This window comes from Massilia arenae, assembly GCF_008014745.1.
GTDB classification, from domain to species: Bacteria; Pseudomonadota; Gammaproteobacteria; order Burkholderiales; family Burkholderiaceae_D; genus Telluria; species Telluria arenae.
In genome coordinates, this window is sequence record NZ_VPFD01000015.1 from 227,500 (window position 1) to 285,112 (window position 57,613).

The window sequence follows — 57,613 nt, forward strand, 5'->3', positions numbered from 1 at the left end:
CAGGCTACCGCCGTACTTATGTGCTGATCCAGTTCGGCCACAACGACCAGCCGGGCAAGCCCGGTCGCTCGACCGACTACGCGACCGAATTCCCCGTCAATATGACCCGTTACGTTCAAGAAGCGCGCGCGCTCGGCGCTGTGCCGGTGCTGGTGACCCCGCTCACGCGCCGCAGCTTCAGGCAGGGCTATGTACAGGACGACCTGGCGCCCTGGGCCGGCACGGTGCGCAAGATCGCCGCCGCGACCGGCACCCCGCTGGTCGACCTGAATGCCCTGTCGTTGGCCGCAGTCCAGGCCATGGGACCGAAGGAAGCCGACAAGCTGGCGCGCGTCGGCGCCAATTTCGACCATACCCATGTCGGCCCGCTGGGCGCGCAGCGCTTCTCGGATATCGTCGCACGCGAACTGCTGCGCAAAGTCCCGGCCCTCGCCCCGGCGTTCGCGCCAGGCGAGCGCACCGCCGCGCGGGGCGCGGAGTGAGCGGCGTGCGTGCAGTCGCCGCTGCCCTCACCCTTACCGCACTTATCCCGGCCACCTCCCTCGCGGCAGCTCCGATGCCCGGTCCGATCGCCGAGCGCCAGCACGCGCCGGCGGACGGCTGGGCCGCGCAGCAAGGCGGCACCCGCGGCGGCGCCCTCGCCAGTCCGGCCCACGTGTACACGGTGGCCGACCGCGCGCAGCTGGTCGCCGCCCTGGAGGCGCCGGCGCCGGCGCGCATCGTGCGCGTGGCGGCCGCCATCGACATGAGCGAGGGCCGACCTTTCCGCGACCACGACGACCAGGCCGGCCGCGGCGCCGTGCGCATTCCGTCGAACACCACCCTGGTTGGCATCGCCCCGGGCGCCGGCTTAATTCATGCCAGCCTGATGATCACCGGCGTCGAACAGGTGATCGTGCGCCACCTGGCGATCCGCAATCCCTGCGACGTCGCGCCGCAATGGGATGCGCAGGACGGCGCCAAGGGCAACTGGAACTCGGAATTCGACGGCATCACGGTGCGCGCCGCGCGCCACGTCTGGATCGACCACAACAGCTTCACCGATGCGCCCGACACCGACGACCGCGCCCCGATCGAGAACGGCAAACGCAAGCAGTGCCACGATGGCGCGCTCGACATCACCCAGGGCTCGGACCTGGTCAGCGTCACCTACAATCACTTCGCCCAGCACGAAAAGAACATGCTGATCGGCGCCGGCGACCGTTTCACCGGCGACCAGGGACGGCTGCGAATCACCCTCAAGGGCAACCTGTTCGAGCACGTCGCCGAACGCGCCCCGCGGGTGCGCTATGGCCAAGTCCATCTGCTGAACAACTACTATGTGGGCGAGCGCGGACGCGCGGTGTACGGCCACGGCTACAGCATCGGCGTCGCGCATGCCTCGCGTCTGATTTCCGACGCCAATGCCTTCGAGGTGGCCGGTGCGAGCAGCTGCAAGCAGCTGGTACGCGACCCGGCGCGCAGCCCCGGCGTTTTCGTCGACACCGGCTCGCTGCTCAATGGACAGCCGCTGAACGGCTGCCCGCACGGCGGCGACGCCGGCTGGCGCGTCCCCTACCCTTATACGGCGTTGCCAGCGTCGCAGGTGCCCGCTCACGTGCGCGCCAATGCAGGCCCGCGCCCAGGCGCCAGCGCCGGCGCTGGCGCCATCGTGGAGGCCCGCATCGCGCCGGCGACCGGCGCGCCATTCGTGCTGCGCGCCCGGCGCGCCGCCCACGGCGACTGGCAAGGCGCCAGCCTGCAACTGGTCGACGGCGGCAAGACGCTGCAGGTCGAACTGCTGGCCGCACGCGATGGCCAGGTGCAGCGCCTGAAGCAGATACGGCGCCGCACCGTGTCCACCGACATGCCGATGGTGCTGGGCTTTTCCGCCGACGCCGGCCAATTGGCGGCGCTGGTCGATGGCGAACGCGTGACCACCGCCCTGGCCGAGCCCTTGCCGGCCACCCAGCCACTCGACTGGGACGCTGGCGGGCACCGGCTGCTCGACCTGCGCGGCGGCCCCTTCGATGCGGCGCCAGCACGCCTGAGCGCCCAGGTCGCCGAGCGGCGCATCCTGCTGCAGGCCGGTGACCCGGCCGCCGTCATCCCGATTGGCGGCGCCGCCGGCTTCGAGGTAGTCAGCGACGATCCGCGCATTGCCACAGCCAACGTGGCGGCTGACGTCGCGCACGGCGCCGTACGCGTGACGCCGCTCGCGGCCGGACAAACCACACTGACCGTGCGCAGCGCCAGCGATCCGTGGGCCCAGGCCAGCTTCGCGGTAGTGGTCGGGGAGCGCTTCATCGAACCGCGCAGCACCAAGGGCGTAGCAACCCATCCGCAGCTGGACGAGCGTGGCGTGCCACCCGATACGCCGCTGCGCCTGGCCCTGGCGCCCGGCGCCGAACTGACGGGGGAAGGCAGCATCCGGCTGCTGCGCAAGCGCGACGGCCTGCTGGTGGCGGTGGTCCGTCCCGGCGAAACGGTGACCGCCATCGGCCCTGCGCCGCGCCAGCGCCTGGTGCGCCAGCACGCGCTGCGGATCGTCGACGGCGAACTGCGCGCGCGCCTGCCGCAGGCACTCGAGTACGACACCGAGTACGAGGCGCTGGCCGAGGCAAGTCTGGTGCGCGGCGGGGCTTTCCACGGCGCGCGCTGGCGCTTTCGCACCACGCCGCACCGCCCGGTCGGCGACAGCGTGACGGTGGCCACCGAAGGACGGTCGCATTTCCGCACCGTGCAGGGCGCACTCGACTACGCGATGTCGCTGCCGCGCGCGCAGCCGCTCACCATCAATGTGCGAGACGGCGTCTACCCCGAACTGCTGTACCTGCGCGACAAGGATAACCTTACCCTGCGTGGCGCCAGCCGCGAAGCGACCGTCATCCGCGCCGCCAACAGCGACACCCTCAACCCCGGCTCCGGCACCGGACAAGAAGCCGGCACGCCCGGGCTGCTGGGCGGGCGCGCGCTGTTCCTGGCCCAGGACAGCGACCTGCTCGACCTGCGCGACATCGCCCTGCACAACAGCACCCTGCGTACCGACGGCCACTCGCCGCAAGCCGAGACCCTGTTCTTCAGCAGCCGCGATGGGCGCCTGATGGTACGCAACGCGCACTTCCTGAGCGAGCAGGATACGCTGCAGCTGACGGGGTATGCCTGGTTCCACAAGTCGCTGGTGGAAGGCAATGTCGACTTCATCTGGGGAAACAACCGCGCCGCGCTGTTCGAGGACAGCGAGATCCGCAGCATCGGCGACAGCGCCCGTCCGGAGAGCGGCGGCTACATCGTGCAGGCGCGGACGGTCGGCGCCACCGAACCGGGCTTCGTCTTCCTGCGCTCGCGCCTGACCCGTGGGGCCGGGCCGGCCGGCAACGTGCCGGCGGACGGCAGCGCCTATCTGGCGCGCTCGCCCGGCACCGCCAACACCTGGGACAACGTGGCCTTCATCGATTGCAGCGTCGGCCCGCACATCGCCGCCGACGGCTGGCTGCAGCGGCCTGCGCCGAATCCGGCCGAAGGCGGATGGCGCGAATACGGCAACCGGGGGCCGGACGGCCAGGCGCGCAGCTACGGCGGCTTCATGCTCGAGCGCGAACAGGCCGCGCAGCTGTCGAACCGCGCCGCGGTGTTCGTGGGGCGCGGCTGGAACCCGCAACCCTAGGCGGCCAGCACGCGCCACGAGATTTGCCCGTACACTTGCAACATCAACCATACCAAACTAAGATTCGCTAGTTTTGGCGCCCACTGCCAATAATCCAGGACGAACCGATCGATGAAGAAGACCCCAGCGCTGAATGAACCTAGCACCACCGAGCCGCGGCTGTACCGGGTCGTCTCGGCCAAGATCGAGGAGCTGATCCGCGCCGAGAACATCCGCGCCGGCGAGCGCCTGCCGGCCGAGCGCGAGCTGGCCGCCAAGCTCGGGGTCAGCCGCACCTCGCTGCGCGAGGCCCTGATCGCGCTCGAACTGAGCGGCAAGGTCGAAGTGCGCGGCGGCTCCGGGGTCTATGTCAGCGAGGACGTCGCGCCGAAGGCCGACGTGCCGACCGTCGGCCCCGGTCCGTTCGAAGTACTGGCGGCGCGCCGCCTGATCGAGGTCGAGGTCGCGGCGCTGGCGGCCAAGCACGCCAGCGATTCGGCGATCGACGCGATCCTGGTTGCGGTCGAAGAGATGGAGCAGCACCACGAAGACCGCAGCGGCAACGAATCGGCCGACCGCAACTTCCATCTGGCGATCGCGCGCGCCACCGGCAACAGCGCGATGGTCGGCGTGATCGAATACCTGTGGAGCCAGCGCGGCTCGCTGTGGCACAAGCTGAAGGAACACTTCCAGACCGAGGAACTGCGCCAGCAGACGCTGATCGACCACCGCAACATCTTCGCCGCCATCGCCTCGCACGACGTCGCAGGCGCACGCCAGGCCATGCGCGCCCACCTTGACCGCGTCACCCGCACGTTCTCGCGCGGCTGAGTCGCGCTTCCTCGCCTTCTTCCTCGCCTTCTTCCCGACCTCCCTCCCGGCATCGGCGCCACGCACGGCCCGGGCAGCCGGGCGCGTGCCCATTCCTTCTCGCGCCGTGCCCACGACGACTGGCGCTCCACGTCACTCGGAAACCAAAAGGTTAGACCAGTTTAATTTCTGGCTCGTCCACATTGCAAAAGTGGTCTGACCAAAGTAGAATTGTTTTCATACCAATCATCGGCGGCCCGGCGGAAACGGGGCGAACATGCGCGCGATCCGGAGAGAACATCCGGACGCATTCGACGACTACAGGCAGGAGACACGCAGTGAACTACCTTCGCACGACCAAGCAACCCCGCTTCATCCTTTCGGCCGTCGCACTCGCGGCGATGACCATGGCGAACCTCGCAGCGGCGCAGGAAGCGCCCATGCAGCGCATCGAGGTGACCGGCTCCTCGATCAAGCGCCTGGCGACCGAGAACGCCCTGCCGCTGACCACCTACAAGGCGGAGGAATTGGCCAACCAGGGCCTGACTACGATGTCCGAGGTCGCGGTGGCCCTGACCGTGGCCGCGACCAACGAGCCGGTGGGCGGCGGTGGCGGCGGCACCATGATCAATATGCGCGGCCTGAACACCAACCGCACCCTGGTGCTGCTCAACGGCCGCCGCCTGGCCAACGAGGCGCTGGGCGCGAGCTCGGTCAACGTCGACGTCATCCCGATGGCCGCCATCGACCGGGTCGAGGTGCTGCGCGACGGCGCCTCGGCGCTGTACGGCACCGACGCGATCGCCGGCGTGGTCAACTTCATCACCAAGCGCTCGGTACAGGACGTGACCCTGCACGCCAGCACCGTGCAGCCGCAGGAATCCGGCGGCGGCGACCAGAAACGCGTCACCATCGTGGCCGGCAAGGGCGATATCGCGAAGGATGGCTGGAACGTCTACACCGCCTTCAGCGCCCAGCGCCGCGACTCGCTGCTGCAGCGCGACCGGCCGCAGATCTGGGACCCCGCGAAGCTTGCCTCGCTGGGCGGCACGCCGTTCAATTCGAATACCTCGGGCGGCTCGGCCTCGCCGGCGAACTTCACCATCTATCGCAACGGGCGTTCGGCCAACATCACCGGCAACCCCTATTACGCGAATGGCTGCGTGGCGCCAGGGCTGGCGCAGACGACGGTGCCATCCACCCGCACCGCCGCCAACGGCGGCAATACCTGCATCACCGACCCGGGCATCTACCCCGAACTGCTGCCGGAAAGCCAGCAAGTCACCCTGTTCACGAAAGCCAGCCTGGCGCACGGCGAGGGCAAGATGCTCACCGTCGAACTGAACCTGGCGCGCTCGTACATCGATGCCGTCAGCGGCCCCCAGCCTTTCGGCAACAACACCGACTATGACCGCCTCACGGCCTCGCGCCGTCCGCTGATGATGACGTCCGCCAGCAAGTGGTATCCGGGCGGCAGCGGCGGCGTGCCGGCGGTGGCCGGCCTGAACGGCGAAGACCTGGCGCTGACCTGGAGCCTGGACGAACTCGGCCCGGTCAAGCTGCACGACGTGCAGACCAACCACCGCCTGGTGATCGCCGACGAAGGCCAGGTCGCCGATTGGGATTACCGCGTGGGCGCGTCCTACGGCTACAGCCACCGCGACAGCGGCTTCAAGGAAAACTTCGTGCGCACGCCGGCTGTGTATGCGGGCGTTGCCAACGGCATCCTGAACCCCTTCGGCGCGCAGGACGAAGCCGGCCGCGCCTACCTCGAGGGCATCTCGGCCGACGGTGAAGTGTTCCGCAAGGCCGATGTGCGCTACTACGGCGTCGACTTCAACCTGAGCCGCACCCTGATGGACCTGCCGGGCGGCGCTCTGGGCCTGGCCGTCGGCGGCGACTGGCACCGCGAGACCTACGAGGAAAACGTGCCGATGGTCGGCGACGAAGTGGTCTGGCGCGTCAACGGCACGCCGGGCAACAACCCGAGCGGCGCACGCCGCGTCTCGGGCCTGTACGCCGAACTCGATGCGCCGGTCACCAAGGACCTGAACCTGAACTTCGCGGTGCGCGGCGACCATTTCAGCGACTTCGGCTCGACCTTCAATCCGAAGGCCAGCTTCCGCTACCAGCCGATGAAGGAACTGATGGTGCGGGGCACCGTCAGCACCGGCTTCCGCGCTCCGACCCTGCCCGAGCTGTACGGCGTGCCGCGCAGCCTGCAGGCGTCGACCTCGAGCTGGGACGACCCGCTGCTGTGCCCTGGCCCGACCCCGAACGTGGCCGGTTCCGGCGCCCTCACCACCGACCCGCGCTTCGCCGGCCTGGGCCTGGACGCCGAACGTGTCTGCAACACGCGCCTGACCACGCTGGTCGGCGCCAATCCGGACCTGGAGCCAGAGAAGTCGAAGACCTATACGGTCGGCTTCGTGATCGAGCCGGTCAAGAACTTCGTGGCGACCATCGATTTCTGGAAGATCGACATGAAGCGCACGATCGCCCAGATCAACGAAGACTCGATCTTCGACAACCTGGACCGCTACGGCGACCTGTTCGTGCGTAATCCCGACGGCACGCTGGCGTATATCACCAAGACCCGCCTGAACATGGGCGGCCTGAAGACCCGCGGCATCGACATCGGCCTGAACTACCTGGTGCCGACTGCCAACTGGGGCCGCTTCGGCTTCTCGATGGACGGCACCTACACCGACCGCTACGAGGGCCAGAACGACGCGGGCAGCCCATGGGTCGACAGCGTCGGCCGCATCGGCGCCCTGTCCACCGGCTCGACCTCGGCCAACACGTATATCTTCAAGTGGAAGCACCAGGCGCGCGTGAACTGGAGTTATGGCCCGTTCTTCGCCCAGCTGACGCAGCAGTACACGTCGAGCTACGAAGACACCAACGCCCTGCCGACCCAGCAGCCGGGCCAGCCGTTCTATAACGTGATCGAGCCCTACCGCGTGTACAACCTGTCGACCACCTACAAGGTGTCTCCGAACTTCAAGCTCGGCGCCGGCGTGAACAACCTGTTCGACACCGATCCGCCGCTGTCGAACCAGCGCCTGTCATCGCGTGTCGTGTTTGCGCAGAACATCGCCAAGCCGATCGGCCGTGCCTTCACGGTGCGCGCGGATTACACGTTCTAAGTCCGTCGTTCCCCGCCTGCGCGAAAAGTCGTTACCTCCGGTGGAGGTAACGACGCCTCCTGGAGCGCCATGAAGCACCTGTCCAATTCCCTGATCTTGTGCGTCGCCGCGGCCGCTGCCGGCTGTGCCAGCGACGCGCCTCACGATGTTTCGTCCATCCCTCTGATGCGCCAGGTGGCGCCGCCCGATGGCTGGGCGGCGCAGGCCGGCGGCACCCGGGGCGGCGCCGACGCACCGGTCGCCAACGTATTCACCGTCAGCGATGCCGCGCAGATGCGCCAGGCGCTCGGCAAGTCGGTCCAGGGCAGCCGCATCGTGCAGGTCGCCGGCGTGATCGATATGAGCGAAGGCCGGCCCTACGCCGATCATGCCGACCAGTCCAGGCGCGGCCGCGTCGCGGTGCCTGGCAATACCACGCTGGTCGGGCTCGGGCCGCGATCAGGCTTCGTCAACGCCCACCTGACGGTAAGCCGGGTGTCGCAGGTGATCATCCGCAATCTGCACCTGCGCAATCCCTGCGACGTCGCGCCGCGCTGGGATCCGAAGGACGGCGACGGCAACTGGAATGCCGAGTTCGACGCGATCGCGATCGTCGCCTCGACCCACGTCTGGGTCGACCGCAACAGCTTCACCGACGTTCCGGTGACTGACGACACGCTGCCGGTCGTCGATGGCAAGACCCAGCAGTGTCACGACGACGCGCTGGACATCCGCGACGCCAGCGACTACGTCACGGTCTCGTACAACCACTTCGCCCTGCATGCCAAGAACACACTGATCGGCGCCAGCGACAAGGCCGAGGGGGATGCCGGCCACCTGCGAATCACCGTCAGCAACAACCTGTTCGAATTCATATCCAGCCGCGCGCCGCGGGTGCGCTTCGGCCAGGTCCATCTGTTCAACAACTACCACGTCGGCGACCGCAAGCACCCGGCCTACCGCCACGACTACAGCATCGGCGTGGCCAGGCAGGCGCGCATCGTCTCGCAGGCCAACGTATTCGAGGTGGCCAATGCGCGCGACTGCGCCGACGCCGTGAAACCCTTCGCACAGGGGCCGGATGCGGGCAGGTTCAGCGACACCGGCTCGCTGCTGAACGGCGCGCCGCTGGCCGGCTGCGGCGTGGACGCAGCGCCAGGTTTCGAGGTGCCCTACCCATTCTCGCCGCTGCCCGCGGCTTCGGTCGCGGCGCATGTGCGCAGGCACGCCGGCGCCGGCGCCGGCAAGTAACCATCCCACGAAAGACATCATGCGTATCAAGCAAGGCAAGATCATCGACACCCGGCGCCGTTCCCTGCTGCGCGCCGCCTCGGCCTCGGTGGCCGGTCTCACCGCCGGCTGCCACACGGGCGGCCAGGCGGGCGCAGTCACGGCTCCCGATCCCTGGCTACGCGCACAAGCCATCGTGGATCGCTTTAGGCAGCCGCTGACCTTCCCTCAACGCGATTTCAGCATCACCGACCACGGCGCCAGGCCGTGCAAGGTGGTGCCAGTGGACGGCTACGTCGCCCATCACGAGCCCGGCAAGTTGACGACGCCGGCGCCGGATGCCCCGGACTGCTACCACGCGATCGCCGCCAGCATCGCGGCCTGCAGCGCCGCGGGCGGCGGGCGCGTCCTGATCCCGGCCGGGAACTGGCTGGTCAAGGGACCGATCGTCCTCAAGTCCAACGTCAACGTGCACCTGGCCAGCGGCGCCCACGTCTACTTCAGCAACGATCCCGAGGATTTCATCAAGTACGGCGAGCATGACTGCGGTGCGAACGGCAGGCTGACCCTGTCGCGCTGGCAGGGCAACGACTGCCTGAACCATTCGCCGCTGGTCTACGCCTATGGCCAGGACAATATCGCCCTGACCGGCGAGGACTGGACCAGCATCCTCGACGGCCAGGGCGGCGTGCCGCGCGCGAACGGCGACACCTGGTGGGACTGGAAGGGCAAGCGCAAGCCTGGCGCGCGCCAGCACGAAGCCCAGACCGCCGTCAATCCGCGTACCCCGGCGTCGATCCGCGAGGTGGCGCCCGGCCTCGACGCGGCCCGGGCCGCGCTGCTGGAAGGCGGCAACGACAAATGGCGCACCGACGAGGCCTGGCTGCCGACCCTGTCCGAGGCCGGCGTGCCGGTGGCCCGGCGCGTGTTCGGCCGCGGCCACTACCTGCGTCCCTGCATGGTCGAATTCATCGGCTGCAGCAATGTGCTGCTGCAGGGTTATCAGCTCAATGGCGCACCATTCTGGCAGCATCACCCGGTCAATTGCAGCAAGGTAGAGATCCGCGGCGTGCACATGGACAGCCTGGGACCGAACAGCGACGGCTTCGACCCGGAAGCCTGCGACACCGTGCTGGTGGATGGCTGCACCTTCAATAGCGGCGACGACTGCATCGCGATCAAGGCCGGCAAGAACCGCGACACCCGCTTCGGGCCGACCCGCAACGTCGTGATCCAGCGCTGCGTCATGAATAGCGGCCATGGCGGAGTGACCCTGGGCAGCGAGATGGCCGGCGGGATCGAGCACGTGTATGCGCAAGATATCGAATTCCGCAACACGCACTGGGCCACCGACCCGCTCAACACCGCGATCCGGCTCAAGACCAATATGAACCGCGGCGGCTTCCTGCGCCACTTCTACGTGCGCAACGTCACCATGCCGAATGGCGTGAACCTCAAGCCCCAGTTCTACAAGCCGCTGCCAGGCTCGCCGATCGCGCCGAAGTCGGTAGCGCCCGGCGCCGGCGCCGTGATCACCTTCGACTGCGACTACGCGCCGAACGCCGACAATCTGCGCACCCGGCCGCCGGTGGTGGAACACATCCACATCTCGGGCGTCAGGGTGGGCAATGTGCCGACGGCGGCCGGGCCGCGTTCGTGCTACCAGGCGATGCTGTTCCTGGGGCCGGTCGGCTTCGACTACAACGGCAGCGAGGCGGCCGAGATCCTGCCGATCCGCGACGTGACCATCACCGACTGCGATTTCGGCACACCGGTGAACGCCGAACAGCCGTGGTATCTCTACAATGTGCGCGACGTCAGGCTCAGGAATGTCCGTATCGGCGGCAAGGTGATCGACACGGTGCTCTCGCACCGCGCCTGATCAGGGAGTGATGGTCAGGGAGTGATGCGGACATAATCCAGGTCGGCGTAGGCGCCCGGCGTTCCGGTCGCGAACACGCCGACCTGGGCGCCGACCCAGCGGCCCATGGTAGCGTCGAAGGGCTCGCCCAGCGACGTGTACCGGAGGCCGTCGGCGCTGTAAGAGAACGACACCCGCGCGCCATGCGTCACGTGCATGCGCAGCGTGACCGCGTATCCAGGCAATGCCGGTCCCACCGTCTCGGCGCAGGCGCCGTCCTGGCCGCAGCGCACGCCGATTATGCGCGGAAGGCCGTCGACGCGGCGCAGGCCGAACCAGTCGCTGGCCAGGCCCATCACGCCGAGCCCCACCTGGTCGCCATCCTGCTGCGCGCGCAGCTCCACCTTCGCCGTCACACCGAAGGCCGAACCCGGGAATTTCTGGGTCAGCACTGACGGCAGCTGCCGTATCGGCGCCGCCGCTTGCGCGAACAGGCGCAGAAAGCCCGGTCGGGCGTCCAGCGCATGCCAGCCGGCCTGCGGATTGGCCGTCCATTGCCACTGCAGGCCCAGCGCCGGGCCGTCGAACTCGTCGCCTACCGCCGGCTCGCGCCGCGCGAAGACTCCCGGCACCGGCTTGGCGTGCTCGATATGCGGCTGTCCCACACCCGCCTTGGCGGATGGCTCGCCGATCAGCGGCCAGTCGTCGATCCAGCGCAGCGGCTGCAGGTGCACCACGCGGCCGTAGGCGCGCCGGTCCTGGAAGTGGAAGAACCAGTCGCTGCCCTGCGGCGTCGTCACCCAGGCGCCCTGGTGCGGGCCGTTGATATCGGTCGCGCCCTGCTCCATCACGATCCGGTCTTCGTACGGGCCGTCGATGCGGCGCGAACGGAACACAGATTGCCAGCCATGCTCGACGCCGCCCGCCGGCGCGAACACGTAGTACCAGCCGTTGCGCTTGTACAGCTTGGGACCCTCGAGGGTGCGGTAGCCCGGCAGGCGGTTGCCGTCGATGACCACCTGGCCCTCGCTGTCGAGCAGGCTGCGCCCGTCCGGCGCCATGCGGCGCAGGGTCAGCACATTATTGAAGCCGGCCCGGCTCTTGGCCCAGGCGTGGATCAGCCATGCGCGGCCATCGTCGTCCCACAGCGGCGCCGGGTCGATGATGCCCTTGCCGGGCAAGAGCAGGTGCGGCGTGCTCCAGGGACCGGCGAAGTCCGTCGCGGTGCTGACGTACACGCCGTGGTCCGGATCGGGATGGAAGATCCAGAAGCGCCCGTCATGGTGGCGCAGGCTTGGCGCCCATACCCCCTTGCCATGCTGCGGCGTCGCGAAGGTCGCCTGCGGCGTCAATTGCGGCAGCGCGTGGCCGACCAGCTCCCAGTTGACCATATCGCTCGAGGTCAGCAGCGGCAGGCCGGGGGCGCTGGCGAAGCTGGACGAGACCATGTAATAGCGTTCGCCAACCCGGATCGCGTCCGGATCGGAATAGTCGGCATGCAGGATCGGGTTGCGGTAGCGGCCGTCGCCCAGGTCGGCCGACCACGGCGCACGCGCAGGCATGGCGCCCAGCTGCTGGGCGAGGAAACGGTCCATGGCGTCGACCGTCGGCGCCAGCCACGGATCGACTAGCCAGAACGAATGCGGCGCGCCCGCCAGCGCGACGGTATCGGTCGCGATGCCATGCCCGGCCAGCCTGGCCGCCAGCGCTTCGCGCCCGCTGGAAAAGCGCGGCACGCTGCTGACGATGAACTGCACCGGTGGGCTGTCCTCGCCGGCGTGGGTCAGGGGCGAGGCCTCGCGCCACAGCGCTGCCTTTTCGGCATAAGGACCGCCGAACCAGGCCCCGGCCGCCGACGGATTCTTGGCCGGATCGTCTTCATGCCGCAGCGCCTCGGGCGAGGTGAAATCGGACAGGCCATCGATATTGACGATGGCGCGCACCTCGCGCGGCCGCGTCATGCCGACCAGGGCGGCGATCTGGCCGCCGGCCGAGCCGCCCGCGAGCGCGATCCGCTCCTTGTCGAATCCGAACTCACCCGCGTGCATGCGCAGCCAGTCCAGCGCCGCCTTGACGTCGTCGATCGCGGCCGGATAGCGGGCCTGGCCCGACAGGCGGTAGCTGACGGTGGCGGCGGCATAGCCGCGCGCCGCCAGGCGCGCCGCGAGCGGCGCCATATTCGTGCGCTCGCCGCTGCCCCAGCCGCCGCCGTGCACCAGCAGCACCAGCGGCGCGGGCTTTGCATCGGGTGCCGGCAGGTAGAGGTCGAGCCCCAGCGCCAGCTCGCCGCGCCGCGCATAGACCAGGTCCTTGCGGATCCGGACCGGCGCCGGCGCCTCGGCGCTGGCGATGCGGATCTGGGGATAGTCACCCACCAGCTTGCGGTAGGTGGTTTCGGCGTTGTAGGGAGACTGGGCGGCGGCCGGCGTCAGCACCGCGGCCAGCGCCAGTGCGGCGGCAACAGGAGCAGGTCTCATAGGGACGCGCCGCGAAAGGTGCAGCGCCGACGCAGCGTCGCACCAGGGGCGAGCACGGTCAGGCCGGGCTGGCCCGACAGATTATGCGCATTGATCGGATGATCCACCGGCTCGAAGCAGAAGAAATCGCGTCCCGGCGGAATATAGAGGATGAAATAATCCATGTCGGCCTCGATCTCGAGCGCCACGCCGCGCGCCGGCCAGGCGATGCGCGCCCATCCCGGCCAGCCATCGAACACATGGTCGACACCGTCTTGCGGCAGCGCGGCGGGCGTGTCGAAACGCCAGTGATCGGGTATGTCGCCGCGGCTCAGCGGCAGTTTATCCGGACCGCTCGACCATACCCCGTCAGCGCCCGCTTCGAGCAGCGCGCCTTGCGGGTCCGGCATCCAGGGATGCAGGCCGATCCCGAACGGCAGCGCCGCCGCGCCGGTATTGCGCAGCGCGAGATCGACCACCAGCGCTGCGCCGTCGAGCGTGTAGCGCAACTCGGCTTCATAGGAAAATGGCGAAGCGTCGGGACGCGCCAGGGTCAGCGTCAAGACCGAGTCGCTGTGATCCGCCACCTGCCAGGCCTGCTGCCAGCCATCGCCGTGGATCGGACACGGCTCGCCGGCCCGGTTCGGCCCCGGGACGTATTGTCGGCCTTCGAACGCAAACCCCGAAGGCGCCATGCGGTTGGACCAGGGCAGCAGCGGGAAGCAGGCCAGCTGCGCGGGCGTCGGGACGCCGCTTGCATCGGACGGAAATGCGCGCAACAGCGCGCTCGCCTCGCCACCGGCAATCCAGTCCAGCCGCGCCAGTCCGCCGCCCACCTGGGGCACGACTTCGGCCACCAGGCTGGCGTTGCGCAAGACCAGGCGCTCGATCATCGCCTCAATACTGCGGGCCGTCGAGCAGGAACTTGCCGCCCTGGTACATCGTGGTCACGTCGTCCTTGGCCGGGAACTCGGACGAATCCGGGAACAGGTGGGCGAACTTCGCCGAGCTGTCCTTCGGCTTGTAGCCCAGGTGCGAGGCCAGGCGGTTGTCCCACCAGGTGCTGTCGTTGTCCGACATGCCGTACACGATGGTGTGGCCGACGCGCGGTGCGAACAGCGAGCAGCGCAGCAGTTCGGTCAGGTCGTCATAAGACAGATAGGTGCTCATCATGCGCTTGTTGGCCGGCTCCGGGAAGCTCGAGCCGATGCGCACGCAGACGGTCTCGATGCCGAAGCGGTCGTAGTAGTAGCGCGCGATCTGTTCGCCGAAGACCTTCGACAGGCCGTAGTAGCTGTCGGGACGGGTCGGCGAATCGGCGTCGAGCACCGTGGTCACCGGGTGATAGCCGATCGCGTGGTTCGAGCTGGCGAAGATCACGCGGCGGGTGCCGGCCTTGTGCAGCGCTTCGTACAGATTGGCCACGCCGAGGATATTGGCCTGCATGATGGGTTCGAACGGCTTCTCGGTCGAGATGCCGCCGAAGTGCAGCACCGCATCCACGCCCTCGAGCAGGGCCAGCACGGCTTGTTTGTCCGCCAGGTCGCACTGGACGATTTCTTCGCCCGGGCCGGCCGGGCCCATGTCGATGACGTCGGACAGGCGCACCACATCGGCCCAGGGCTTGATGCGCTCACGCAGCACTTTGCCCAGGCCGCCGGCGGCGCCGGTCAGCAGGATGCGTTTGAAAGGTTTGCCGGTCTTGTTTTGTACTGCAGCGGTCATTCAGGTCTCCAATAATATGCGTTCAGGTCACGGGCGCCGGATTGAACAGCGCAAGCGCATTATGCAGCTTCCAGCGCTCGGCCCATGTCTTGCGGCCGCTGGCCACGTCCAGGATCATGCGGAACAGCTCCCAGCCGACGTCCTCGATGGTGGCGTCGCCGCTGGCGATGCTGCCGGCGTCGAGGTCCATCAGGTCGTGCCAGCGGCGCGCCAGTTCGGTGCGGGTGGCAACCTTGATGACCGGGACCGCGGCCAGGCCGTATGGCGTGCCGCGGCCAGTGGTAAAGATGTGCACGTTCATCCCGGCGGCCATCTGCAGCGTACCGCAAATGAAATCGCTGGCGGGCGTCGCGGCGTAGATCAGGCCTTTCTGCTGCAGCCGGTCGCCCGGCGACAGCACGCCGGTGATCGCGGTGCTGCCCGACTTGACGATCGAGCCCATGGCTTTTTCCACGATATTCGACAGGCCGCCCTTCTTGTTGCCGGGCGTGGTGTTGGCGCTGCGGTCGACGCCGCCGCGCACCAGGTAATCGTCGTACCACTGCATCTCGCGCACCATCGCCTGCGCCACCTCGGGGCTGGATGCGCGCGCGGTCAGCTGGTCGATGCCGTCGCGCACCTCGGTCACCTCGGAAAACATCACGGTGCCGCCGGCACGCACGATCAGGTCGGTGGCGAAGCCCAGCGCCGGGTTGGCGGTCACGCCAGAGAAAGCGTCGCTGCCGCCGCACTGCATGCCGACCACCAGGTCGGACGCTGGACAGGTTTCGCGGCGGCGCGCGTTGAGTTCTTGCAGGTGCTGTTCGGCGGTGCTCATCAGCGCATCGATCATCGACATGAAGCCGACGTGCTGTTGGTCTTGCAGGGTCACCACCGACGGCGCGGCATTGCCGATCGGGATGGCGCCGGCCGGGAACAGGCGTGCCGGCGGCAGCTTCTCGCAGCCCAGGCTCACGACCATCACGCTGTCGCCGAAATTCGGGTTCCTGGAGAGGTTGCGGATGGTGCGGATCGGGATGTCGGCGCCGGGAGCGTCGATCGCCACGCCGCAGCCGTACACGTGTTCGAGCGCCACCACGTCCTCGACGTTCGGATAGCGCGGCAGCAGCTCTTCGCGGATACGCTTGACGGCGTAGTCGATCACGCCCGACACGCACTGCACGGTGCTGGTGATCGCCATCATATTGCGGGTGCCGACCGATCCATCCTTGTTGCGGTAGCCCTCGAAGGTATAGCCGTCCAGGCGCGGCCCGGCATCCACGGCGTGGGTGCCGATTGGCAGGTCGTCGAGCGAACGCGCGGCCGGCATGCGCAGCACGCGCTCCGAGACCCAGCTGCCGCGCGGGATCGCGCCGTCGGCGTAGCCGATGGTGACGCCATAGCGGATCACCGCCTCGCCATCCTGCAGGTCCGTCAACGCCACCTTGTGGCCTTGCGGGACGCCTTCGAGCAGCACCAGGCCGTCCGGGAATGCGGTGCCGGCGGGCAGGCCGCCGTCGTTGACGACGATCGCGACGTTGTCGCTGGCCTGCATGCGGATGGTGCGCGGAACTTGGTGATTCATGTCTCTTTGCCTGTCTCTTGGCTGATTGGGGAGGGTCATTTTTAGTATGCCATAAATAAATCGAATGCGGCTAGTCCACCTTGCGATTTTGGCCGGACCAAATTAGAATGGCCTGACCAAAACGCAATATAAGCAGTGTCAAGACAGTAACGAAGTCCTGGACCTGCACCATGCAAGCCAGCAATACTAGAAGCACGGTAGCTGAAGCACATACCGATATCCGGTAATACAACAAAGCGATTGGAGACACATGAAAGGCCACACCCTGCACCTGCTTGCAGCTCTCTTGGGCTGCGCGCTCGCCTGCGGACCCGCCCATGCACAGGGCGTCTACCGCAACACCGACAACACCAACCTTGGCGACGCGAGCGAAGGCACCTATCCGATTCCCTATAAAAAGCCGGTGGTGGCCGAAGTCACCGCCCAGCTGCAATCGATCCGGGCCTTCATGGACCGCGCGACGCCAACCCGCGTCGTCAGCAAGCGCACCGGCCAGCCGATCGCCGACCTGAAAACCCCGGTGGCGGATGCGATCTTCGAGCGCAGCGCCGGCGACTACGGCATCCAGGTGTACGAGATGGGCGTGGTCCATTCGGGCCTGATCAAGGCGGCGCAGGTCACCGGCGACGCCGGCTTCACCAGCATGACCCGCCGTCACTTCCAGTTCTTCAACGACACCCTCCCCTACTTCCGCGCCCAGGAACAGAAATTCAAGCTCGAGCGCGCCAACAGCTTCTCGCGCTTCCTCGATCCGCGCTCGCTCGACGACAGCGGCTCGATGTGCGCCGCCCTGATCCGCGCCCGCTTCGCCAAGGTCGGCCCCGACCTGAAGAACATGATCGATACCTGCAGCGACTGGGTATACAAACGCCAGTTCCGGCTGGAAGACGGCACCATGGCGCGCAAACGTCCCCAGGAAGTCTCGCTGTGGGCCGACGATATGTATATGAGTATCCCGGCGCTGGCCGAGATGGGTCGCCTGACCGGGCAGCAGGCCTACTTCGACGACGCCGTCAACAACGTGATGGGCATGTCGAGCCGCATGTTCAACCCGCAGCTCGGCCTGTACACCCACGGCTGGCACGCCAACCACCAGGACGCGCCGCGCTTCTACTGGGCGCGCGCCAACGGCTGGGCGGTGCTGGCGATGTCCGACCTGCTCGACGTACTGCCGAAGGACCACCCCGGCTATCCGAAGGTGCTGGCCCAGCTGCGCGCCTCGCTGAAAGGGATCGCCGAGCTGCAAAGCGGCAGCGGCCTGTGGCACCAGATGCTGGACCGTAACGACTCCTACCTCGAGACCTCGGCCAGCGCCATCTTCACTTATGTGATCGCGCACGCCGTCAACGAAGGCTGGATCAGCGCCACCACCTATGGCTCGATCGCCCAGACCGGCTGGAACGCGATCTCGACCCGCATCAATTCGCTGGGTCAGGTGGAGGGCACCTGCGTCGGCACGACCCTGGCCAGCGACATGGTCTATTACTACAATCGCCCGACCAGCGTCGACGCCTTGCACGGCTACGGCCCGATGCTGCTGGCCGGCGCCGAGATCATCCGCCTGGTGAACAACCCGGCATTCGAGATCCAGCACAAGGTCCGCACCTACCACTACCTGCCCAAGGGCGGGCAGACCGATTACCGCGAACACCACTGATCCGGGGGACACCATGAAACGACTCGTACTGGCAAGCCTGCTGGGGGCGCCGCTCGCCCTGTCCACCTACACCGCACATGCCGCCGTAGTGGCCGACAAGGTCGGCGACAAGGTCAACGTCAGCGTGCAGCACGACCTCGCGATCGCGCGGCCATCCGAAACCATCGCCATCGCCTGGAAGGACGTCAACGCCGCCCTGCCCGGCGCCATGATCCAGAAGATCGCGGTCAAGGACGCCAGCGGCCGGGTGCTGCCGCACCAGGTGACGAATATCGCGCCGCAGGCCAAAGACCCGAATAACGAAGGCATCGCCTACGGCGAACTGCTGTTCCAGCACAGCTTCGCGGCCGGCGAGAAGAGCGCCAGCTTCACCATCGAGCGCATCGACGGCGTGGCGCCGCCCTTCCCGGTCAAGGCCTTCGCGCGCCATATCCCGGAGCGCCTTGACGACTTCGCCTGGGAAAACGACAAGGTGGCGCACCGCACCTATGGCCCGGCGCTGGCCGCGCCGGCGCCCGCGGGCGTGGTCAAGGAAGTGCTGGTGACCAGTGGCCTCGACCTGTGGTTCAAGCGGGTCGACTATCCGATCGTCGACCGCTGGTACAACAAGGGCCATGACCACTACCACAAGGATCAGGGCGAAGGCATGGACATGTACAACGTCGGCAAGTCCCGCGGCGCCGGCGGCGCCGGCATCTGGGATGGCAAGACGCTGCACACGGGCGTGAACTGGGCCAGCTACAAGATCCTGGCCAATGGCCCGATCCGCGCCGTGTTCGAACTCCATTACGCGCCATGGGATGCGGGCGGCCGCCAGGTCAGCGAGGTCAAGCGCTTCACGGTTGATGCCGGCCACTGGCTGGACCGGATCGACAGCACCTTCACCACGACGGCCGGCGATACCACGCCACTCACCGTCGCCATTGGCCTGAACAAGACGCCGGGCGACAAGGGCCAGGATCCGAAGATCCAGGTCGGCCGCGACGGCAAGGTGTTGTTGCAGTGGGTCGAGCAAAAGAGCAACGACGCCTTCGGCACCGCCGTCGTGCTGCCGACCGCCGAAGGCTTCGCCCAGGACCCGCTCAATGAGCTGATCTTCGCCAAGGCGACGCCCGGCCAGCCGCTGCGCTACTACGCCGGCGGCGCCTGGAGCCGCGCCGGCGAGATCACCAGCCGCGCCAAGTGGCAGCAGGTGACGCAGGACCAGGCCGCGCGCGACGCCAGCCCGGTGCGCGTGAACCTGGCGAAACAACGATAAGGAGCGACATGCCATTCCAAGCCAAACGACGCGCGCTGCTGCGCACCGTCCCCGCCGCCTCGCTGATGATGACCGGCCTCGGCGCCGCCAGCATCGCCCGTGCCCACCAGGATGGCGCTGCCGCCGCAGCCGCCGCCGCGCTGGCCAACGCCGCCCACCCCGACCCGTGGAAACGCGCGGCCGACATCGTGGCCCGCTTCGCCACGCCGCTCGCGTTCCGCGATGAGGACTTCGTCATCACCGCGCACGGCGCCAAGCCGTGCACCCTGGTGAAGGTGAAGGGCCAGACCGAATCGCTGGTCGAGGGCACCCTCGACACGCCGGCGCCCGGCTCGCCGGACTGCTATCCGGCGATCGCCGCCGCCATCGCGGCCTGCCACGCCAAGGGCGGCGGCCGGGTTGTGATCCCCAAGGGAGAATGGTATTGCGCCGGCCCGATCGTGCTGCGCTCGAACGTGCACGTGCACCTGGCCGCCGGCGCGCGGGTCCACTTCTCGGCCAATCCGACTCACTATGCCCAGCATGGTGAACACGATTGCGGCAAGAACGGCAAGCTGGTGCTGTCGCGCTGGCAGGGCAACGACTGCCTGAACTACTCGCCGATGGTGTACGCGATCAACCAGACCAATATCGCTCTCACCGGCGAGGACTGGACCAGCATCCTCAATGGCCAGGGCGGCGTGCCGTTCGAGCCGGGCTTCGCCGACGGCCCGGAATGCTGGTGGGACTGGAAGGGACGCGGCAAGCCGGTACGCAAGCGCACCGAGGTCTATGCCAACCCGAACAATCCCTCGCTCGACAAGGTCGTCCCCGGCATCGATGCGCGGCGCCAGGCCTCTATCGAGGGCGAAGGCGACCGCTGGCAGACCGATTCACGCTATCTGCCGGCGCTGTCCGAAGCCGGCGTGCCAGTCGAGAAGCGCGTGTTCGGCCATGGCCACTTTTTGCGTCCGTGCATGATCGAACTGATTGGATGCAATAAGGTGCTGCTGCAGGGCTACCAGGTGAATGCGGCGCCGTTCTGGCTGCACCATCCGGTCGCTTGCCGCGACCTCTTGATCCGCCGCGTGAATATGGAGAGCCTGGGACCGAACAGCGACGGCTTCGACCCGGAAGCCTGCGACGGTGTGCTGGTCGACGACTGCCTGTTCAACAACGGCGACGACTGCATCGCGATCAAGTCGGGCAAGAACCTCGACACCGGCCACGGACCGACACGCAATGTGGTGATCCGCAACTGCGTGATGAACAGCGGCCACGGCGGCGTGACGCTGGGCAGCGAGATGGCCGGCGGCATCGAGCACGTCTACGCCGAGAAGCTGGAGTTCCGCAACATCCACTGGAAGGGCGATCCGCTCAACACCGCGATCCGGCTCAAGACCAATATGAACCGCGGCGGCTTCCTGCGCCACCTGTACGTGCGCGACGTCACCCTGCCGCATGGCGTGGCGACCGAGCCGATGCTGTACAAGCCGCTGCCCGGCGCGCACGAGATCAAGGAGCCGGTGGCCTCGACCGCGGGCGCGATCATCACGATCGACTGCGACTACGTGCCGGGCGACGACACCATGCGCATCCGGCCGCCGCAGGTGTCGGACATCGAGATCAGCAATGTGCGCACGTCGAATGTCGATACCGGCAAGGGCAGCTTCTCGTGCTACCAGGCCTTCGTGCTGCTGGGGCCGGTCGCCTCGAGCTTCAACGGCAAGCCGGGCACCGCCATTCCGCCAATCGCCCGCGTGCGCATCAGCGATTCGGACTTTGGAACGCCGCGCAACACGGCCAAGCCGTGGTTCCTGCACAACGCTATCGACATCACGCTCGATAACGTCACCATCGCAGGCAAACGCTACAAGCAAACCCTATCCACGGAGGGTTAAGTGTCATCAGGTCAGGCCAATTCGTAAATATTTTTACTTTGGCCTGACCAAAAGTCGTTGAGTTGCCATAGAATTACAAAACTGGCCTGACCAGATCCCAGATGCAACACCGGCCGATCTCTTGATCGAGCCGCTATAAAAACGCACGGAGACAAGATGAATCACAACCCGCACCGCGCAGTCCTGCGCAAACTCACCCTGTGCCTGCTCGGCACCGCCTCGGTCTCGGCCCTCTCGCTCGGCCCGGCTTTTGCCCAGGAAGTGGCGGCCGCATCGACCACGGCCTCGGCCGGCGCCGAAACGGCCAATGCGCAAACCGTGGTCGTGACCGGCCTGCGCGCCTCGCTGGAAAGCGCGCTGAATGCGAAGCGCCAGGACAACGGCATCGTCGACGTCATCAAGTCGGAAGACATGGGCAAGTTCCCGGACACGAACCTGGCCGAGTCGCTGCAGCGCGTGCCGGGCGTCGTGATCGACCGCGACGCCGGCGAAGGCCGCAGCATCACCGTGCGCGGCCTGGGTCAGGACTTTACCCGCGTGCGGATCAATGGCATCGAGGGCCTGGCCACCACCGGCGGCACCGACAGCTCGGGCGGCACCAACCGCGGCCGAGGCTTCGACTTCAATGTGTTCGCGTCGGAGCTGTTCAGCGCACTGACGGTGCGCAAGAGCTCCTCGGCCGACGTCGACGAAGGCTCGCTCGGCGCTACCGTCGACCTGCAGACCCTGCGTCCATTCGACCTGCGCGGCTTCAACGCCACCGTCGCCTTGAAGGGCAAGTACAACGACGGCTCGGAGAAAACCGATCCGCGCGCTGCCTTCATGGTCTCGAACACCTTCTTCGACCGCAAGGTCGGCGTGCTGTTCTCGGGCGCCTATTCCAAACGCCGCGTGCTGGAAGACGGTTTCAGCACCGTGCGCTGGGATAACGGCCCGTCCTCGGGCGGCTGGTGCGCGCCGCAAGGCATGGCCGCCAATCCAAGCAACTCGACCGCGACCACCTGCGGCCCGGCCGCGCAAGGCGCCGAGCGCCTGCCCGGCACGCCGGAGAACATCGCCGCCTACAACGCGGCCAGCGACCCGAACAACTTCCATCCACGCCTGCCGCGCTATGGCCGCCTGACCCACGACCAGGATCGCCTCGGCCTGACCGGCTCGGTGCAATGGCGTCCGCAACGCGGCACCCTGCTGACCTTCGACATGCTGTATTCGAAGCTCGATGCGACCCGCCAGGAAGACTTCCTGCAGGCGACCTCGTTCAGCCGCAGCGCCAGCCAGGGCGGCAAGCCGCAGGTCGGCGTGCTCGAAGCGCAATACGCGCCGAACGGCTCGCTCCTGTACGGCCGCTACAACAACGTCGACATCCGCTCCGAACAGCGCTTCGATGAACTGAAGACCACCTTCACGCAGCCGACGCTGACCCTGGAACACAAGCTCTCCGACACCTGGAGCATGAGCGCCAAGTACGGCCGCGCCGAGTCGAAATTCCGCAATCCGATCCAGACCACGGTCACGCTCGACGCGCTGAACGTGGATGGCTACAGCATCGACTTCCGTGGCGACAGCCGCCGTCCACTGATCACGTACCCGTTCGACGTCAACGGCGGTCCGCTCGGCCTGATCGGTGTTCCGCAGGTCGCCAGCGGCACCCAGCCGACGACCGTGCCGAACACCACCACCAGCGAGATCCGCATCCGTCCGCAGGGCACCGACAACGTCAACAACGTCGCCCAGTTCGACCTGGCCTGGGAAGCGAGCGACAGCCTGACCTTTAAGGGCGGCGTCAACAGCAAGAAGTACACGTCGGAGACCTATGAGTTCCGCCGCGTGAACCAGAACGACACGATCTTCGCGCCACCGGCCGGCGCTACCGGCCTGACCTCGAACATGACCGGCTTCGGCAGCCAGCTCGGCATGCCGGCCGGGAACGCGACCGGCTGGGTAATGCCGAACCTGGCGGCCATCGCCGCCGCCTACGACATCTACTGCAACTGCATCAAGAGCGGTCCTGCCGGCGGCCCGGGCGACTTCACCCTGTCGTCGATCGAGAACGGCAATGCGCGTGGCAACAACCGCTCGGTGACCGAGAAGAGCGACGGCGTCTACCTGATGGGCGAGTTCCGCCACGACCTGTGGAATATTCCGGTGCGCGGCAACATCGGTGTGCGCTACGTGAAGACCGACCTCGAAACCATCGGCTATCAGGCGGCCGGCGGCGGCACCGCTGTGAAAGTGGAGCACGACTACACCGACACCCTGCCCTCGTTCAACCTGACCGCCAACGTGACCGACGAGTTCATCGTGCGCTTCGGCGCGGCCAAGGTGATGACCCGTCCGCAGCTGGGCTTCCTGTCGCCAGGCGGCAGCATCGCCACCACCGGCAACCTGTCGATCAACTCGGGCAACCCGTTCCTGAAGCCGTTCCGCGCCAAGACCTTCGACAGCAGCTTCGAGTACTACTTCGCCAACAAGGCCTTCGTCGGCCTGGGCCTGTTCCAGAAGAACATCGACACCTATATCCAGAGCCTGCGCACCAACGTGGCGTTCCGGGATTCGGGCCTGCCGATGTCGCTGCTGCCGGCCAACTTCACGGGTGAGGAAGTGTTCCAGCAAACGCTGCCGGTCAATACCGATGGCGGCAAGCTGAAGGGCTTCGAGCTGAGCTACCAGCAGCCGTTCACCTTCCTGCCGGGCTGGGGCAAGAACTTCGGCACCCTGCTGAACTACACCAAGGTGAGCTCGAAGATCGAATACCTGGTTTCGCCGACCGGCGGCGCCACCATCACCGACGACTTGCTGAACCTGTCGCCGAAATCGTGGAACGCCACCTTCTTCTATGACGACGGCAAGTTCAGCGCACGCGTCTCGGGCGCCAAGCGTTCGGGCTTCGTGACCCGCGTGCCGGGCCAGAACAACAACGATGTCGAGGGCAAGAACGAAACCTTCAACGTCGACCTGTCGCTGTCGTACAAGGTCAATGAAAACCTCGAGTTCACGCTCGAAGGCGTCAACCTGACCAACGAGGAAAACGACCAGTTCATCAGCCGCGCGCGTAACAGCGTCGTCGTGAACAACGTGACCGGGCGCGAGTATCTGTTCGGCTTGCGCTACAAGTTCTAAATTCAGTCTCTTGGTGGCTTTGGAGCCCGCGCTTGCGCGGGCTTTTTTTCATCATGCCCTTCGCTCATGCGCCGACAACGGCAAGCTTGCCGCTTTTGCCAGACTATATTCGGTCATGTAAGCTACAATCGAAGACCATTTCAGGCGAGCGCACGACGCAAGCGATCTATACAACCTGTCAGCGAAAGAGACATGAGCACCTCGAACGAGCAAGATAACAGCCTTCCCCTCGACATGACCATCTTCGGCGGCATGGGCGACCTCGCCATGCGCAAGCTGTTGCCCGCCCTGTACATGGCCTTCCTGCACGGTAACCTGCCGCCATCGACCCGCATCCTGTCGACCGGCCGCCAGGACTACGATCGCGCCGCCTATCTGGCCTTCGTCGAGGAACACTCACGCTCCTTCATCAGCGCCGCCAATTTCAACGAGAAAAGCTGGGCGGGCTTTCTCGACCTGCTGGTCTATGTACGCCTGGACGTCTCGAACGCCGAACTCTTCGACACCCTGCGCGACGCCTCGCGCGACGGCGCCCAGCGCGTGTTCTACCTCGCTACCGCGCCGTCGCTGTTCACCACCATCTGCGACAAGCTGGCCGCCACCGGCCTGGTCGACGCCAACGCGCGCGTGGTGCTCGAAAAACCGCTGGGCCGTGACCTGGCCTCGGCGGTCGAGATTAACGAGGCGGTCGGCAAGCACTTCGCCGAATCGCAGATCTACCGCATCGACCACTACCTGGGTAAAGAGACGGTGCAGAACCTGATGGTGCTGCGCTTCGGGAACTCGATCCTGGAACCGCTGTGGCGCGCGCCGAACATCGCGAGCGTGCAGATCACGGTCGCCGAAGAAGTCGGCGTGGGCAGCCGCGCGGGCTTCTACGACAGCGCCGGCGCGATGCGCGACATGGTGCAGAACCACCTGATGCAGCTGCTGTGCATCGTCGCCATGGAGCCGCCGACCTCGCTGTCGCCGGACGCGGTGCGCGACGAGAAGCTGAAAGTGATCCGCTCGCTGCGCCGCATGACGCTGGCCGACATCGCGCGCGACACGGTGCGCGGCCAGTACAGCCGCGGCGTGAGCGGCAACCAGGAGGTCAAGGGCTACCACGAAGAGAGCAACGTGCCGGCCGACAGCCACACCGAGACCTTCGTGGCCCTGCGCGCGCATATCGATACCTGGCGCTGGTCGAAGGTGCCGTTCTATCTGCGCACCGGCAAGCGCATGGCCCGCCGCTCGTCCAAGATCGTGATCGAGTTCGCCAATCCGCCATTCCCGCTGTTCCCGGAAACCCCGGGCGGCGTCGCCAACCGCCTGGTGATCGAACTGCAGCCCGAAGAAGCAATCAAGCTGCAGCTTTTCGCCAAGCAGCCCGGCAGCGGCATGCTGATGCAGCAGGTCGCGCTCAACCTCGACCTGCAGTCGGCCTTCCAGCAGCGCCGCGCCGAAGCCTACGAGCGCCTGCTGATCGACGTGGTGCGCGGCCGTCTGACCCACTTCATGCGCCGCGACGAACTGGAAGCGGCCTGGGAATGGGTCGAGCCGATCATCAACGGCTGGGAAACCCTGAACGAGAAGCCGCATCCGTATGCGGCCGGGTCGTGGGGTCCGGCGGAGTCGTTTGCGCTGCTGGCGCGCGACGGCTTCGGCTGGGTCGAGTAAGCCTGTTTCGACCGGGCGGCTAGTCCGCCCGCTTTTCTTCCAGATTGGCGCGCACCCGCGCCAGCAGCACCATCAGCTGGGACTGTTCATCGTCGGACAGTCCGGCGAGCGCCGCTTCCCTCAATACGCCGCTCTGTCGGTGCAGTCCCGCGAACACTTCCTGTCCAGCTGCGCTCAGCGTCAGCCGCGTGCTGCGCCGGTCCTGCTCGTCGGCAGTCGCCTCCAGCAACTGCGCTTCGCGCAGCGCCCGGATCAGGCGCGCCACCTGGGCCTTGTCCCTTCCCGAATGCGCCACCAGATCGCTCTGTGTGGCGCCGGGATGGCGGGCAAAATACCCGAGCGCCTTCATCTCCATATGCGCGAGCTCGTGCGGGCCGCCGCGCAGGCCGCGCAGCTGCCGCGAACGGAACAGATGCACGATCGCATGCATCGTCTCCAGGGGATCGTCCGCACGGTTACCGTGGATTTGGTTGACTCTATCAACTTCTTTTTGCATAATGGTGGATACTATCAACTAATTCTGGAGTGTAGCATGTCTGAATCCCACATTCCCGCCATCGAGCGCGTCCGTCACGACCTCAAGATGCGCGAGGTCGAGGTTGCGCGCATCGAGCAGCTCAGCCTCGGCTTTGCCAGCATCACCTTCAAGGGCGCCGCACTCTCGGATTTCACGTCGCTGTCCTTCGACGACCACGTCAAGTTCATGTTCGACGACACGGACGGCCAGCAGGTTCGGCGCGACTATACGCCACGCCGCTTCGACCGCCAAGCCTGCGAAGTCGACCTGGAATTCGCCCTGCACGGCCATGGCGGCGCGGCCGAGTGGGCGCGCAATGCCACGGTCGGCTCGAAAGCCGTTATCGGCGGGCCGCGCGGCTCGATGATCCTGCCTTTGGTGATGGACTGGCACCTGCTGGTCGGTGACGCCAGCGCGCTGCCGGCCGTCACGCGGCGCCTGGAAGAACTGCCGTCCGCGGCCCGGGTCCAGGCCGTGCTGCTGGTCGACGCGGCCGACCGCCGCGAGTTCGCCACCCAGGCCAATGCCGACGTCCATTGGGCCACGTCAAACAAGGAATTGCTGCAGGCGCTGAAGGACCTGCCACTACCAGGCGGCGCCGGCCTGGCGTGGGGCGGCGGCGAAGCCGCGCTGATGGCCCAGGTGCGCAAGCTATTGATCGACAAGGGCCTGGCGCGCCAGGCCGCACGGATCTCGGCCTACTGGAAGCAGGGCGTGGCCGATCACCACGAGCATCTGGATTGAAGCTCGGCTAGACCACCGGCGTCGGCAACGGCTCGCTATCGAAGTGGGCCAGCAGATTGGCTACCGCGAGCTGGCCCATCGCGCGTCGCGCTTCCACGGTGAAGCTGCCGACGTGGGGCGTGAGCACCACGTTATCGAGCGCGAACAGCGCCGGCGGCACGTTCGGCTCATCTTCGAACACGTCCAGCCCGGCGGCGCCCAGCCGGCCGTCCTGCAGGGCCGCGACCAGCGCCGCCTCGTCCACCACCGAACCGCGCGCGATGTTGACCAGCGTGCCTTCCGGTCCCAGCGCCTCGATCACGTCCAGCCCGATCATGTGCCGGGTGTCGGGGCCGCCCGGCATGCACAGCACCAGCATATCGCTTTCCCCGGCCAGCGCCAGCAGCGAGCTGCTGCGTTTTTCCGGCGCCGGCCCCGGGCTGCGCTGGTGGTAACGGATCTCCATCCCGAAGCCCTGCAAACGCTGCGCCACCGCCTGGCCGATGCGGCCGAAGCCGACGATGCCCGCCACCTTCCCCTTCAGGCTGCGCGCCTGCGTCAGGGGGCCCTTGGCCGGCCACGCGCCGGCGCGCACGTAGCGGTCCAGCAGCGGCAGGCGGCGCACGGCCGACAGCAGCAGCGTGACGGCGAAATCGGCCACGTCGTCGGTCAGCACATCGGGCGTGTTGGTGACGTGGATGCCCTTGTCCGCCAGCAGCGCCAACGGCACCGCATCGACGCCGACGCCGTGCACCGACACGATCTCCAGCGCCGGCAGGCCGGCCACCAGCTCCGGCGTCACGCCAAGCGTGCCGGTGGTGAGGACGGCGTGGATACCGCCCGCGATCGCGTCGAAGGCCGGCTCGCCGGCTACCGGAATCGCCGGCACGAAATGGCACTGGAATGCCTGCTCCACCTGTGCGCGCACCTCTGGCGACCACACGCTGCCCAACACGAGAATCTCTGGCTTCATCGGTAAATACCCTGCCTTGTCGCTTAATATGGATGAGTCGAGTATGCCAGAGGAGCAGCTCATGCTCCAGTTGCCGCCGCCTTTCGCCCCGGCAATATCTATCCGTACAGAGTTTTACCTAGCGCAAACAGGCTTGCGATTCGAATCGTGCGCAGTTGGAGCCCGGCGGTAGTTGGCGTAGAGTCGCGGGATCGCCAATTCGACGGGATCGCCATCCATGTACGCCAGCAACTGGAACAAGCTCGGGGCCTTCGGAGACCTCGGAACGCAAGCCCTCAAGCAAATGGACCGCAGCCGCCAGGCGCGCGGCAAGATGCTGGATCGCGCCGGCTACGGGCCGCAGCAGACCCCGTCGACCGTGATCCTCGAACAGCCTGGCCTCAAATTGCACCGCTACCAGGACGCCCCCGGCGGTGGCCCGGCGGTGCTGCTGGTGCCGGCGCCGATCAAACGCGCCTATATCTGGGACCTGGCGCCCGACATCAGCGTGGTGCAGCGCTGGAGCGAGCGCGGCTACCGGGTCTACCTGGCCGAATGGCTGCCGATGCCCGACGGCGACGGCGACGTAGGCCTGGACGACTATGGCGACCGCATGCTGTCGGCCTGCCAGCAGGCGATCATGGAGGACAGCGGGCAAGAGCAGTTGACGATCGTCGGCCACTCGCTGGGCGGCATCCTGGCCGCGATCTACAGCTGCACCCATGCCGAGCGCGTAGCCGCGACAGTCCTGCTCGAGTCGCCGCTGCACTTCGAACAGGCCAGCTGCTGCTTCTCGCCGCTGGTCAACGCCACCCCGCATGCACGCGGCATCGCCGACGCCTTCCGCCACGTGCCGGGCGTCTACCTGAACATGATGAGCGCCATGGCCGAACCGCAGGCCTTCCAGTGGGAGCGCATCGCCGACCGCTGGCTGTCGCTGCTCGACCCGAAGGCGCTGGCCACCCATATGCGGGTCGAGCGCTGGACCCATGACGAATTCGCGCTGCCTGGCCGGTTGTTCACCGACATCGTCGAGTCGCTGTACCGCAACGACGAGTTCATGCAGGGCCGGCTCGACATCGGTGGCCGCACGATCGGCCCGCGCGACCTGCGCGCGCCGCTGCTGTGCGTGGTCGACTTCCGCAGCAAGGTGATTCCGCCCGAAGCCGTGCTGCCCTTCCACGAAGCAGCCAGCAGTAAACGCAAGCGCGTGCTCGAATACCAGGGCGACGTCGGCGTCAACCTGCAGCACGTCGGCGTCTTGGTCGGCCGCAGTGCCCACGCTGCCATCTGGCCGGCCATCTTTGAGTGGCTCGGCTCGCCCGCGCTGGCGAATGCATCGAATGAGGGAGGCAAGCGGACACAGCCGGCCATGACGGCCAACGCAGGGACCGACACCAGGCCATCCCCGGCGGCGGACTAGTAATCGGGCACGGGCACGGGCACGGGCGCGGCGCCCTGCCGCGCCATGCTTTGCACATGTCGCAGCCCCTGCGAACCAAACTGTATTTATCTTTATAGCAATTCAATCGCGCGCCATCTGCTCTGCAGGCTGGATAACATCCAGTACCGAAAAGCGGGTGAGCGGTAGTGTATTCATAGGCTCCCCATGTGCAACCAAGCGCCACCCGGCCATCAGCCGGCGCCGCGCCCAACCGATCACGACATGGATGCCATAGAAGCGGAACGCACTGTCTCAGCCCCTCACGACACCCGACCTCGACCCACCATCGGCCTGCGCGAAGCGGTGGCCGTCATCGTCGGCGTCGTGATCGGCGCCGGCATCTTCAAGGCCCCTTCCCTGGTCGCCAGCATGAGCGGCGGCGCCACGGCCATGTTCACCCTGTGGATCATGGGCGGCGTCGTCTCGCTCATTGGCGCCCTGTGCTACGCCGAACTGACCACCTCGTATCCGCATGCCGGCGGCGACTACCATTACCTGCACCGTGCCTATGGCCGCTCGGTCGCCTTCCTGTTCGGCTGGGCGCGCTTCTCGGTGATCACCACCGGCTCGATCGCGCTGCTCGGCTTCGTCTTCGGCGACTACATGCAGCAGGCGATTCCGTTGACCATGCTGCCGGCCGGCTGGGGCAGCACAACGTACGCCGTCGCCGTGATCGCCGGCCTGTCGGCGCTCAACCTGCGCGGCATTCGCACCGGGACCGGCACCCAGACCTTCCTGACAGTCGCGGAAATCCTCGGTCTGCTGCTCATCGTCGGCGCCGCCGCGCTGTTCACCGATCAGGCGCCCGCACCAGCCGCCGCGGCGACCGCCGCCACCGGGGCATCCGGCGCGACCACCGCCGCCCTCGGGATGGCGATGGTCTTCGTCCTCCTCACCTACGGCGGCTGGAACGAAGCCGCCTACATCAGCGCCGAGATGCGCGGCGGTCCGCGCGACATGGTCAAGGCGCTGACCATGGGCATCGTCATCATCACCGTGCTCTACCTGATGGTGACCTGGGCTTACTGGAAGGTGCTCGGCATGGACGGCATGGCCGCCTCCGAGGCGGTCGCGGCCGACGTCATGAAGGCTGCCTTCGGTCCGGCCGGCGAAAAAATCATCTCGGTGCTGGTGGCGATCTCGGCCCTCACCTCGATCAACGCCACCATGATCGTCGGCGCCCGCACCAGCTACGCCATGGGCCTCGATTGGAAGAAACTGGGCCGCCTGGCCGAGTGGGACAGCGAGCGCGGCACCCCGACGGTCGCCATGACGGTGCAATGCGTGGCGGCCCTGGCGCTGGTCGCGACCGGCGCAGCGCTGGGCGGTGGTTTCAAGTCCATGGTTGAATTCACGGCGCCCGTGTTCTGGCTGTTCTTCCTGCTCACCGGTATCTCGCTGTTCGTGCTGCGCTGGCGCGAGCCAAACGTGCCACGGCCGTTCAAGGTGCCGCTCTATCCGGTGCTGCCGCTGCTGTTCTGCGCCAGCTGCGCCTATATGTTGTGGTCGAGCCTGTCGTACGTGTACAGCCAGCAGCTCGGCGGCCTGAACGCCGCCTGGATCGGCGTCGCCGTGCTGGCGATCGGCGTCGTGCTGTTGCTGCTGCTACGTTCGAAAACTGACCAATAAATGCCGTCCGTTTTATCCCCCCAAGTCCAAACCTGACCAAGGAGCTGTGCTGATGAACCCGCAACCTCGCCGCCGTACCCTGCTGCTGTCCACCGCCGCCGCCACCGGCCTGATGATGTTCCCGTTCGGCCGCGCGCTGGCGCAGGCAACTGCCGCCACCGCCGCCACGCCGCGCCTCGACGTGCCTTACGTGCCGACCCCGCAAGAGGTGGTCGACAAGATGCTCGACCTGGCCAAGGTCGGCAAGAACGACACCCTGTTCGACCTGGGTTGCGGCGATGGCCGCATCGTCGTGACCGCCGCCAAGGAACGTGGCGCGCGCGGCACCGGTATCGATATCGATCCGACCCGCATTGCGGAAGCCAAGGAAAACGCCAAGAAGGCCGGCGTTTCCGACCGTGCCCAGTTCCGTGTCGGCGATCTGTTCAAGACCGATTTCTCGACGGCCACCGTGGTGACCCTGTATCTGCTGCCGACGATTAATGCCAAGCTGCGTCCGCAACTTTGGAAGCAACTGAAGGTGGGCACGCGCGTGGTGTCGCATGCCTTCGATATGGGGTCGGAATGGCCGGCGGAGAAGACCGTCGAGGTGGATGGCCGGACGATTTATTACTGGACCATTACTGAAGCGAATAAGAAGGAAGTGGCTTGATTTAACAGCAGACACGAGCCCCGAGTGGGGCTCGAGCCGCAAGGCAACTCATGCTGTGATCAGAGCAGATTGTCTCCATGCTTGGTCAAATTGACGGTTCCAGTCCTCGATCTTAGATTCCTTTCCTCCTCGACGGCCTCGCGGAATTCGACTCCAGCCGCTGCTGCAGCTCCAGGATAAACGGCAACTCGATCGCCGATCTCGTCGCCAACGATGGCATACGGATCGTCAACTTCTATCGGGCAGTCCTTCTCGACATCATCTGGCCACACAGGAATTTTACTGGTCCGCATTGCGAAGATGCGAAACAGGCTGGTTAATGCACACAACGGCCAAGCCACTAGGTATATCACAAGGGGGACCGACGCGAAATTTGCAAACACTCGCTCTGTGCCAACACGGATGCTCTCTCTCCTTCCATCCAGAGGCATGCAGAATTGAACCTGGCTTGCAACTGCTTCTGGCCCATCCTCCATGTAACGCCTGATGAATTCCCAATGTGATCGAATGAAGTCGTACTCAGATGGACCGCTTGCGCCTGGGTCGATGTCGTTCGAATTCAGAGGTCCTGTGTAACTTAGAGCGAACGTCCTTTTTATAGTCGAAGTATTCGGCTCAAGAATATGCCCGCGGACCTCCCATTCATGCAACCCCTTCATATGGCCGAGGGTGAAATAGATCTCATCCCAAGGCGTGGTACTCACGGTCCCGTCCGTATGGAAAACGTGAACGACTCGTTTCTTACGATTGAATCTCATCGGGTAATGCGTGAAAGTGAAGCAATCCCTTAGCAATATCCAGATTCCAGCAAGAAATGTAGAGGCTGCAATCGGGGCTACCATTAATATTATTTCGACATCATAAGGCAGAAGCGGCCACCCACCGGATTTTGAGAACGCTATGGAAATCATCGATCCCATCATCCACACCGGAATCGCAGTTGCGGGAATCAAAAATAGCAAAAGACTGCCGCGCCAACCATACCATTTATCAACAGACTCAAGGAATGTTGAGTTCATTTTAATCACACAAAGCTGAAAACGGGGTTCGACATTCAGCCTTTGTTTTTGCGCCAACCGGTGTCTAACCTCCCTTTCACTCAAAGACCGATTGACTTCATACTTGGGAAACAATCCGAAATAATTCATGAATAAACCCCCTTGAATGCTTGAGTAAACTGCTCTTGCTCAATTTTTATATTCGAATATCGCTGATCAGGCAGGACTCCCCACGGACATCGCTCAAGCCAATCTTGCAATGAATCATCTTTAAAAAATTCAATCAATATTCCAATAGCCACCAGTAAGACTGCGAGCGCAAGCGTTATCGGAAACGCCGCTCCGAAAAGAACTGCTACCGTCATGCTTAAACCTAAGCCCGCCGATATCGCATAAGCAACAGCGAGCAGGCCAGAGCCGTTCTCGCTAATCACCTGTCCAATCTTAACTACATCTAATACCGCGAAGATAAGGCCTGCCGCCAAACCGGCACCTTTTCCAATAAACATCAGCGCCCTAGCCGTTAGTGACGCAAACTTTTGCCCAAAGCAAAGCCCCTGACGTGCACGCGATTCCAGTGCGTTACTTATCACTTCAGATGTAGTCCCCACTAAGCCGCCAATTGCTGCCATCCGCCGCAAACGGGCGTCTAGCCTTTCATTGGAAAGGCTCGTTTCCTCATCCTCATACAGCTTTGTCAAACAAACAGTCTGCAGGATTGCTGTCACAACTCCCCATCGAACTTTTTGATTAATTATCGATCGCCAGCGTTCTAAGCGAAGTGATTCCAATTGCTCCACCGATCGCAAACTAGATTTCAGCTGTGCTTCTTGTGCAACTCGACTCATACCGCCGGGCAGGTTCTCGATAGAGGCGCTATCGGCGCTAACCACCCAACGCAATTTTCTGCATCCTTCAACCCTCATGCCACGTATTCGCAGGCGCTCCAACTCGAGGCTTACTGCCACGCGCAGTTGGTTCTCGCTGATCACCGCACCACTCGTCCTTATCATCTGCTTTGCGAGATACCTCACAAACTGCGAACGTTTTCCACGGACTTCGAATACGGTGACGGCATCCCCAGAGATGAACCCCAACATCATCAAGGCCTTATGAAAGCCGGGTCGGCCATCCACGACTTTACCCAGGATCCGGGCCACTGGGCCAGATATTTGCGCAATATACAGTGCAAGCCCATTTTTGGAATTATCATCCAGCGCTTCCATTGCAGCCTTGTAAACTTCGAACAGACTGTCCCACGGTATTTGCCGACTATCGAGAGCGATTTTTGAAGACTCCTCTATCGACTCAGCAACTGCAGACTGGTTAAGGATAGACGCCCTCAAAAGAACATTCTTTCTATCTTGAAAATTGCCCTGAAGGAGTTCTACATATAATTTATTGCAGCAGGCTTTATCCTGTGTTCCGGCAAGACAGCTGGTCACCACATTGGTATAAGCCACTCCACACAGAGCATTGGACGGATCATAATTAAATTCAAAATAATCCGTGAATGTCGCGCTCTTGAACCACTCCACATGGCGTAGAGCCAATGGCGCAATGGATTGCTGATCGAATGCCTTGAGCTTCGCATCGAATTGCACCCGCCATCTCTGACGAGCGGTGTCATCGAACTTCCTGTCGTATTTCGACCATGCGGACGCTGTAGCTCGGTCAAGCTCATCAGCCGTGACCTCTCGCACCTTCGAGGTCTTGTTACGTGTTGACTCCGACAGAACATGTCCTAGGGAAGCGCTGATCTATTCGCCGGCAACCGCTCCGGCGACGCTGCCCGTCTGAGATAATTTCGCCTCACCCAACACCGCCCTGTCGATCATGCAGAAGAGCTTCTCCGACCTCGAGTACGCTAACAAAAAGAAGCTGACGCGGCGCGACCGCTTTCTTGCGGAGATCGACAGTGCTACGCCATGGGGCAAGCTGCATCAAGAAATCGAACCCTTTTATCCGAAGGTCAAAGGCGCTGGCCGTCCGCCGATTGGTCTGGCGCGCATGCTGCGCATGTACGTGGCCCAACAGTGCTTTGGCTTGTCGGACGAAGGCATTGAGGACGCGATCTATGACAGCCAGGCGATTCGTGGTTTCGTCGGCGTTGACCTCAACCGCGAATCCGCACCCGACGCGACGACATTGCTGAAGTTCAGGCATCTGCTTGAAGCCAATGGACTGACAAAGAAGATCTTCGACACGATCAACGCTCATCTCGCCGAGAAGGGTTTGATGATGCGCGAGGGGACCATCGTCGATGCCACTTTGATCGCGGCGCCACCGTCCACGAAGAACAAGGACGGCGAGCGCGATCCGGAAATGCACCAGTCGAAGAAGGGTAACGACTGGCACTTTGGGATGAAAGCCCATGTGGGCGTGGATGCTGCATCCGGTCTCGTGCATACCGTCATCGGCACGGCTGGCAACGTCTCCGACGTTACGCAAGCCGGTGCGCTGTTGCACGGCGACGAGTCTGCGGCGCTCGGCGATGCAGGCTACCAGGGTGTTGAAAAACGCTCGGAGAATCAAGGCAAGTCGGTCACCTGGCACATCGCCATGAAGCGATCCAAACGCAAGGCGCTGCCGAAGAACAAGGTCGGTCGCATGCTCGAAAAACTTGAGCATCTCAAAGCCAGTGTGCGTGCGAAAGTCGAGCATCCGTTCCACGTCATCAAGAACCTGTTTCGTCATCGGAAGACGCGCTATCGCGGCTTGGCCAAAAACACTGCTCAGCTGTTCACGCTGTTCGGCTTCGCCAATCTGGTGCTGGCCGGTCGGCGATTTGCGATCACTGAATCCCGACGTGCGTCCTGAGCGCCGGAAAGTCTAAAGAAACCGACCAATCCGCTGAAAAACCGCCGTCCCGAGCAAGAAAAATACGCATCTCAAAATGTCGGGGCGGTCTTGCCGCCAAAAACTGGGGCCGCGCTGAAAATCGTCAATTGATCAGCGCTTCCCTAGTGGGTTTATCGCTTCCATTTTCGACGCCGCCATCCGTGCAGCCTCGATCTCTTCCGTTTCAGCCCTGCCAATGATCGAACTTTTAATCTGATCGATTCCCGCACTTGCAGCAAGATTCCTCTGATCTGTAGGATTTTTCACTAGGAACGACTCAAGCAGATGGGTCATCAGGAAGGCAAGCTCCTGTACTATTCCGGCTGGGTCAGGCACCGTGACAATCAATCCTCTTCCTGCCTGTATGCCCTCGAACTCCTTCACCAGCTTCTCGCCGCCGCCGAAGCACGCACAATATCGGAATGGACTGGCATCGATCAGCGGCTTGATACGAGGCGACGGCAGCGAATACTCCGCCACGACCGCATCCACCTTCCGGATCGGATCGTGCGGCCCGCTCTTCCCCGCCATGACGCTGCGGACATCTACTTCCACCATATGACGCCTGCGAACCTCCCGGTCCTCGTTAGCCTTGCGCACCTTTTCGGTCCACAGAGTGTCGCTGAACCCGATCCATACCGAGGTCGCATTGCGTGGATCGGAAATCGTGATACAGCCAGCAGCTTCGCGATGGCCATCGATCGTGCAATAAAAAGGTCCAGTTGGAGTGAGCAGCGGCGAGAGAATCGACGTCAGCGAAAGCTTGTAGAAAAGCGCCTCGGGTGTCACGAAGTAGCAATCCCACCTCCGCCTGGCTTCGTCATATACGTTGACGTAGCCACTGCGCAGCAACCGCTTGGTATAGTAGGCAGTCGTGGATGGCAATGCTATCGACGGGCCTTTTGCAGCCGGAACCCCTGAGCCCGAAGGCGCCACTGCATCACGCACGAGCAATAGAGGCAATCCCCGCTTGTCGCAGAACTCGCATTTCTTTGGCACTTGCATGACAGTCTCCGGTTTGTACCTACTTATCGCTCCGCAGAGCGCGCCAGACATCGGGGTCGATCAGTGCGAAATGGTCTGACAGATAGGAATCGTGGCAGCTTGACGCATGCCGCCTTATGGCGGCAGCGACGCAGGGCTCATCATCGAAACTGGCGCGGCAAACGAGGGCCCGAAACGCGAACTCGGTGAGATCCTCGGCCTCCCGCAGTCCATATCGCGACACCGCACGATCCAGCGCCTCCTCGGCTGCCTCGCTACACATATCCACCTGTGCGGCATCCCCTGTACCCGCACGTTGAAGTGCACGATTCACGACCCCTATTCGCCCGATGCGTGCCCAATCCCTGTGCGCGGGGCCTTCGTTTGCACGGTTCGAGCCAGGCTGCTGGGCTCTCGATCTGATCTCACGCTCCACCCATTCACCACCGATCCGATAGGCGATGGCCTCGACGCGCCCGAACAAGTCGCGACACTGTGCAGGAGAAAGGATGCGAAACAGCTGATGTAATACCCGGGGGTCATGCACACGTAGCCAGACAAGACCTCCGCCATAAGGGCGCGCGAGCTGCACGGCATTCCATCGACGCTCGACTTCGGCCATGCCTATCGTCGCCTTCAGCATCACTGCCACAAGCGGCGTTCTCATTTCGGGAGCAGCGGCATCGTTACCAGCAATGAGCGTTTCCAGCTCTGATTCGCTTGCAGACCTCAGGTCGACCAGGGCAGGCATCAGGTGCGCGCTGCCTGCCAATCTTCGCGGCACCAGCGGCGCGACACGCACTCCCTTCGGGACAAGTGCGAGCATCGCGGCATCGACCACGCCGTATGCATGGCCCCTGACAAACTCATTCATATGCGTCGCCATGGCGTCTTCCAAGTCAAGAGACCGGCGCGATGCCGTCCCCCGCAGAAGCCGCGCCCGCCGCGCGCATCTCACATAGCTTCAGATCCCCAGGCTGCGGCAACCTCACTTCGGAGGATGCTTTCTGCGGCCCGCCAAGTTCCTTCTTGCCGGCCTTGAATTCGACCTTGCCAGGAGCATGCACCTCGATATTGCCTCCTTCCAGGCGGATGCAAGCCCCCTGGGCAGTCAATAGCACGTGCTTCTTCGGTGCGCGCACCGTCACCGACTTGGTGATACTGGCCACCGTGACAGATTTGTCGGCAACGAACCGGCTCGCTCCGGATTGGCTTTGCACGTTCAGGCGACCACTAGCCGCATGAAACTTCATCCCCGTTTCCTGAAGCGGTCGCGCCTTGTCGTCCGCCTTGCCATAACTGAACAGGCTGATACCCGCAGCAGCCATGACCGATATATCTTCCTGCGCGACGATCCCGACGTCTCCCCCCGCCGTCAACGCCCCCGTCTGTTCCGCTGCGAAGATGACATTCGCTGGTGTGACCGCGGCGATGCCTGCCGGACTCCAGAGCTGCAAGAGGGCTTCACCATAGGCGGTCGCGCGACTCGGATCTCCGGCGGCGGAACCGGATCTCCCAGCCGCAGTCGCAGCCAGAGCCTTGGAAGTCTCCCGCATCGCCGCCAGCGCCGGTAACGCATCCTGCGACGGTTCGCCAGAAAGCACCGCCTGGTGGTCACGGGCACGCTTGGCCAAATCTTGCTGCAGCTGACAACACTGCTCGACCTGCCCGCTTGCAGCCGAACTCAATTGATCGCGTGCGCCGTCCTGCATTCCGGCAGCCAGCAGCAGGCCGTCTCCGGCCCTTAATGCGGCAGCATGCGCGGTTTTGAGCTCGGCGCCGGCGCCAACCGTTTCCAGTCGCTGGTTGTCGGCTCGGTGCCGCAAGTGGCCAAGATTGAGCTCCGCCATGCCGTCATGCGCGCGCTGATGCCGCTGCAGGCCGAGACCGGACTGGCCCGGGCTGTCGTCGAACACCAGCTGGCTGTAGGCATCCGTGCCAAGCTGGCTGCCGCGCATCGCTTGCGACTTAAATCCTGACAATACCGCTGGATGCGCATGTCCGCCTTCCTCGCCAGCGAACCATGGCGCCGCGTTTCCGGTCGCAGCACCGCCTCCGCAATGCACCTGGTTGAGCTGGGCATCCTTCTGTCCGCTGCCGTTGTACAGGCTCGCAATGGCCACCGGCCGGTCGATATCCCCATCCAGGAAATCGATCAGGACCTCTTGCCCGACCCTTGGAACGAAGCTGGCTCCCCAGTTGCCGCCAGCTACCGGGGCCACCATCCTTACCCAGGTGCCCGCCATGTCGTTACCCGGCGCTCCCGTGTGCCCGTCGGGCGAGGGGTGCTCCAGGCGGCTGTGGCTGGCCATCCCGCGTTGCCAGTGAAACTGCACCTTGATGCGATGATCCCGATCGGTATGTACTACCGAACCCGGCGGGCCGACCACGATGGCCGTCTGCTGTCCCTGGACTGTTGGTCGTGGATGAAGCAGCTGGCCAAAACCATTCTTGTCACTCGTTCGATATGGAATGCTGGCCAGGATCGCTTCGACGCAATTGCGATACAGTGGGCGCTCGACTTTCTGGGTGCCCGCGGCTTGCAGATCGCGGTCGGCGAGCAGCGCGCAGGCCGTAGGTCCGGCGCCGAGCAGGTCGGTGATCTCGCCAAGGAGCTCCGCCGGCAGGTTATTGTGCATCAGGTGAACAACACGGGTTGCAAGAAAGGTGCGCGCTTCATCGCCCTTCTCGCGATCGAATATCGCATGGCCGCGCAAGGTGAATGTCGTACCTGCCATCAGGGTGCGCACCGTGCCGGCGCAAACATGCACGACACGACGCGCCTGCAAGGCCTGCAACTGGACCTCGGCCAGGTGATTGCCTTGGGCGCGGCTCGAATACGCATATACCCCAGGCATATCGCGACTGCGAAGCGGCGGCCCTTCCACATTCCATTCGTCGGCGTTCACCGGCCGCGTCCGCGCCGCTCGATAGTCCCAGGTATCCAGGTCGATTGCATTGGTATGTATTTTCGCCTCGGTACGCCAACGATCGATGCTATCGGCCTTCATTACCGCGCTAGGCCGTGTAAATTCCACGACGGCTTGCCTGTTGCGCCGGAATACGCCATTGTGGTCGCCGATGACCAACGTGTGCATTCCGTACGACTGGCTGCCAGGATTGCCTTCGTGCTCGAAGTAGTAGAACAGCCCCTCCTCGAGCATGAGACGCTCGACGAAGGCCAGGTCGCTCTCCTGATACTGAGTAGTCAGGCTTCGTTTCGGGCAGGCGCCGCGCTCGATTACCTCGATTCTCCACGCAGGATCCAGTCGCCCCTTGCCCTGATATCCGCGGAATACGGTCTCGAGAATCTCGATGACGTCCATGTCCTGGAACACCCTGCTGTCGCGTCCAACTCCCATGAACGCGGTCCATGGCTCAACCGTCAACAGGTACCGCGCAAATCCTCCATCCGATCCCGCCAACTCGGCCGCCGTCACGTACCCATGAAAAGCGCGATGGCTGAAGCGTGATTCAGCGGTGAGCAATTGCAGCAGCGCTGGCTGTCCGAGCAGACTACGCAGTGATAACTGGGAGTCCGTCGACAGCGCATCGATCCTGAAGCGGAATCCGGCGCTGATCGCTTCCTCACCGCGCACGCATTCGGCCAGCAGTCCAGGGCCGGTAGGCGTGTGCAGCGCGAGCAGGCGGGTGTCTTGCGTGAAGCGAACGAGCGAGGCGAGCGCGACTTCCGCTGGTTTCAGCATGTGTCCTCCGTGCAGCGCCCACCGACCGCGGACAATTTCCGATGTCTACATGTGGCGCGGGAAACATCGGGGATTACACGCGACATGCGAGTGGATGCTCTTGAGAAAACTCAGGCAATCACGGACAAGCTTTTTCACTCACACAACGGAAGTACCAAGCACTATCCAGCTTCGTGGATAATCATCGCCTATGCACAATCCGAGAATTCATCCTTACCCATGAACCAGCTCCTGGCCATGCGCGCCTTCGTGCGCGTGATCGACACCGGCTCATTCAGCCGCGCCTCGGACCAGCTGAGCCTGCCTCGCTCCACGGTCAGCAAGCTGATCGGCGATCTCGAGGTCCACCTCGGCAACAAATTGATGCACCGGACGACGCGCACGGTGGCGGCGACGGCTGAAGGCGCCGAGTACTACCAGCAAGCCACCCGCCTGCTCATCGAACTGGACGCGATGGACCACGCCATGCGCGGCCAGAAGCGCAAGCCGCGCGGCCATCTCCGGATCGATGCCCCGGCCTCGTTCGCGACTTCGCTCCTGATTCCTGCACTGCCCGCTTTTCACCGCGAATACCCGGACATCACCCTGGCGCTCGGCATCAGCGACCGCCCCGCGAATATCGTCGGCGAAGGCGTCGATTGCGTGATCCGCGCCGGCGAAGTGCATGAAATGTCGATGGTCGGCCGCAAGCTGCTCGACCTGCGCTACGGCACCTTCGCGTCGCCCGCCTATCTCGAACGGGCGGGAACACCACGCATACCCGCCGACCTCGAGCAGCACGTGCGCCTGGGATATTTTTTTGCAGCCACGACAAAGCCGAATCCGCTGGTCTTTGAGCGCGACGACGAGCGGTTGGAGATCGAGGCCAGCGAATTGTCCACCAACGACGGCAACGGCCTGCTGGCATTGCTGCGGGCCGGCATGGGCATCGGCCAGCATTTCACGCGGATGGTGCAGCCTGCGATCGACGCCGGCGAGCTGCTGCCGATCCTGCAGGAGTGGAACCGTCCCGCCATGCCCTTCCACATCCTGTACCCGCCGAACCGCCACCAGAACACCCGGCTCACGGTGTTCGTCGACTGGCTGATCGACACTTTCCGCGACTAGCGCAGCCCCAGCGCCAGGATGACTAGTCGATGATCGCGGTCACCCGGATCTCGATCCGCATGCCCGGAGCGCCAAGCTCCGCCACACCCAGCTCGGTCCAGATCGGCGCCCGGTTCGGCATGTACTGGCGGAACAGCCTCGCCATCGTCTCGTTGGTCTCGGGAGGAAAACCACCCACGTGATAGGAGTTCACGTGGATCACGTGCTCCCAAGTCGCTCCGGCCGCCGCTAACACGCATTCGACATTCTTGAAAGCCAGTTCGATCTCATCCTCGAGCCGTTCCGGAAACTGCAGCTCGTCGGTCCAGCCACCCTGCCCCGAGATCTCTACGCGGTTGCCGACCTTTACTGCCTGCGAATAGCCTAACTTTTTATAAAACATCTCGCCGTAACCCGGGGTCACGAAGAATTCTGGTTTGTCCATGTTCCTGTCCTTTCAGTTCCTGAAGTGACGCCAGCTTAGCCGCTTCGCGCCTCCAGATACAGACCGGTTCGCTGCCAACACCATCCATCCAGCTGCACAATCCTACCTAATTAGGCCCATGCAGCTGTCATACATTGACATAAATAGATGAGAATCGTTATCATTCGTAGTCGCATTCATTTGTCATAGGTAGACATGTGCTCTTCGAGCGCTGGTCCGCCACCCACTCATCGTTAAAAACAGGAAAAAAGATGGAAAAGCAGGTCAGCGCCAACGGAAGCCGTAAATTGAAGACCCTGACGGTCTGTGTGGGCCTCGCGCTCCCGTTCATCGCTCAAGCGCAGTCCACCGAGAGCAACACCGCCGCCGGCACCACCTCGATGCCGCAAGTGCAGGTCCAGGCCCAGAAACTGGCCGACGACGTCGGCTCGTACACCATCGGCCGCACCCGCACCGCGACCCCGCTCGACATGTCGCTGCGCGACACCCCGCAATCGGTCTCGGTCATCACCCAGCAGCGTATCGAAGACCAGGGTCTGCTCACCATCACCGACGTGGTCAACAACGTCACCGGCGTCTCGGTCAACCAGTACGAGACCCACCGCGGCAGCTTCACGGCGCGCGGCTTCGAAGTCACCAATCTGCAGATCGACAACATCCCGACCACCTGGGACGCCGCCTGGAGCGCCGGCGAGGTGCTGGGCAGCCTGGCCCTGTACGACCGCGTCGAAGTGGTGCGCGGCGCAACCGGCCTGATGACCGGCGCCGGCACCCCATCGGCCGCGCTGAACCTGGTGCGCAAGCGCGCCTTCAGCAAGAAGCTGGCCGGTCGCATCGAAGCCACCGTCGGCCGCTGGGACAAGCGCCACATCATGGCCGACGTCTCGACCCCGCTGAACGAATCGGGCAGCGTGCGCGGCCGCTTCGTCGGCGAGTACGGCGAAGGCGACAGCTGGGTCAAGCACCTGGAAAACAAGGACCGCACGTTCTACGGCACGATCGAAGCCGACATCGGCCGCGACGGCACCTTCTCGGCTGGCTTCAGCCGCCAGAAGATGAGCCCGCGCGGCCCGATGTGGGGCGGCCTGCCATACCGCTACACCGATGGCTCGGTCATCCCTGAAGACCGCTCCCTGACCACCGGCACTCCATGGGCCGGCTACGACAACCAGTACGACAACTTCTTTGCCGACTACGAGCACCGCTTCGACAACGGCTGGAACGTGCGCTTCACCTATACCGACGCCACCCGCGACGGCGATTCGCGCCTGCTGTACCTGTCGGGCGTGCCGGATCGCGTGACCGGCGCCGGCATCGGCACCTTCGCCGGTTCCTACGTCATCCAGACCAAGCAGAAGGACTTCGGCATCCACGCCAGCGGCCCATTCTCGGCCTTCGGCCGCGAGCACCAGGCAGCCATCGGCTACCTGCATGCCAAGACCGACTTCATTTCGAACAACCGCCTCGCGCAATTCCCTGGCCTGCCCGAAGGCGTGGCGCCACCGGTCGACAACTTCAACAACTGGAACCCGGCCGCCTACCCGGTCCCGACCTGGGGCGCGCAAGCGCGTTATCAGGACAGCGAAACCACCCAGCAAGGCCTGTACGGTATGGCGCGCTTCTCGCTCACCGACCGCCTCAAGGCAATCGTCGGCGCGCGCGTGACCAAGTACGAGAAGGAAGGCGGCGGCGCGTGGGAAGCTCCGTACGAGATCAAGCACTCGAACGAGATCACGCCGTACGCCGGCCTGGTGTTCGACCTGAACGACACCTATTCGCTGTACGCCAGCCACACCAGCATCTTCCAACCGCAGAACCTGCGCGACCTGTCGAACAACCTGCTCGACCCGATCGAGGGCAAGGCAAGCGAGGCCGGCATCAAGGGCGAGTTCTTCGACCGCCGCGTGAATGCGTCGCTGGCCGTGTTCCACCTGAAGCAGGACAAGCTGGGCCAGGCCGCCGGCCGTATCGATCGTGACGGCCCAACCGGTCCGCTGCTCGAAGAGACCTACTACCGCGCTGCGGACGGCGCCACCAGCAAGGGCATCGAACTGGACGTCTCGGGCGAGATCATCTCCGGCCTGAACGCCAGCATCGGCTACGCGATCTTCCGCGCCAAGGATGAAACGGGCACCGACTTCAACTCGATCTTCCCACGCAAGACCCTGCGTGCCTTCGCTTCCTACCGCCTGCCAGGCGCATGGAGCAAGCTCACCATCGGCGGCGGCGTCAACTGGGAAGGCAGCACCTATACGATCGACGGCACCGTGGCCCCTGGCATCGACGGCCGCATCGAACAGGATTCGTTCGCTCTGGTCAACCTGATGGCGCGCTACGACTTCACCAAGCAGCTGTCGGCCCAGCTGAACGTGAGCAACGCGACCGACGAGACCCACTTCGCGATGTTCTCGGCCTTCAACCAGCTCACCTATGGTGCGCCGCGCAACACCTCGCTGACCCTGCGTTACCGCTTCTGATGTCCTGAAGCGCTGACCCGGACGGGGCGCCGCAGCGATGCGGCGCCCCGTTTGCTTTGGGCCTGCAACATCGATTTCTGCCAGCCGGTAGAATGAGGTCCAATTGTCACATCGGGAGCAAACACATGAAACGAACCGCACTGGTCGTCGGCGTCACCGGCATCGGCGGCAACCACGTCGCACGCGAACTATTGGCCGGTGGCTGGGACGTGGTCGGCCTGTCGCGCCGCGCGCCGCAAGACCTGCCCGCCGTGCGCCACGTGGCCGCCGACCTGCTCGACCCTGCAGCGCTGCGCGCCGCGCTGGCCGACGTCGAACCGACCCACGTCTTCATCACCACCTGGATGCGCCAGGACACCGAAGCCGAGAACATCCGCGTCAATGCCGCGCTGGTGCGCAACCTGCTCGACGCGCTGGCGCCCAAAAAGAGCGTGCGCCACGTCGCACTGGTGACCGGCCTGAAACACTACCTGGGTCCATTCGAAGCCTATGCCAGCTCCGGCACCCTGCCCGACACCCCGCTGCGCGAGAGCCAGCCGCGCCTGCCGCTCGAGAATTTCTATTATGCGCAGGAAGACGAGGTCTATGCAGCGGCCGAGCGCGACCGCTTCACCTGGACCGTGCACCGTCCGCACACCGTGATCGGGCTAGCTGTCGGCAACGCGATGAACCTGGGCACCACCCTGGCCGTGTACGCGACCATCTGCAAGGAGACTGGTCGTCCGTTCCAGTTCCCGGGTTCCGCGGCGCAGTGGAACGGGCTGTCGGACGTCACCGATGCGCGCATGCTGGCCAGGCAACTGGTATGGGCCGCCGATACCGACGCCGCGCGCAACGAGGCCTTCAATATCGTCAACGGCGACGTGTTCCGCTGGAGCTGGCTGTGGCCGAAACTGGCCGCCTTCTTCGGCGTGGAAGCGGCGGGCTTCAACGGCACCATCCAGCCATTGGAAGCTGCGATGGCGAGCGACCACGCGCTGTGGCGCGAGATCGCCGCGCGCCACGGCCTGGTCGAGGCCGACCTGGATCGCCTGGCCTCGCCATGGCATACCGACCTCGATCTGGGCCGCCCACTGGAAGTGATGACCGACATGGCCAACAGCCGGCGCCTCGGCTTTACCGCTTACCAGGCCACCGACGATTCGTTCTACGACCTGTTCGCGCGCCTGCGCGAAGAACGCCTGATCCCCTGATCGTTCAGCCGGCCGGACAGGCCGGCGCCTGCCCCTCGGCCTGGGCGCGCACCGCCTGCGCGATTGTGGCCGAGAGCTTGTCCAGCGCCGCCCGGTGGCCCGCCACCAGGGCGTCGTGGCCCATTCCCACCGGTTCCTGGAACACGGTGCGGCAGGTCTGCATCTGGCCGCCAGGCTGGCTGCCATCGAGTCGACGCACGCTCCACACCACATCGAGCAGCGCCATGCTCCCTGGACGCGACTCGAAACGCTGGACGTCGGCGCCGATCCGGTACAGCGTGCTGCCGTCCGGCGCCGCGCTGCGGTAGACGTCCACCCCACCCAGCCGGGCAGCGATCCCGAGCGACAGGCTGTTGCCGATCTCCTCGGCCAGCGGACCGGCCCAGCGGTGGTGCTCCTCGAGGTCGATCGTGCCTTCGCCGGTGCTGACCACCATCTGCGGACGGCGCAACTGGGCCGGCACGGTCACCGGCCGCATCTCGAAGTACAGCGGCGCGGCGCTGGCCGCCGCGGGCGTGGCCGTCGCCGGGCCGCCGCTCAGCGTGTAGAACCGGTCGACAGGCGTGCTGCTGCAGGCGCCCAGGACGGCGGCGAATGCCGTAGCGACCAGGGCGCGGCGAGGGAATGGGAACGACGTCATCACTTCTTCTCCTGGGGTTTGCCGCGGATGATCGACTGCGGATTACGTTCGAGGTAGTCGGCCAGTGCATTGAGCTTGGCCATCGTGTCCGTCACTTCCTGCAGTGCCTGGCGCAGGTCGGACTGCAGCGGCGAATCCTGGGCCAGCAGGTTCTCGGCGCGCGCAAAAGTACCTTTAGCGGCGGTCAGCGTACCCGTCATCTCCGGCAGCACCTCGCCTTCGAGGCGCGACAAGGTCGCATTCGCCTGCGCCAGCGTGCGGTTCAGGTTATTGCCGATCTCGTCGAACGGCACCTTGTCCAGCTTGTTGGCGATGCGCGCCACCTGGCTTTGCAGCTCATCGAGCTGGCCCGGCACGGTCGGCAGCACCACCAGCTCGCCCTGCTGGCCGATCGTGGCCTTGGCCGCGTTGGGGAAGAAATCGAGCGCCACGTACAGCTGGCCGGTGAGGATGTTCCCGTTGCGCAGCTGCGCGCGCAGGCCACGGCCCACCATCATGCCCATCATGTCCTTGCCCTCGCGGCCCTGGTTCAGGGCGTTCATGAAGTCCTGGCCCAGGCGGCCCGGGTACATATCGATCGTCACCGGCATATTGAAGCGGCGCCGCTCGCGGTCCCATTCGATGCCCACGCTGCGCACCTCGCCCAGCGCCACGCCACGAAAGTCGACCGGCGCGCCCGGCGTCAGGCCGCGCAGCGTCTGGTCGAAGTACAGCACCGCGCTGGTGGCCGGGCCGTCGGGCGGACGCAGGGCCGCGGCGCGGTCTTCGGCCAGGCGGTAGCGGCTGCCCGCAGGGGCTGGCGCGGCCGGCTTCTTGCCGTCGGTCGATTCAAAGGCGATGCCGCCGGTGGCCAGCGCCGCCAGCGACTGGGTGTTCAGTTTCAGGCCGCTCGCGTCCAGGCGCAGGTCGACGCCGCTGGCGTGGTACCAGCGCGTGTCCGTGCCGACGAAGCCGATATACGGATCCTCGACGAACACCGACATGTCGATGCCCTGGCCGGCCTTGTCCAGTTCGACCTTGGCCACCTGGCCGACGCGCACGCGCCGGAAGAAGACCGGAGAACCGGGCGCCACCGAGCCCAGGGTATCGGCGTGCAGCAGGTATTCGCGGCCCTTCAGGCCGATCGGGATCGGCGGCGCCGTCTCCAGCCCGGTGAAGGCATTGCTGGAATCTTCGGACGTACCCGGCGCGGCGCCGATATAGGGACCGGACAGCAAGGTGCCGAGTCCCGACACGCCGCTGGCGCCGATCTGGGGCCGCACCACCCAGAAGCGCGAATCCTTCGCCGTGAAGCGGCCGGCCTCCTTGGCCATCTCGATCTTGGCCACCACCCGGTTGCCGTCATCGGCCAGCGTCACCGACACCACGCGGCCGATGTCGACGTCCTTGTACTTGACCCGGGTCGTGTTCGCCTCCAGCCCTTCGCCGGTGGCGAAATACACGTACACCGTGGGTCCCTTGTTGGTTACCCATTGGACCACCTGCCAGGCGCCGATGAGGGCCGCCAGCAGCGGGATCAGCCAGATCAGCGACGGCAGCCAGCGGCTCGGGCGGTCGACGTCGGGCGAGGCGGGCCCCTGCGGCGGTCGTGCGCCGTCCGGTTCAGACATGTCGTTCTCCATTCGATTCAATAGGGTCCCAGATCAGGCGCGGGTCGAACTGGTGCGAGGCGACCATGGTCAGGATCACCACGCAGCCGAAAGCGATCGCGCCGGGGCCGGCGGTGATCGTGGCCAGCGCATCGAAGCGCACCAGGGCCACGGTCAGCGCGACCACGAAAATATCGAGCATCGACCAGCGGCCGACGAATTCCACCACCCGGTAGGCGCGGGTGCGCGCCAGCGGCGCGGCGCGCGAGCGCAGCTGGGCGGTGGCGTTGAGCCAGGCCAGCGCCACCAGCTTCGACACCGGCACAACCACGCTGGCGACGAAGATGATGATGGCCAGTCCCGGCGAGCCGGTGTTCCAGAACAGCACCACCCCGCTCATGATGGTGTCGCCCTCGGTGCCGCCGCCGATCATGCGCGAGTACATCACGGGCAGCAGGTTGGCGGGTACGTAGAGCAGCGTGGCCGCGGCCAGCATCACCCAGGTCCAGCCGATGCTGTTCGGGATCCGCCGATGCAACGCTGCGCCGCAGCGGCGGCAGTGACAGGCGCCATCCTTCGAGCGCTGCCAGGGGTAGCCGTTGACCAGGCCGCAGGCACGGCAAGTCAGGAGCGTGTCCGGCGCGTGGGCCACGGCGACTGCCCCGGCGCCTTGCGGCGGGCGCGGCGCCAGGCGGTCGGCCAGCTCCCACAACGCCTTGGGTTCGTAGCGCATCACGAGCGCGCACAGGATGGTGAGCACACCGAAGGCGAACAGCCCCGGATGCGGCACGACCCGTGCCAGGCTGGTCATCTTGATGACCGTGATCAGGATGCCGATCATCAGCACCTCGGTCATGGCCCAGTGGCGTGCGCCCTGGACCACCCGCAGCACGAGATGAAAGCCGGGAACGCGGCGGCCGCGACGCAGGCCGATGGCGACGTACAGCAGCGCGCCCAGTTCCAGCCCCGGAAAGACGACGGCGCATAACAGCACCATGGCCGCGACCACCTGCATCCCGGCGTTCCACAGCACGCCTACCGCCTGCAGCAGGGTCGCGCCGGTCGCCATGCCGCCCAGTTCGAGCGTGACGATCGGGAAGCTCTGGGCCAGCAGGTAGACCAGCAAGGCGCCCAGGGTCAGCGCCACCAGCGAGTCGGCGCGGCGCAGCGGTCCGCCGGCATGCCAGCGGTACAACTCGTGGCGGCAGCGCGTGCAGCGCGCGCGCTCGCACGAGTTCAGCGGCTCCCGGTGGTACAGGCAACCGCAGTCATGACAGCCGATCAGATGCTCCACGCTCAATCGTTCTCCTCGCTCTGCTACATTAGTGCTTTCACACTATGTATTATGACCGGAAGCAATTGAGCGTGTCTTTTCGATCGAATCGCGTGCTTTCCGATGGTCAGAAGCGGACCTTGACGAAGGCCGACGGTCCCTTCAGCTTCAGGTCGAGGTCGGCGGTGCGGTCGCCGTTGCGGTGCAGGTCGATCTTCTGGACGTTGTAGTCGAGCACCAGGCCGACGTTCTTGTGCGGGAACCATTCGACGCCGACGGCGCCGTTCCAGATATGGCCCTCGACCGTGCCGCCATTCTTCTTGATGTCCGAGGCCTCGGCGTAGAAGCGCCATTGCTCGTTCATCTGGTGGCGCCATGCCAGCTCGACGGTTGGCGCCCAGACGCTGTCGCTGCCCGAGGCCGAACCGCTGAACGAGTAGTTCTCGACCGGATTCGAAGCGGAGAGGTTGGCCTCGGCCGAACCGGAGATCTTGGCGCGCAGGTAGGCCGCGCCCAGGCCGACGCCGAAGGCGTTCTTTTCCTTGCCCATCCACCATTTGTAGGCGAAGCGTGCCATTTCCAGGCGCAGGTCGGCGTCGGCGCTGATGGTGCCGGCAACCGGACGGCCTTCGTAGACCGTGTCGCCGCTGGCGGTGCCGGCCCAGTCTTCGTCGAAACGGAAATAATCGAACGACAGGCCATGGCTGTCGCCGATCAGCATCTCGGCCTTCACGCGTGGCAGGGTGACGTCGTCGATTTTCTCGTCCGGCGTGTCGACGCGGCCGTAGCGGGTGTCGCCGCCCAGGTGGATCTTCGGCTCGGCATAGAAGGCGCCAGCCGAGATGCTCATGCGGTCGAGGGCAGGCGACTGCTGGGCCTGGGCCATGCCGGCGCTAGCGGCGCCCAGCAGGATCGCGCCCTTCAGCGCTGTGACGAGGGTGGTGTGGACGGTGGACAGGGCGGTGCGCGACGCGGTGCGGGACATGGAGCTCTCCGATAAAGAATGTTGTTCAAATGCCCGCCAGACTATGTCTTGACGCGGCGACATTTATTATCGCAAGATGTCATTTAAACAATGCGCACGATTGAACTGACTTTGTGGTCAGCAAGCGACACTTCACCAAGAGTCGAAACATATGTTAGCTGGCGCACCGCGCCGCGCAAATGGTCGCCGTATGGGCGATGGCATGGTTTATCATCAAGCAACATCAACTACTTCCACCGCGCCGATGAAGCAATACACGCTGCCGCAGAACTCATTCCTCCTGCTACTGGCGATCGTCACGATCGCTTTCATCTGGGTGCTGCTGCCCTATTCCGGGGCCGTGTTCTGGGGCGTGGTGTTCGCCATCCTGTTCGCGCCGTTGCAATCGCGCCTGCTGCGCGTGACCAAGGGGCGGCCGACGGTCGCCGCCCTGCTGTCGCTGCTGGTGATCATTCTGATGGTGCTGTTTCCGCTGGCCCTTATCACCTCGTCGCTGATCAATGAGGTCACCGTCATCTACGCCCGCGTCAGCGCCGGCGAAGTTAATTTTGCCTCTTACTTCAACCTCGTCATCCGCGCCTTGCCGGATTGGGCGATCTCACTGCTCGAGCGTTTCGAGCTGACCAACCTGGCGTCGCTGCAGGACAAGATCACCGAAGGCGCGGCCCAGATCAGCCAGGCCACGGCCCACTACGCCCTCAATATCGGCCGCAACACGCTGGACTTCGTGGTCAGCATGACCATCATGCTGTACCTGCTGTTCTTCCTGCTGCGCGACGGCCGCATCCTGGCGGCGCGCATCCAGCGCGCGGTGCCCCTGTCGGTCGAGTACAAGGGCCGCCTGTTCCAGAATTTCACCACGGTGATCCGGGCCACGGTCAAGGGTAATGTGCTGGTGGCGATGGCCCAGGGCGCGCTGGGCGGCCTGATCTTCTGGGCGCTGGACGTCAGCGGCGCGCTGCTGTGGGGCGTGGTGATGGCCTTCCTGTCGCTGCTGCCTGCCGTCGGCGCGGCCCTGGTGTGGGGGCCGGTGGCAGTGTATTTCCTGGCGACCGGCGATATCTGGCAGGGCGTGGTGCTGGCCGCCTACGGCGTGCTGGTGATCGGCCTGGTCGACAATATCCTGCGCCCGATCCTGGTGGGCAAGGACACCAAATTGCCGGATTACGTGATCCTGCTCTCGACGCTGGGCGGCATGGCCTTGTTCGGGTTGAACGGCTTTGTCATCGGCCCGGTGATCGCGGCGCTGTTCATCGCGGCCTGGGACCTGTTCTCGCGGGCGGATGAATTCCACGAGCCGTCCGAACCCCAATAAGCAAAACGCCCCGCTCGAGGCGGGGCGTCGTCAACCTGGCGCAGCGCGATTACTTCGCTTGCGCGTGCGCTTCCAGGCGGCGGGCGACGGCCGGCGAGACGGCATCGGCGCCGCGGGTCATGCGGTACAGGGCCCAGACGTCGCCAGCATCGGCGCTGCGGGCGACGGCGCCAGGAGCAGCTTTCGCGCGCACGAAGTTGGCGAGGGTGTCGGCGAAAGCAGACAGTTGGGCAGCGAAACTTGGGCGGAGCGACAGGGTGGACATGATCTTCTCTTTCGTGTGTGATCTGGTATGCCCTTAGTATGCGCCCTCCAAGATAGAAATCAAATTGCGATCCATGATGTTCGCCATTCACAAATCAACTATCTCGGAATGCGCCAGACATACGATTTGTGTATGCCACTCATCGCCCTATGACGCCCGCCCCGCTGTTGCCGGATCGATCAGCCGATAACCTTCCCGACCGAGCGCATGATCTGCAACACCGCCGGCCCCAGCAGCACGACCAGCAGCGCCGGGAAGATGCAGAAGATCAGCGGGAACAACAGCTTGGTCGCGATTTTCGCGGCCGTCTCTTCGATCAGCTGGCGGCGGCGCGTGCGCAGTTGATCCGACTGCACGCGCAGCGCGGTGCCGATGCTGGTGCCGAAACGCTCGGCCTGGATCAGCATCTTGGCCAGCGCGTCGACGTCTTCGACACCGGTGCGCAGGGCCAGGTTGCGCAGTGCTTTTTCCTTGCTGCTGCCGGCGCGCAGTTCGAGCGTCACCAGTTGCAGTTCCTCGGCCAGCACCGGGCTTTTCAGGCCGATTTCGCTGCCGACCCGCGCCAGCGCGGCATCCATCGCCAGGCCCGCCTCGACGCAGACCGTCATCAGGTCCAGCGCATCCGGGAAGCTTTCGAAGATCTCGCGCTGGCGGTTGGCGATGCGGCGCTTGAGGGCGATGTCCGGCACGTAGTAGCCGATGGCAGCCGCCCCCACCAGATACAGGAAGGTCAGTGCAAGCGGCCGCTCGTTATGATGCGGCAGCGCGATATACACCAGCAGCGGCAGGCCGATCGTCAGCGCGGTCTTGCCGGCGTGGAACAGGCCCGGCACCGACGGCGAGCGCCAGCCGGCGTTGATGAAGCGCAGGCGCACCGGCGAGGTTTCCCAGCCGTCGGCCGGCACCGACAGCTTGGCCAGCGGCTCGGCCAGGCGCGCCAGGCGTTCGCGCCAGCCGTCGGTACGGCTGACCCTGGCCACGTCGCGCTCGTCGAGCGCCGCCAGGCGGGCTTTCACGGGATCGCGCGTCAGCAGCAGCATGGCCGCCACGGCCACGCCGAAGACCAGCACGAACATCGCCGCCAGCATCACGATTTGAGGCATCGTCATAGTCAGAATCCTTGAGTCTCGATCATTACATACGGATGCGCACGATCTTGCGGATCGCCAGCACACCGAAGGCCATCATGCCCAGCGCCGCGCCGCTGATCTGGCGGCCCACCGGGTCGTCGATCAGCACGCCCATCGTCGCCGGATTGACCACGAACATCATGGCGCCGGCGCCGAATGGCAGCAGGCACAGCACCCAGGCCGAGATCCGCCCTTCGGCCGACAGCACGCGCACCTGGCCAGCCAGTTTCTGGCGGTCGCGGATGATGCTGGAAATCGAGGTCAGGAGCTCGGTCAGGTTGCCGCCGCTCTCGCGCTGGATCAGCACCGCGACCACGAAGTACTGCAAGTCCATGCTGGGCACGCGCTGCGCCAGGTTGTTCAGCGCGTCGGCCATCGAGACGCCGAAATTCACTTCGTCGAAGGCGATCTTGAATTCTTCGCCCAGCGGCGCCGCCACTTCATCGGTGACCAGCTTCAAGGCGGTCGGGAAGGCGTGGCCGGCGCGCATCGCGCGGCTCATCATGTCCAGGGCTTCGGGCAGCTGGCGCTCGAAGCGCACCATGCGCGCATCGCGGGCGCGCACCAGGCGCAGCAGCGGCAGGCCGGCCGCGCCGATCGCGCATCCGAGTACCGCAGGCAGCGGCAGGCGCAGCACCAGGGCCGCCACCAGGCCGACGCCGCAGCAGGCAGCGCACATGGCCAGTAGCGAGGCAACCAGTTGCGTGCTGCCGGCCTGCAGCAGCATGCGGTCCAGCCGGCGCACGCCCGGAATGCGGCGCAGCAGCGGCTCCAGCTCGGGATTGCCGGCCAGGCGGCGCTCCTTGGTGATGGTGACGTCTTCCTGGCGCGTATCGCTCTTGATGACGCCGCGCAGGCGGCGCGCGACGCGCTCGGCCTCGGGGTCGCGGCTGGCGTGCCAGGCGACGTAGACGCCCCAGACCAGCAGCATGACCGCTGCGAACAGCATCAGGATGAACAGGATGAAGGTGGTGTCCATATCAGGCTCAGCGCGGTTCGAAGATATGCGGCGCCAGGTTCACGCCGAAGGTGCGCAGGCGCTCGGCGAAGTGCGGACGCACGCCGGTGGCGCTCGATTGTCCGATCACGGCGCCGTCGTCGGCCACGCCGGTCTGGCGGAAGGCGAAGATCTCCTGCATCGTGATCACCTCCCCTTCCATGCCCGTCACTTCCGAGATCGACAGCACCTTGCGCTTGCCGTCGGTCAGGCGCGACACCTGGACCACCACCCCGACGGCGGACGCGATCTGCTGGCGCATGGCCTTCGGCGGCAGGTTCGGCGCCGCCATGCTGATCATGTTTTCGAGGCGCGTCAGGGCGTCGCGCGGGGTGTTGGCGTGGATGGTCGCCATCGAGCCTTCGTGGCCCGTGTTCATGGCGCCCAGCATATCCATCGCTTCTTCGCCGCGCACCTCGCCCAGGATGATGCGGTCGGGGCGCATCCGCAGCGCGTTCTTGACCAGCGCGCGCTGGCTCACTTCGCCCTTGCCTTCGATGTTCGGCGGACGGGTTTCGAGGCGCACCACGTGCGGCTGCTGCAGCTGGAGCTCGGCCGCATCCTCGACCGTCACCACGCGCTCGTAGTGGCTGATGAAACCCGAGATCACGTTGAGCATGGTGGTCTTGCCGCTGCCCGTACCGCCCGAGATCAGGATATTGACCTTGGCCTTGCCCAGGCCCTGCAGCACCTCGGCCATGTCGGCCGTCATGCTGCCATATGAAACCAGGTCGGCCAGGCGCAGCGGGTCGGCGGAAAAACGCCGGATCGACATCACCGGGCCATCGATCGCCAGCGGCGGGATGATCGCATTCACGCGCGAGCCATCCGGCAGGCGGGCGTCGACCATCGGACTCGATTCGTCGATGCGGCGGCCCACGCGCGAGACGATCTTGTCGATGATCTTCATCAGGTGGGCGTCGTCGGTAAAGGTGACGTCGGTCAGCTCCAGCTTGCCGCGCCGCTCGACGTAGACCTGCTTGTGGGTGTTGACCAGGATGTCCGACACGCTCGGATCGGCCAGCAGCGGCTCCAGCGGGCCGAAGCCCAGCATCTCGTTCTGGATGTCGCGCGTCAGGGTCTTGCGCTCGGCGTCGTTGATGACCACCATCTCTTCTTCGAGCAAGCGCTCGACCAGCAGGCGCAGCTCCTGGCGGATCTGGTCCTGGTTCAGGCGCTGCATGCTTTCCAGGTCGACGCGGTCGAGCAGCGCCTCGTGGATGCGGGCCTTGAGCTGGTGGTAGGCGCGGTTGTCGATCGGGCCGCCGCGCTGGGCGACCGCGCGCGTGACAGCGCCGCTGCCAATGCTGGTGCCGGCGCTGCCGCTCATGCTGGCAAGGCGTTCGCGCAGGGAGGATGGTGGCGTCATGTTCATCTCGGTTTTTCTCTATCTCGGGCGACGGTCAGACGTCGGTCAGACGTCGGTCTTCCTGCGCTTGAAGAAGCGGGTCATCAGGCTGGCGCCCTGTACCGGCGCGATTTCGCCGGTCAGGCCGCGCGCCATCGTCATCAGGGCCATGCTCAGCTGGCTGTCGGGCGCCAGGCGCGTGACCGGCACGCCCTGGTTGACCGACCGGGCCGCCGCGTCGTAATGGTTCGGCATCGTGCGCAGGTGCGTGGTGTCGAACGCCTCTTCGAGGTCCTTCAGCCGGATGTCGCTGTTGTTGTCATGGCGATTGACGATCAGCTCGACCTTGTCGTTGCCATACTCCAGGTTGCGGAACACCGTCAGCAGGCGCTTGCCGTCGCGGATATAGGGCAAGGTGGTCTGCAACACCGGGTAGATGGTGTCGGCGTGGTCCAGCGCGCGGATGCTGACCGGGTCCAGGCTGCGGCCGACGTCGAGCACGATGAAGTCGTACTGGCGGCGCGCCAGCTTGATGATGGCGTCGATGTGTTCGGGCTTGACGTCGCTGGCGTGGGCCGGATCGGACGGCGCCGCCAGCACGCTGAAGTTGGGCGTCACGCTGACCATGCTCGAGGACAGGAAGGACGGATCCAGGCGGTGGATCTGCGTCGCGACGTCCGACAGCGTGGCCAGCGGCTTGCTGTCCGAGACGAACAGCGAGGCGTCGCCGAACTGCAGGTTCATGTCGATCAGCGCCACGCGCTTGGCGCCGCCGGCGCTCAGGGCGTAGGCCAGGTTGGTGGCGAGGAAGGTCGAGCCGCTGCCGCCCTTGCACGAAATGAAGGCCAGCACCCGGCCCTGGGCCGCACCCTGGCTGCCCAGCTTCTCGGCGACGTGGTCGACAGCCGCGACCAGGTCGGCCGGCAGCGGCTTGGCGGCCAGCACTTCGCGCACCCCGGCGCGCATCGCGCGCAGCAGGAAGTCCTGCGACAGGTCTTCTGACAACACGATGAAGGCCATGCGCGGGAACAGGTGGCCCAGGCGCTCGAGCTGGTCGAGCTCCCCCTCGTCGGCGCGCGGCGCGTCGACGATCAGGAGGTCGGGCACGGCCTCGTCGGCCATGGTCGACAGGCGCGCGGCGGTGCCGGCGATCATGTCGACTTCGTCGCTGCCCGGCCGGGCGCGCAACTGGCGCGACAGCTCGATCAGGTGGCGCTCGTTGCGCGAAAGGACTGCGATCTTCATGGTGGCTCTCTTGCTGGTCTTTTATTTGTTGCCGAAGGCGCTGGCGCTGTCCTGCGCGGCCGGCGTCACGTACGATTGCTGGTAGTTGGCATAGCCGGCCACCGCGGCGCGCGCATCGAGGCCGCGCTCCACACGCGGCTGCGCCGGCACGGCCTGGCTGGCGAAGATGGCGCGCACGCTGTCGCCGTTGGTCGCCGGGCCGTCGGTGGCGCAGCCGGCCAGGATGCTCAGGCAAGCCAGCAGGCTGGCAAACGGGATCGTTTTCATCATCATTCCTTCGGGGTTGCGGCGGCAGCGGCAGGCTTGCCTTCGTGCTGGCCGCCGAGCAGGAACTCGGCGCGGGTCGGCGGCACGTATTGATCGGTCGGCAGCGCCGGCACGGCTTCCATCGGCTTGGCCAGGCGCGGCGTCACGATGAACACCAGCTCGGTGCGGTCGTTCTGGAAGTCGCTGCTGCGGAACAGCGTGCCCAACACGGGAATCTCGCCCAGGAACGGGAAGCGCTTGATATTGCTGGTCACGTTATTGCGGATCAGGCCACCGATGGCGAAGCTCTGGCCGTCCAGCAGCTGCACCGTGGTCGAGGCGCGGCGGGTGGTGAACGACGGCAGGATCGCGCTCGCGCTGCTCGAGCCGCCGGCGCTGATGCCGATGCCTTCGCGGTTCAGTTCCGACACTTCCGGCGCCACGCGCAGGTTGATCCGCCCGCCCGCCAGCACGGTCGGCGTAAACTTGACCGCCACGCCGTATTCCTTCTCTTCGAGCGTGATGGTGTTGGCGCCCGCGCTGCCCGACTGGGCGACCGGGATGAAGATCTTGCCGCCGGCGAGGAAGCTGGCTTCCTGGCCGCTGATGGCCATCACGTTCGGCTCGGCCAGGATCTTGACCAGGCCGTCGCGCTTCTCGCCGTCGACCGTCAGTTCCTTGATGCCGGTGCCGACGCCGCCGATGGTGCCGGCGCCGCCGCTGAGCAGGGCCGAGGCGATACCGTAGGTCCAGTTGCCGTTGGTCTTGCTGAAGCCGGCCTTGGCGCCGAGCTGGTCGACCAGCGATTTCGACACCTCGGCGATCTTCACCTCGAGCATCACCTGCTGCGGGGCTGCAATCGACAGCATGTTCAGTACCTTGGCGCCGCCGGACGCGCCGCCGCCGCCGGCAGCGGCCGCGGGCGCTCCCACGCCGGCCGGCGACGGGCTGCCGGCGCT

Annotated in this window: 43 protein-coding genes (1 of these 43 cut by a window edge); 20 read left to right on the forward strand and 23 right to left on the reverse strand. The window is 65.2% G+C overall.

Translation table 11 applies throughout. The features are described from left to right. From FVD38_RS14920 to FVD38_RS14945, 6 genes are all read left to right on the forward strand, one after another. Window positions 1–482 carry the 3' portion of a rhamnogalacturonan acetylesterase gene (locus tag FVD38_RS14920; RefSeq protein WP_147935535.1) on the forward strand. 256 nt of this gene lie to the left of the window's left edge, so the window shows 482 of its 738 coding nt (coding positions 257–738); its start codon lies off the left edge, out of view; it ends in the stop codon at window positions 480–482. A 74-nt stretch (window positions 483–556) separates the two neighbouring features. Continuing rightward, the gene (locus FVD38_RS14925; protein ID WP_147935536.1) at window positions 557–3,646 is read left to right on the forward strand and encodes a pectinesterase family protein; all 3,090 of its coding nucleotides are present in this window, start codon (window positions 557–559) and stop codon (window positions 3,644–3,646) included. A 111-nt stretch (window positions 3,647–3,757) separates the two neighbouring features. Continuing rightward, complete coding sequence (locus FVD38_RS14930) at window positions 3,758–4,456, forward strand: FadR/GntR family transcriptional regulator (protein WP_147935537.1); 699 nt, start codon at window positions 3,758–3,760, stop codon at window positions 4,454–4,456. Between the two features lie 317 nt (window positions 4,457–4,773). After that, a complete protein-coding gene (locus tag FVD38_RS14935) occupies window positions 4,774–7,584 on the forward strand; it encodes a TonB-dependent receptor domain-containing protein (protein WP_147935538.1) in 2,811 nt (936 codons plus the stop codon). Between the two features lie 69 nt (window positions 7,585–7,653). Continuing rightward, window positions 7,654–8,814, forward strand: coding sequence for a pectate lyase family protein (locus tag FVD38_RS14940; RefSeq protein WP_147935539.1), 1,161 nt, complete (start codon window positions 7,654–7,656; stop codon window positions 8,812–8,814). A 19-nt stretch (window positions 8,815–8,833) separates the two neighbouring features. Next, entirely contained in the window at window positions 8,834–10,675 is a 1,842-nt protein-coding gene (locus tag FVD38_RS14945) for a glycoside hydrolase family 28 protein (protein WP_147935540.1), read from the forward strand. 14 nt (window positions 10,676–10,689) lie between these two features. Here the strand turns inward: FVD38_RS14945 and FVD38_RS26895 are convergent, their stop codons facing one another. From FVD38_RS26895 to garD, 4 genes are read right to left on the reverse strand one after another with little or no spacing between them, the layout of a single operon-like run. After that, window positions 10,690–13,131: a family 43 glycosylhydrolase gene (locus tag FVD38_RS26895; RefSeq protein WP_147935541.1), complete on the reverse strand. Its 2,442-nt coding sequence runs from the start codon at window positions 13,129–13,131 to the stop codon at window positions 10,690–10,692. Continuing rightward, a complete protein-coding gene (locus FVD38_RS14955) occupies window positions 13,128–14,003 on the reverse strand; it encodes an aldose 1-epimerase (RefSeq protein ID WP_147935542.1) in 876 nt (291 codons plus the stop codon). The genes FVD38_RS26895 and FVD38_RS14955 overlap by 4 nt, the downstream gene beginning before the upstream one ends. A gap of 4 nt (window positions 14,004–14,007) precedes the next feature. After that, window positions 14,008–14,835 (reverse strand): NAD-dependent epimerase/dehydratase family protein, encoded by an 828-nt coding sequence (locus FVD38_RS14960; protein WP_147935543.1) that lies wholly within the window; start codon window positions 14,833–14,835, stop codon window positions 14,008–14,010. Between the two features lie 22 nt (window positions 14,836–14,857). Continuing rightward, window positions 14,858–16,399: a galactarate dehydratase gene (gene garD / locus FVD38_RS14965; protein ID WP_147935544.1), complete on the reverse strand. Its 1,542-nt coding sequence runs from the start codon at window positions 16,397–16,399 to the stop codon at window positions 14,858–14,860. A gap of 250 nt (window positions 16,400–16,649) precedes the next feature. Between garD and FVD38_RS14970 the strand changes: the two genes are divergently transcribed. The 5 genes from FVD38_RS14970 (at window position 16,650) to zwf (ending at window position 25,973) form a co-directional block, all read left to right on the forward strand. After that, a complete protein-coding gene (locus FVD38_RS14970) occupies window positions 16,650–18,056 on the forward strand; it encodes a glycoside hydrolase family 88/105 protein (RefSeq protein ID WP_147935545.1) in 1,407 nt (468 codons plus the stop codon). 13 nt (window positions 18,057–18,069) lie between these two features. Beyond that, window positions 18,070–19,314, forward strand: coding sequence for a DUF4861 family protein (locus tag FVD38_RS14975; protein WP_147935546.1), 1,245 nt, complete (start codon window positions 18,070–18,072; stop codon window positions 19,312–19,314). Window positions 19,315–19,322: 8 nt separating this feature from the next. Next, complete coding sequence (locus tag FVD38_RS14980) at window positions 19,323–21,194, forward strand: glycoside hydrolase family 28 protein (protein WP_147935547.1); 1,872 nt, start codon at window positions 19,323–19,325, stop codon at window positions 21,192–21,194. 156 nt (window positions 21,195–21,350) lie between these two features. After that, the gene (locus tag FVD38_RS14985) at window positions 21,351–24,314 is read left to right on the forward strand and encodes a TonB-dependent receptor (protein ID WP_147935548.1); all 2,964 of its coding nucleotides are present in this window, start codon (window positions 21,351–21,353) and stop codon (window positions 24,312–24,314) included. Between the two features lie 192 nt (window positions 24,315–24,506). Beyond that, window positions 24,507–25,973 (forward strand): glucose-6-phosphate dehydrogenase, encoded by a 1,467-nt coding sequence (zwf, locus tag FVD38_RS14990; protein WP_147935549.1) that lies wholly within the window; start codon window positions 24,507–24,509, stop codon window positions 25,971–25,973. A gap of 19 nt (window positions 25,974–25,992) precedes the next feature. Here the strand turns inward: zwf and FVD38_RS14995 are convergent, their stop codons facing one another. After that, window positions 25,993–26,469, reverse strand: a complete 477-nt coding sequence (locus tag FVD38_RS14995) for a MarR family winged helix-turn-helix transcriptional regulator (protein WP_147935550.1) — start codon at window positions 26,467–26,469, stop codon at window positions 25,993–25,995. 36 nt (window positions 26,470–26,505) lie between these two features. Here FVD38_RS14995 and FVD38_RS15000 point away from each other — a divergent pair, with 36 nt between their 5' ends. Beyond that, entirely contained in the window at window positions 26,506–27,234 is a 729-nt protein-coding gene (locus tag FVD38_RS15000; RefSeq protein WP_147935551.1) for a siderophore-interacting protein, read from the forward strand. Between the two features lie 7 nt (window positions 27,235–27,241). On the opposite strand, the gene FVD38_RS15005 is transcribed toward FVD38_RS15000, so the two are convergent. After that, on the reverse strand, window positions 27,242–28,186 hold the full coding sequence (locus tag FVD38_RS15005; RefSeq protein WP_147935552.1) for a 2-hydroxyacid dehydrogenase: 945 nt from the start codon (window positions 28,184–28,186) through the stop codon (window positions 27,242–27,244). 217 nt (window positions 28,187–28,403) lie between these two features. On the opposite strand from FVD38_RS15005, the gene FVD38_RS15010 reads away from it, so the two are divergent. From FVD38_RS15010 to FVD38_RS15020, 3 genes are all read left to right on the forward strand, one after another. Beyond that, complete coding sequence (locus FVD38_RS15010; RefSeq protein ID WP_147935553.1) at window positions 28,404–29,588, forward strand: alpha/beta fold hydrolase; 1,185 nt, start codon at window positions 28,404–28,406, stop codon at window positions 29,586–29,588. Window positions 29,589–29,831: 243 nt separating this feature from the next. After that, window positions 29,832–31,238: an APC family permease gene (locus FVD38_RS15015; RefSeq protein WP_229493690.1), complete on the forward strand. Its 1,407-nt coding sequence runs from the start codon at window positions 29,832–29,834 to the stop codon at window positions 31,236–31,238. A 52-nt stretch (window positions 31,239–31,290) separates the two neighbouring features. Further along, window positions 31,291–31,890, forward strand: a complete 600-nt coding sequence (locus tag FVD38_RS15020) for a class I SAM-dependent methyltransferase (RefSeq protein ID WP_123068228.1) — start codon at window positions 31,291–31,293, stop codon at window positions 31,888–31,890. Window positions 31,891–31,949: 59 nt separating this feature from the next. Here the strand turns inward: FVD38_RS15020 and FVD38_RS15025 are convergent, their stop codons facing one another. Together FVD38_RS15025 and FVD38_RS15030 are read right to left on the reverse strand one after the other, a co-directional pair. Continuing rightward, window positions 31,950–33,038, reverse strand: a complete 1,089-nt coding sequence (locus FVD38_RS15025) for a DUF6708 domain-containing protein (protein ID WP_147935555.1) — start codon at window positions 33,036–33,038, stop codon at window positions 31,950–31,952. Next, window positions 33,035–34,648 carry a T6SS effector BTH_I2691 family protein gene (locus FVD38_RS15030; RefSeq protein WP_308616878.1) on the reverse strand — a complete coding sequence of 538 codons (1,614 nt, stop codon included), beginning with the start codon at window positions 34,646–34,648 and terminating at the stop codon, window positions 33,035–33,037. Before FVD38_RS15030 ends, FVD38_RS15025 begins: the two co-directional genes overlap by 4 nt. Window positions 34,649–34,724: 76 nt before the next feature. Between FVD38_RS15030 and FVD38_RS15035 the strand changes: the two genes are divergently transcribed. After that, the gene (locus tag FVD38_RS15035; protein ID WP_187271604.1) at window positions 34,725–35,708 is read left to right on the forward strand and encodes an IS5 family transposase; all 984 of its coding nucleotides are present in this window, start codon (window positions 34,725–34,727) and stop codon (window positions 35,706–35,708) included. Window positions 35,709–35,840: 132 nt separating this feature from the next. Here the strand turns inward: FVD38_RS15035 and FVD38_RS15040 are convergent, their stop codons facing one another. From FVD38_RS15040 to FVD38_RS15050, 3 genes are read right to left on the reverse strand one after another with little or no spacing between them, the layout of a single operon-like run. Beyond that, window positions 35,841–36,734, reverse strand: coding sequence for a T6SS effector BTH_I2691 family protein (locus FVD38_RS15040; protein ID WP_147935558.1), 894 nt, complete (start codon window positions 36,732–36,734; stop codon window positions 35,841–35,843). 19 nt (window positions 36,735–36,753) lie between these two features. Continuing rightward, window positions 36,754–37,599, reverse strand: coding sequence for a DUF4123 domain-containing protein (locus FVD38_RS15045; protein ID WP_147935559.1), 846 nt, complete (start codon window positions 37,597–37,599; stop codon window positions 36,754–36,756). A gap of 13 nt (window positions 37,600–37,612) precedes the next feature. Further along, the gene (locus FVD38_RS15050) at window positions 37,613–40,420 is read right to left on the reverse strand and encodes a type VI secretion system Vgr family protein (RefSeq protein ID WP_147935560.1); all 2,808 of its coding nucleotides are present in this window, start codon (window positions 40,418–40,420) and stop codon (window positions 37,613–37,615) included. A 219-nt stretch (window positions 40,421–40,639) separates the two neighbouring features. Here FVD38_RS15050 and FVD38_RS15055 point away from each other — a divergent pair, with 219 nt between their 5' ends. Beyond that, window positions 40,640–41,527 carry a LysR family transcriptional regulator gene (locus FVD38_RS15055; protein WP_147935561.1) on the forward strand — a complete coding sequence of 296 codons (888 nt, stop codon included), beginning with the start codon at window positions 40,640–40,642 and terminating at the stop codon, window positions 41,525–41,527. 22 nt (window positions 41,528–41,549) lie between these two features. On the opposite strand, the gene FVD38_RS15060 is transcribed toward FVD38_RS15055, so the two are convergent. Continuing rightward, the gene (locus FVD38_RS15060; protein WP_147935562.1) at window positions 41,550–41,951 is read right to left on the reverse strand and encodes a RidA family protein; all 402 of its coding nucleotides are present in this window, start codon (window positions 41,949–41,951) and stop codon (window positions 41,550–41,552) included. A gap of 251 nt (window positions 41,952–42,202) precedes the next feature. On the opposite strand from FVD38_RS15060, the gene FVD38_RS15065 reads away from it, so the two are divergent. Both FVD38_RS15065 and FVD38_RS15070 read left to right on the forward strand, forming a co-directional pair. Next, entirely contained in the window at window positions 42,203–44,428 is a 2,226-nt protein-coding gene (locus tag FVD38_RS15065; RefSeq protein ID WP_147935563.1) for a TonB-dependent siderophore receptor, read from the forward strand. Window positions 44,429–44,553: 125 nt separating this feature from the next. Continuing rightward, complete coding sequence (locus FVD38_RS15070; protein WP_147935564.1) at window positions 44,554–45,621, forward strand: SDR family oxidoreductase; 1,068 nt, start codon at window positions 44,554–44,556, stop codon at window positions 45,619–45,621. 4 nt (window positions 45,622–45,625) lie between these two features. Here FVD38_RS15070 and FVD38_RS15075 read toward each other — a convergent pair whose 3' ends face one another. The 4 genes from FVD38_RS15075 to FVD38_RS15090 all read right to left on the reverse strand — a co-directional run bounded on the left by FVD38_RS15075 (window position 45,626) and on the right by FVD38_RS15090 (window position 50,108). Further along, the gene (locus tag FVD38_RS15075) at window positions 45,626–46,261 is read right to left on the reverse strand and encodes a PqiC family protein (RefSeq protein ID WP_147935565.1); all 636 of its coding nucleotides are present in this window, start codon (window positions 46,259–46,261) and stop codon (window positions 45,626–45,628) included. Beyond that, a complete protein-coding gene (locus FVD38_RS15080) occupies window positions 46,261–47,871 on the reverse strand; it encodes a PqiB family protein (RefSeq protein WP_147935566.1) in 1,611 nt (536 codons plus the stop codon). The genes FVD38_RS15075 and FVD38_RS15080 overlap by 1 nt, the downstream gene beginning before the upstream one ends. Further along, the gene (locus FVD38_RS15085; protein ID WP_308616873.1) at window positions 47,864–49,144 is read right to left on the reverse strand and encodes a paraquat-inducible protein A; all 1,281 of its coding nucleotides are present in this window, start codon (window positions 49,142–49,144) and stop codon (window positions 47,864–47,866) included. The genes FVD38_RS15080 and FVD38_RS15085 overlap by 8 nt, the downstream gene beginning before the upstream one ends. Before the next feature lie 106 nt (window positions 49,145–49,250). After that, entirely contained in the window at window positions 49,251–50,108 is an 858-nt protein-coding gene (locus tag FVD38_RS15090; protein ID WP_229493692.1) for a hypothetical protein, read from the reverse strand. 244 nt (window positions 50,109–50,352) lie between these two features. Between FVD38_RS15090 and FVD38_RS15095 the strand changes: the two genes are divergently transcribed. Next, window positions 50,353–51,423, forward strand: coding sequence for an AI-2E family transporter (locus tag FVD38_RS15095; RefSeq protein WP_147935568.1), 1,071 nt, complete (start codon window positions 50,353–50,355; stop codon window positions 51,421–51,423). A 49-nt stretch (window positions 51,424–51,472) separates the two neighbouring features. Here the strand turns inward: FVD38_RS15095 and FVD38_RS15100 are convergent, their stop codons facing one another. The 7 genes from FVD38_RS15100 to FVD38_RS15130 all read right to left on the reverse strand — a co-directional run. Further along, complete coding sequence (locus FVD38_RS15100) at window positions 51,473–51,688, reverse strand: hypothetical protein (protein WP_147935569.1); 216 nt, start codon at window positions 51,686–51,688, stop codon at window positions 51,473–51,475. A 179-nt stretch (window positions 51,689–51,867) separates the two neighbouring features. After that, window positions 51,868–52,797, reverse strand: coding sequence for a type II secretion system F family protein (locus tag FVD38_RS15105; RefSeq protein ID WP_147935570.1), 930 nt, complete (start codon window positions 52,795–52,797; stop codon window positions 51,868–51,870). A gap of 25 nt (window positions 52,798–52,822) precedes the next feature. Beyond that, entirely contained in the window at window positions 52,823–53,797 is a 975-nt protein-coding gene (locus tag FVD38_RS15110; protein WP_147935571.1) for a type II secretion system F family protein, read from the reverse strand. Between the two features lie 7 nt (window positions 53,798–53,804). Next, entirely contained in the window at window positions 53,805–55,190 is a 1,386-nt protein-coding gene (locus FVD38_RS15115) for a TadA family conjugal transfer-associated ATPase (protein WP_147935572.1), read from the reverse strand. A gap of 39 nt (window positions 55,191–55,229) precedes the next feature. Next, complete coding sequence (locus FVD38_RS15120) at window positions 55,230–56,408, reverse strand: CpaE/TadZ family protein (protein ID WP_147935573.1); 1,179 nt, start codon at window positions 56,406–56,408, stop codon at window positions 55,230–55,232. Window positions 56,409–56,429: 21 nt separating this feature from the next. Next, window positions 56,430–56,675 (reverse strand): hypothetical protein, encoded by a 246-nt coding sequence (locus FVD38_RS15125; RefSeq protein WP_147935574.1) that lies wholly within the window; start codon window positions 56,673–56,675, stop codon window positions 56,430–56,432. 2 nt (window positions 56,676–56,677) lie between these two features. Beyond that, a partial coding sequence (locus FVD38_RS15130; RefSeq protein WP_370660641.1) for a type II and III secretion system protein family protein occupies window positions 56,678–57,613 on the reverse strand: 936 nt, incomplete at its 5' end.

Coding starts and splice junctions, on each gene's coding strand:
- FVD38_RS14925 (WP_147935536.1), top strand. CDS start 557: ATGCCCGGTCCGATCGCCGAGCGCCAGCACGCGCCGGCGGACGGCTGG.
- FVD38_RS14930 (WP_147935537.1), top strand. CDS start 3,758: ATGAAGAAGACCCCAGCGCTGAATGAACCTAGCACCACCGAGCCGCGG.
- FVD38_RS14940 (WP_147935539.1), top strand. CDS start 7,654: ATGAAGCACCTGTCCAATTCCCTGATCTTGTGCGTCGCCGCGGCCGCT.
- FVD38_RS14945 (WP_147935540.1), top strand. CDS start 8,834: ATGCGTATCAAGCAAGGCAAGATCATCGACACCCGGCGCCGTTCCCTG.
- FVD38_RS26895 (WP_147935541.1), bottom strand. CDS start 13,131: ATGAGACCTGCTCCTGTTGCCGCCGCACTGGCGCTGGCCGCGGTGCTG.
- FVD38_RS14955 (WP_147935542.1), bottom strand. CDS start 14,003: ATGATCGAGCGCCTGGTCTTGCGCAACGCCAGCCTGGTGGCCGAAGTC.
- FVD38_RS14960 (WP_147935543.1), bottom strand. CDS start 14,835: ATGACCGCTGCAGTACAAAACAAGACCGGCAAACCTTTCAAACGCATC.
- garD (WP_147935544.1), bottom strand. CDS start 16,399: ATGAATCACCAAGTTCCGCGCACCATCCGCATGCAGGCCAGCGACAAC.
- FVD38_RS14970 (WP_147935545.1), top strand. CDS start 16,650: ATGAAAGGCCACACCCTGCACCTGCTTGCAGCTCTCTTGGGCTGCGCG.
- FVD38_RS14975 (WP_147935546.1), top strand. CDS start 18,070: ATGAAACGACTCGTACTGGCAAGCCTGCTGGGGGCGCCGCTCGCCCTG.
- FVD38_RS14980 (WP_147935547.1), top strand. CDS start 19,323: ATGCCATTCCAAGCCAAACGACGCGCGCTGCTGCGCACCGTCCCCGCC.
- FVD38_RS14985 (WP_147935548.1), top strand. CDS start 21,351: ATGAATCACAACCCGCACCGCGCAGTCCTGCGCAAACTCACCCTGTGC.
- zwf (WP_147935549.1), top strand. CDS start 24,507: ATGAGCACCTCGAACGAGCAAGATAACAGCCTTCCCCTCGACATGACC.
- FVD38_RS14995 (WP_147935550.1), bottom strand. CDS start 26,469: ATGCAAAAAGAAGTTGATAGAGTCAACCAAATCCACGGTAACCGTGCG.
- FVD38_RS15000 (WP_147935551.1), top strand. CDS start 26,506: ATGTCTGAATCCCACATTCCCGCCATCGAGCGCGTCCGTCACGACCTC.
- FVD38_RS15005 (WP_147935552.1), bottom strand. CDS start 28,186: ATGAAGCCAGAGATTCTCGTGTTGGGCAGCGTGTGGTCGCCAGAGGTG.
- FVD38_RS15010 (WP_147935553.1), top strand. CDS start 28,404: ATGTACGCCAGCAACTGGAACAAGCTCGGGGCCTTCGGAGACCTCGGA.
- FVD38_RS15015 (WP_229493690.1), top strand. CDS start 29,832: ATGGATGCCATAGAAGCGGAACGCACTGTCTCAGCCCCTCACGACACC.
- FVD38_RS15020 (WP_123068228.1), top strand. CDS start 31,291: ATGAACCCGCAACCTCGCCGCCGTACCCTGCTGCTGTCCACCGCCGCC.
- FVD38_RS15025 (WP_147935555.1), bottom strand. CDS start 33,038: ATGAATTATTTCGGATTGTTTCCCAAGTATGAAGTCAATCGGTCTTTG.
- FVD38_RS15035 (WP_187271604.1), top strand. CDS start 34,725: ATGCAGAAGAGCTTCTCCGACCTCGAGTACGCTAACAAAAAGAAGCTG.
- FVD38_RS15040 (WP_147935558.1), bottom strand. CDS start 36,734: ATGCAAGTGCCAAAGAAATGCGAGTTCTGCGACAAGCGGGGATTGCCT.
- FVD38_RS15045 (WP_147935559.1), bottom strand. CDS start 37,599: ATGGCGACGCATATGAATGAGTTTGTCAGGGGCCATGCATACGGCGTG.
- FVD38_RS15050 (WP_147935560.1), bottom strand. CDS start 40,420: ATGCTGAAACCAGCGGAAGTCGCGCTCGCCTCGCTCGTTCGCTTCACG.
- FVD38_RS15055 (WP_147935561.1), top strand. CDS start 40,640: ATGAACCAGCTCCTGGCCATGCGCGCCTTCGTGCGCGTGATCGACACC.
- FVD38_RS15060 (WP_147935562.1), bottom strand. CDS start 41,951: ATGGACAAACCAGAATTCTTCGTGACCCCGGGTTACGGCGAGATGTTT.
- FVD38_RS15065 (WP_147935563.1), top strand. CDS start 42,203: ATGGAAAAGCAGGTCAGCGCCAACGGAAGCCGTAAATTGAAGACCCTG.
- FVD38_RS15070 (WP_147935564.1), top strand. CDS start 44,554: ATGAAACGAACCGCACTGGTCGTCGGCGTCACCGGCATCGGCGGCAAC.
- FVD38_RS15075 (WP_147935565.1), bottom strand. CDS start 46,261: ATGACGTCGTTCCCATTCCCTCGCCGCGCCCTGGTCGCTACGGCATTC.
- FVD38_RS15080 (WP_147935566.1), bottom strand. CDS start 47,871: ATGTCTGAACCGGACGGCGCACGACCGCCGCAGGGGCCCGCCTCGCCC.
- FVD38_RS15090 (WP_229493692.1), bottom strand. CDS start 50,108: ATGTCCCGCACCGCGTCGCGCACCGCCCTGTCCACCGTCCACACCACC.
- FVD38_RS15095 (WP_147935568.1), top strand. CDS start 50,353: ATGAAGCAATACACGCTGCCGCAGAACTCATTCCTCCTGCTACTGGCG.
- FVD38_RS15100 (WP_147935569.1), bottom strand. CDS start 51,688: ATGTCCACCCTGTCGCTCCGCCCAAGTTTCGCTGCCCAACTGTCTGCT.
- FVD38_RS15105 (WP_147935570.1), bottom strand. CDS start 52,797: ATGACGATGCCTCAAATCGTGATGCTGGCGGCGATGTTCGTGCTGGTC.
- FVD38_RS15110 (WP_147935571.1), bottom strand. CDS start 53,797: ATGGACACCACCTTCATCCTGTTCATCCTGATGCTGTTCGCAGCGGTC.
- FVD38_RS15115 (WP_147935572.1), bottom strand. CDS start 55,190: ATGAACATGACGCCACCATCCTCCCTGCGCGAACGCCTTGCCAGCATG.
- FVD38_RS15120 (WP_147935573.1), bottom strand. CDS start 56,408: ATGAAGATCGCAGTCCTTTCGCGCAACGAGCGCCACCTGATCGAGCTG.
- FVD38_RS15125 (WP_147935574.1), bottom strand. CDS start 56,675: ATGAAAACGATCCCGTTTGCCAGCCTGCTGGCTTGCCTGAGCATCCTG.